The 57,671-nt window shown below is 73.5% G+C and carries 41 protein-coding genes and 3 tRNA genes (2 of these 44 only partly in view); 19 read left to right on the top strand and 25 right to left on the bottom strand.

Features of this window, described 5'->3' with window-relative positions; all coding sequences use genetic code 11:
• The 3 genes from WME83_RS21720 to WME83_RS21730 form a co-directional block, all read left to right on the top strand.
• Positions 1 to 94, top strand: the end of a protein-coding gene (locus tag WME83_RS21720) for a hypothetical protein (RefSeq protein WP_437321202.1). Its footprint begins 1,370 nt before the window's first position; the window shows 94 of its 1,464 coding nt (coding positions 1,371-1,464); its start codon lies beyond the left edge, outside the window; its stop codon occupies positions 92 to 94.
• 395 nt (positions 95 to 489) lie between these two features.
• Positions 490 to 1,851, top strand: a complete 1,362-nt coding sequence (locus WME83_RS21725; protein WP_437321203.1) for a TIGR03013 family XrtA/PEP-CTERM system glycosyltransferase — start codon at positions 490 to 492, stop codon at positions 1,849 to 1,851.
• A 117-nt stretch (positions 1,852 to 1,968) separates the two neighbouring features.
• On the top strand, positions 1,969 to 3,507 hold the full coding sequence (locus tag WME83_RS21730; RefSeq protein WP_437321204.1) for a hypothetical protein: 1,539 nt from the start codon (positions 1,969 to 1,971) through the stop codon (positions 3,505 to 3,507).
• A 27-nt stretch (positions 3,508 to 3,534) separates the two neighbouring features.
• Here the strand turns inward: WME83_RS21730 and WME83_RS21735 are convergent, their stop codons facing one another.
• Positions 3,535 to 4,245: a PA14 domain-containing protein gene (locus WME83_RS21735; RefSeq protein WP_437321205.1), complete on the bottom strand. Its 711-nt coding sequence runs from the start codon at positions 4,243 to 4,245 to the stop codon at positions 3,535 to 3,537.
• A gap of 317 nt (positions 4,246 to 4,562) precedes the next feature.
• On the opposite strand from WME83_RS21735, the gene WME83_RS21740 reads away from it, so the two are divergent.
• On the top strand, positions 4,563 to 8,912 hold the full coding sequence (locus WME83_RS21740) for a PAS domain S-box protein (protein ID WP_437321206.1): 4,350 nt from the start codon (positions 4,563 to 4,565) through the stop codon (positions 8,910 to 8,912).
• A 177-nt stretch (positions 8,913 to 9,089) separates the two neighbouring features.
• On the opposite strand, the gene WME83_RS21745 is transcribed toward WME83_RS21740, so the two are convergent.
• From WME83_RS21745 to WME83_RS21755, 3 genes are all read right to left on the bottom strand, one after another.
• Positions 9,090 to 9,166 (bottom strand) — tRNA-Asp (locus tag WME83_RS21745).
• Between the two features lie 138 nt (positions 9,167 to 9,304).
• Positions 9,305 to 9,381: transfer RNA gene (locus WME83_RS21750), tRNA-Asp, on the bottom strand.
• A gap of 43 nt (positions 9,382 to 9,424) precedes the next feature.
• Positions 9,425 to 9,496, bottom strand: a tRNA-Val gene (locus tag WME83_RS21755).
• 376 nt (positions 9,497 to 9,872) lie between these two features.
• On the opposite strand from WME83_RS21755, the gene WME83_RS21760 reads away from it, so the two are divergent.
• The 3 genes from WME83_RS21760 (at position 9,873) to WME83_RS21770 (ending at position 12,995) form a co-directional block, all read left to right on the top strand.
• Positions 9,873 to 10,856: an ATP-grasp domain-containing protein gene (locus WME83_RS21760; protein ID WP_437321207.1), complete on the top strand. Its 984-nt coding sequence runs from the start codon at positions 9,873 to 9,875 to the stop codon at positions 10,854 to 10,856.
• Complete coding sequence (locus WME83_RS21765; protein WP_437321208.1) at positions 10,853 to 11,980, top strand: carboxylate-amine ligase; 1,128 nt, start codon at positions 10,853 to 10,855, stop codon at positions 11,978 to 11,980. Before WME83_RS21760 ends, WME83_RS21765 begins: the two co-directional genes overlap by 4 nt.
• A 250-nt stretch (positions 11,981 to 12,230) precedes the next feature.
• On the top strand, positions 12,231 to 12,995 hold the full coding sequence (locus WME83_RS21770; protein WP_437321209.1) for a hypothetical protein: 765 nt from the start codon (positions 12,231 to 12,233) through the stop codon (positions 12,993 to 12,995).
• A gap of 92 nt (positions 12,996 to 13,087) precedes the next feature.
• On the opposite strand, the gene WME83_RS21775 is transcribed toward WME83_RS21770, so the two are convergent.
• Both WME83_RS21775 and WME83_RS21780 read right to left on the bottom strand, forming a co-directional pair.
• Positions 13,088 to 14,512 carry a serine/threonine protein kinase gene (locus tag WME83_RS21775; RefSeq protein ID WP_437321210.1) on the bottom strand — a complete coding sequence of 475 codons (1,425 nt, stop codon included), beginning with the start codon at positions 14,510 to 14,512 and terminating at the stop codon, positions 13,088 to 13,090.
• A gap of 172 nt (positions 14,513 to 14,684) precedes the next feature.
• Positions 14,685 to 14,867, bottom strand: a complete 183-nt coding sequence (locus tag WME83_RS21780; protein ID WP_437321211.1) for a hypothetical protein — start codon at positions 14,865 to 14,867, stop codon at positions 14,685 to 14,687.
• 353 nt (positions 14,868 to 15,220) lie between these two features.
• Here WME83_RS21780 and WME83_RS21785 point away from each other — a divergent pair, with 353 nt between their 5' ends.
• Entirely contained in the window at positions 15,221 to 16,885 is a 1,665-nt protein-coding gene (locus WME83_RS21785) for a hypothetical protein (RefSeq protein ID WP_437321212.1), read from the top strand.
• Between the two features lie 76 nt (positions 16,886 to 16,961).
• Positions 16,962 to 17,555: a GNAT family N-acetyltransferase gene (locus WME83_RS21790; RefSeq protein WP_437321213.1), complete on the top strand. Its 594-nt coding sequence runs from the start codon at positions 16,962 to 16,964 to the stop codon at positions 17,553 to 17,555.
• Positions 17,556 to 18,248: 693 nt separating this feature from the next.
• Here WME83_RS21790 and WME83_RS21795 read toward each other — a convergent pair.
• The 6 genes from WME83_RS21795 to WME83_RS21820 form a co-directional block, all read right to left on the bottom strand.
• Entirely contained in the window at positions 18,249 to 19,520 is a 1,272-nt protein-coding gene (locus tag WME83_RS21795; RefSeq protein ID WP_437321214.1) for an outer membrane protein assembly factor BamB family protein, read from the bottom strand.
• The gene (locus WME83_RS21800) at positions 19,507 to 20,802 is read right to left on the bottom strand and encodes a tetratricopeptide repeat protein (protein ID WP_437321215.1); all 1,296 of its coding nucleotides are present in this window, start codon (positions 20,800 to 20,802) and stop codon (positions 19,507 to 19,509) included. Before WME83_RS21800 ends, WME83_RS21795 begins: the two co-directional genes overlap by 14 nt.
• 31 nt (positions 20,803 to 20,833) lie before the next feature.
• Positions 20,834 to 24,289 carry a sulfatase-like hydrolase/transferase gene (locus WME83_RS21805; RefSeq protein WP_437321216.1) on the bottom strand — a complete coding sequence of 1,152 codons (3,456 nt, stop codon included), beginning with the start codon at positions 24,287 to 24,289 and terminating at the stop codon, positions 20,834 to 20,836.
• Between the two features lie 71 nt (positions 24,290 to 24,360).
• Positions 24,361 to 24,837 carry a transcription elongation factor GreA gene (gene greA, locus WME83_RS21810; RefSeq protein WP_437321217.1) on the bottom strand — a complete coding sequence of 159 codons (477 nt, stop codon included), beginning with the start codon at positions 24,835 to 24,837 and terminating at the stop codon, positions 24,361 to 24,363.
• Between the two features lie 114 nt (positions 24,838 to 24,951).
• A complete protein-coding gene (locus WME83_RS21815) occupies positions 24,952 to 25,266 on the bottom strand; it encodes a hypothetical protein (RefSeq protein WP_020736284.1) in 315 nt (104 codons plus the stop codon).
• Complete coding sequence (locus tag WME83_RS21820; RefSeq protein ID WP_061627909.1) at positions 25,263 to 26,123, bottom strand: outer membrane protein assembly factor BamD; 861 nt, start codon at positions 26,121 to 26,123, stop codon at positions 25,263 to 25,265. The genes WME83_RS21815 and WME83_RS21820 overlap by 4 nt, the downstream gene beginning before the upstream one ends.
• Positions 26,124 to 26,240: 117 nt before the next feature.
• Here WME83_RS21820 and WME83_RS21825 point away from each other — a divergent pair, with 117 nt between their 5' ends.
• Positions 26,241 to 27,761 carry a sigma-54-dependent transcriptional regulator gene (locus WME83_RS21825; protein WP_437321218.1) on the top strand — a complete coding sequence of 507 codons (1,521 nt, stop codon included), beginning with the start codon at positions 26,241 to 26,243 and terminating at the stop codon, positions 27,759 to 27,761.
• Positions 27,762 to 27,810: 49 nt separating this feature from the next.
• On the opposite strand, the gene WME83_RS21830 is transcribed toward WME83_RS21825, so the two are convergent.
• On the bottom strand, positions 27,811 to 29,361 hold the full coding sequence (locus WME83_RS21830) for an ATP-binding protein (RefSeq protein WP_437321219.1): 1,551 nt from the start codon (positions 29,359 to 29,361) through the stop codon (positions 27,811 to 27,813).
• 224 nt (positions 29,362 to 29,585) lie between these two features.
• Between WME83_RS21830 and WME83_RS21835 the strand changes: the two genes are divergently transcribed.
• From WME83_RS21835 to WME83_RS21855, 5 genes are all read left to right on the top strand, one after another.
• A complete protein-coding gene (locus WME83_RS21835) occupies positions 29,586 to 30,236 on the top strand; it encodes a transaldolase family protein (protein ID WP_061627907.1) in 651 nt (216 codons plus the stop codon).
• 39 nt (positions 30,237 to 30,275) lie between these two features.
• Positions 30,276 to 31,802 carry a methyltransferase domain-containing protein gene (locus WME83_RS21840; RefSeq protein WP_437321220.1) on the top strand — a complete coding sequence of 509 codons (1,527 nt, stop codon included), beginning with the start codon at positions 30,276 to 30,278 and terminating at the stop codon, positions 31,800 to 31,802.
• A gap of 182 nt (positions 31,803 to 31,984) precedes the next feature.
• Positions 31,985 to 32,956: a hypothetical protein gene (locus WME83_RS21845; RefSeq protein WP_437321221.1), complete on the top strand. Its 972-nt coding sequence runs from the start codon at positions 31,985 to 31,987 to the stop codon at positions 32,954 to 32,956.
• Positions 32,957 to 33,153: 197 nt separating this feature from the next.
• Positions 33,154 to 37,263, top strand: coding sequence for a hypothetical protein (locus WME83_RS21850; RefSeq protein WP_437321222.1), 4,110 nt, complete (start codon positions 33,154 to 33,156; stop codon positions 37,261 to 37,263).
• A 197-nt stretch (positions 37,264 to 37,460) separates the two neighbouring features.
• Positions 37,461 to 39,176, top strand: coding sequence for a hypothetical protein (locus tag WME83_RS21855; protein ID WP_437321223.1), 1,716 nt, complete (start codon positions 37,461 to 37,463; stop codon positions 39,174 to 39,176).
• 93 nt (positions 39,177 to 39,269) lie between these two features.
• On the opposite strand, the gene WME83_RS21860 is transcribed toward WME83_RS21855, so the two are convergent.
• The 3 genes from WME83_RS21860 to WME83_RS21870 form a co-directional block, all read right to left on the bottom strand.
• The gene (locus WME83_RS21860) at positions 39,270 to 39,512 is read right to left on the bottom strand and encodes a hypothetical protein (RefSeq protein WP_237245524.1); all 243 of its coding nucleotides are present in this window, start codon (positions 39,510 to 39,512) and stop codon (positions 39,270 to 39,272) included.
• A gap of 53 nt (positions 39,513 to 39,565) precedes the next feature.
• A complete protein-coding gene (locus WME83_RS21865; RefSeq protein WP_437321224.1) occupies positions 39,566 to 40,837 on the bottom strand; it encodes a hypothetical protein in 1,272 nt (423 codons plus the stop codon).
• 175 nt (positions 40,838 to 41,012) lie between these two features.
• Positions 41,013 to 42,377, bottom strand: a complete 1,365-nt coding sequence (locus WME83_RS21870; protein WP_437321225.1) for a hypothetical protein — start codon at positions 42,375 to 42,377, stop codon at positions 41,013 to 41,015.
• A gap of 296 nt (positions 42,378 to 42,673) precedes the next feature.
• Between WME83_RS21870 and WME83_RS21875 the strand changes: the two genes are divergently transcribed.
• Positions 42,674 to 44,602: a L,D-transpeptidase family protein gene (locus tag WME83_RS21875; RefSeq protein WP_437321226.1), complete on the top strand. Its 1,929-nt coding sequence runs from the start codon at positions 42,674 to 42,676 to the stop codon at positions 44,600 to 44,602.
• Between the two features lie 184 nt (positions 44,603 to 44,786).
• The gene (locus WME83_RS21880; protein WP_020736297.1) at positions 44,787 to 45,812 is read left to right on the top strand and encodes a tetratricopeptide repeat protein; all 1,026 of its coding nucleotides are present in this window, start codon (positions 44,787 to 44,789) and stop codon (positions 45,810 to 45,812) included.
• Between the two features lie 131 nt (positions 45,813 to 45,943).
• Here the strand turns inward: WME83_RS21880 and WME83_RS21885 are convergent, their stop codons facing one another.
• The 8 genes from WME83_RS21885 to WME83_RS21920 all read right to left on the bottom strand — a co-directional run bounded on the left by WME83_RS21885 (position 45,944) and on the right by WME83_RS21920 (position 53,990).
• A complete protein-coding gene (locus WME83_RS21885) occupies positions 45,944 to 46,423 on the bottom strand; it encodes an ATP-binding protein (RefSeq protein WP_437321227.1) in 480 nt (159 codons plus the stop codon).
• Entirely contained in the window at positions 46,420 to 47,004 is a 585-nt protein-coding gene (locus WME83_RS21890) for a SpoIIE family protein phosphatase (protein WP_061628163.1), read from the bottom strand. The genes WME83_RS21885 and WME83_RS21890 overlap by 4 nt, the downstream gene beginning before the upstream one ends.
• Positions 47,001 to 47,786 carry an anti-sigma regulatory factor gene (locus tag WME83_RS21895; protein ID WP_437321228.1) on the bottom strand — a complete coding sequence of 262 codons (786 nt, stop codon included), beginning with the start codon at positions 47,784 to 47,786 and terminating at the stop codon, positions 47,001 to 47,003. The genes WME83_RS21890 and WME83_RS21895 overlap by 4 nt, the downstream gene beginning before the upstream one ends.
• The gene (locus tag WME83_RS21900) at positions 47,767 to 48,162 is read right to left on the bottom strand and encodes an STAS domain-containing protein (RefSeq protein WP_020736301.1); all 396 of its coding nucleotides are present in this window, start codon (positions 48,160 to 48,162) and stop codon (positions 47,767 to 47,769) included. Before WME83_RS21900 ends, WME83_RS21895 begins: the two co-directional genes overlap by 20 nt.
• Before the next feature lie 23 nt (positions 48,163 to 48,185).
• Positions 48,186 to 49,535 carry an STAS domain-containing protein gene (locus WME83_RS21905; protein ID WP_437321229.1) on the bottom strand — a complete coding sequence of 450 codons (1,350 nt, stop codon included), beginning with the start codon at positions 49,533 to 49,535 and terminating at the stop codon, positions 48,186 to 48,188.
• 543 nt (positions 49,536 to 50,078) lie between these two features.
• The gene (locus WME83_RS21910) at positions 50,079 to 50,768 is read right to left on the bottom strand and encodes a hypothetical protein (RefSeq protein ID WP_437321230.1); all 690 of its coding nucleotides are present in this window, start codon (positions 50,766 to 50,768) and stop codon (positions 50,079 to 50,081) included.
• A 195-nt stretch (positions 50,769 to 50,963) separates the two neighbouring features.
• On the bottom strand, positions 50,964 to 53,417 hold the full coding sequence (locus WME83_RS21915; protein WP_437321231.1) for a DEAD/DEAH box helicase: 2,454 nt from the start codon (positions 53,415 to 53,417) through the stop codon (positions 50,964 to 50,966).
• Positions 53,418 to 53,456: 39 nt separating this feature from the next.
• Positions 53,457 to 53,990: a hypothetical protein gene (locus WME83_RS21920; RefSeq protein WP_437321232.1), complete on the bottom strand. Its 534-nt coding sequence runs from the start codon at positions 53,988 to 53,990 to the stop codon at positions 53,457 to 53,459.
• Positions 53,991 to 54,218: 228 nt separating this feature from the next.
• Between WME83_RS21920 and WME83_RS21925 the strand changes: the two genes are divergently transcribed.
• Entirely contained in the window at positions 54,219 to 55,718 is a 1,500-nt protein-coding gene (locus tag WME83_RS21925; RefSeq protein WP_437321233.1) for a hypothetical protein, read from the top strand.
• Positions 55,719 to 55,728: 10 nt separating this feature from the next.
• Here the strand turns inward: WME83_RS21925 and WME83_RS21930 are convergent, their stop codons facing one another.
• Complete coding sequence (locus tag WME83_RS21930; protein ID WP_437321234.1) at positions 55,729 to 56,667, bottom strand: hypothetical protein; 939 nt, start codon at positions 56,665 to 56,667, stop codon at positions 55,729 to 55,731.
• A 266-nt stretch (positions 56,668 to 56,933) separates the two neighbouring features.
• On the opposite strand from WME83_RS21930, the gene WME83_RS21935 reads away from it, so the two are divergent.
• A protein-coding gene (locus tag WME83_RS21935; RefSeq protein WP_437321235.1) for a TolC family protein crosses the window boundary here: on the top strand, positions 56,934 to 57,671 show its start. The gene runs 753 nt beyond the window's last position; the window shows 738 of its 1,491 coding nt (coding positions 1-738); it begins with the start codon at positions 56,934 to 56,936; its stop codon lies beyond the right edge, outside the window.

A 57,671-nucleotide genomic window follows, 5' to 3' on the forward strand; every position in this document is an offset into this window, starting at 1 on the left:
CGACCGCAGCGCCGACGCCGGCGAGACCGCCGCCGTCGGCGAGACGCCGCGGGAGACGCCGTCCGCGCGCGCCCGTGACGTCGGCGCGCGATAAGCCGCGCCGACACGACGCACCTGTTCGATACCAACGGACAACGCGCGCTCCCGGCCGGAGCGACGCGCTCGCCGCGCCGCGGATCCGCAAAGCTCCCTGAGCGCGCGCCCTGGCGACGACGTACCCAGTCCGTCGACAGCGTTCTCTCGCCGCGACTCCCCTCGTCACCGCACATCCCCGGCGCAACCGCCCGCGATGTCGTCGATTGCGCCGCGCCCGGCTTCGCGCGCCGCGGCTCAGTCCGCCGTCGATGGACGAGATTCGTCGGAGGCATCTGGCGATCTGCCCCGGTCTGCTCTAATGTGGGTTCAACTACAACCGTGTGTGCCCCGCCGGAGGCGATGCGCCGTGGCGCGCGATCGCCCGGGGCGCTGGGCTAGACGAGTGGAGGGACGATGCTGGAGCTGTTCCGGTCGCCGCGCCGGGCCATGGTGTGGTTTGTCGAGGCCAGCCTGCTCTCGCTCCTGGTGTGTTGCGCGCCGGGCGTGCTCGTGGGCTGGGAGCACGCGCTCGACGGAGAGCGCTTCGGGCAGACGCTGAGCATCTCGCTGGTCGCGCTGGCGTCGCTCTACTATCACGGCCTGTACGGGCCCGAGCCGCCCAGGGCGCGCGCGCTGTTCCTGACGATGTTCCGGGCGCTCGGCATGGCGGCGGCGGTGCTGTGGCTCGCGTTCTGGCTCGTGCCGGACGCCGAGCTCGGCGACCGGGTGCTCCTGACGTCGCTCGGGGCGGCGGCGATCGTGCTCCCGGCGTGGCGCGCGGCGTGCAATCGGGTGCTGAGCAGCGAGAGCTTCTCCACGCTGGCGGTCGTGCTGGGGTCGGGCGAGCTCGCCCGCACGTGCGCGTCGCTCATCCGGAAGGACGGAGACGTCCTCGGGCTGCGCCTCGCCGGCCGGCTCGTCAGGGACGAAGAGCCGATCGACGATCCCGAGATCGCAGGCAGGACCCGGGATCTCCGGCGCCTCGTCGAGCAGCGCGGCGTCGCGGTGGTGATCGTGGCGATCCCCGATCGGCGCGCCGCCTTTCCGCTGGAGGAGCTGCTCGATCTGAAGTTCCGCGGCGTCCAGATCGAGGAGGGCATGGATTTCTACGAGCGCGTGACCGGCAAGATCTGCGTGCGCGAGCTGAAGCCGAGCCAGATCATCTTCTCTCACGGCTTCCGCGTGCGGCGGCGGACGCTGGTCGCGAAGCGGCTCTTCGACGTCGTGTGCGCGAGCGCCGGGCTCGTGCTCGCATTGCCGCTGATGGCGCTCACGGCCGTCGCGGTGAAGCTCGACTCCAGGGGACCGGCGCTCTATTCGCAGATCCGGACAGGCGCCCTCGGGAAGCCGTTCCGGATCCACAAATTCCGGTCGATGCGGACCGACGCCGAGAAGAACGGGGCCGCGTGGGCCATCGAGAACGATCCGCGCGTGACCCGCGTCGGGCGGTTCATCCGGAAGACGCGGCTCGACGAGCTGCCGCAGCTCTGGAACGTGCTCGTCGGCGAGATGAGCATGGTGGGGCCGCGGCCCGAGCGCCCCGAGTTCATCGAGGCGCTGGAGAAGCAGATCCCCTTCTTCCGGCAGCGGCTCTGCGTGAAGCCGGGCGTGACGGGGCACGCGCAGGTGCGCTGCCGTTACGGCGCGTCCGCCGAGGACGCGCTGGAGAAGCTCCAGTACGATCTCTATTACATGAAGAGCTTCTCGCTCTGGTTCGATATCTCCATCCTCATCGACACCGTGAAGGTCGTGCTCTGGCGCATCGGCGCACGGTGAATGCTCCGGCTGCCGACGCGTGCAATGGCTGCGCTCTTTAACGACGAGCCCGGTGGCGCGGCCTCTGCAGAGAACGCCCGAGGGATCGGCGAGCGTCGGTCTCCGGGGGGATCAGCGATGAAGACGCGGATGAAGGCGGGCATCGTGAGCTCGGTGTTTCTGCTCCTGGGCTGCGCGGAGCTCGACCGGGCGCCGGACGAGCGCGTCGCCGCCGCGCAGAGCAGCGTGAACGGCCCCGCTTTCCGCTTCATCGAGGGTGGGCCCGTGCCCTACGTGCTCGGCTACACGCCCGAGACCGGCCAGATCCTCGGCGGCGCCCACCAGCTGCTCATCCCCACGACCGGCGGCCGCGAGGCGATCGACGGCGCCAACCTGCCCTCGCACCTGCACCCCGAGCTCCAGGGCGCCCGGCTCCGGCTCGACACGACGCTGCTGCAAGGCGAGGCGCAGTCGAGCGCGTTCCCCTCGAACTGGTGGCCCCAGCGGCAGAACGGCATCGCCGACCGCTGGAACTCGATGTTCAAGAACTACTCCGATCGGACCTCCGACCCGGACAACCTCTCGCCCGTCGAGAAATACGACGTTCTCTTCCACCCGGGACAGATGGAGTCGCTGGCGAGCATCGCCACGTGGAGCGCGGACGACCTCCGGAGGCCCCCGTACCTGCGCAACCCGCCCTACATCCAGCCGGCGGTGGTCGTGGCCGGTCCGGCGACGCGCTGGGAGCTGCAGCATCACGGGCTCTACCAGGGGATCTATCCGGAGTACTGGTGGGGGCACTGCAACGGGTGGTCGGCGTACGTCGCCGCCGAGGGCGCCGGGCCGCGCCGCGACGTCCGGGTGAAGCTCGTCGACTCCAAGGTGACCGAGTGCGCCGCGGCGGAGACCGGGTGCGTCCTGTTCCGCATGGCGGACATCGAGGCGCTCATGAGCGAGGTCTACTTCAGCGACGCGGTGACCTTCTCGGGGCGCCGCTGCGAGACGCGGGCGGATCGGACGGCGCGCGACATCTACGGCAGGCCGCTCGATCCCGCCTGCCGCGACCTCAACCCCGCCACGATGCACGTCGCCATGACCGGGCTGCTCGGGGTCGGCGCGAAGCCGCTCACCGGCGAGTCGACCCAGAAGCAGCGGCTCATGTTCATCGTCGACCACACCTGGGACGCGGAGGTGTGGAGCTTCCCCGTGAAGCAGTTCTCGATCGACACCATCGAGGAGATCGGCCCGCAAGACGCCGCGCGGCTCCTGTGCGGCGGCGCCTACATGGGCGCCGACTGCTACAACTACCGGATGAACCCGGCCGCGCGGCGCTTCGTCCGCGTGGCCGCGCGCTTCTGGATGATCTCCGATTCGGTCACCGGCGAGACGCTGCTCCTCCCGCCCGCCCAGCGCGACGTGCCGCTCTCCGTCTCGGAGCTGCACTACGTGCTCGAGCTCGACAGCGATCTCACGATCCTCGGGGGGGAGTGGATCAAGAACCCGTCGATCGTCAACGGGATCAACGGCAAGGAGCTCCACCCCGACTACGCGTGGATGCCGGTCCGGGCCCAGGGTACCGGCGAGGACAGCGACGATCTCGGGGGCAACGAGGACAACCCCTACGTCTCGTACGCGAAGGTCAAGGCGCTGCTCGCGCTCGCGCAGCGCGGCGGTTGAGCGGCGCGGCCGCCGCCCGCGCCGCGCTCAGAGCACCCGGGAGAGGTCGAGGATCTGCCGGCCGCCCTGCGGGGGCGTCACGAAGAGCTGAAGCGCGATCTCGAAGCGCGGCCCCTGGAAATAGCCGATCCGGATCCGGTGCTTGCCCGGCTCCAGCACCACCGCGCCCTGCGCGCTCTGCGGCTCGTGCCGGCCGTCGTTCTCGATCACCACCCGGTCGTCGATGAACAGCCTGGAGCCGTCGTCGGAGAGCAGCTCGAACTGGTGCGCTCCGCGGCGCGAGGTCACGAACTCTCCCTCGTACGAGATCTGGAACCACTCGTTGCGTCCGCCGGGCACGCCCGGGAAGCCGCTCTGCCAGGACCGCGGCGAGATATCGAGCCGCGGCGTGTAGAGGACCGCGACCGGGCTCAGCGAGGCGGTATTCAGGAGGTGCGACGTGCCGTTCGGCACGAAGTACACGAGGCCGCGCAGCGCGTTCACCCCCGCGGTCTCGGGCCCGCCGAAGTCCGTCGCCTGGCCGACCACGACGACCCCCGGCGGCGCGGCGGGCACCGCGTCGATCGTGACCACCGCGCCACTCACGAGCACCGGCCCGGCCCGCGGCGGCTCCGCCTGCGTCGTCACCGCGCAGCGCCCGACGAGCACCGCGGCGCCCAGGGTGCCCACCACGGCGCACGCCGCCGCGGCCTTCACCGTGACGGACGTCGCCCTCCACCAGATAAGAAATCGATTCATCAAGCGCTCCGTGTCTCCGCGGCCGGTCCGGCCGCTCGGCGGCTATGCACGCGGAGATGATGCGATTTGTCAAGGGCAAGCGCCGCATTCGCGCCCGGGGAAATGACGTGTGACGACCTAGCCACGAGCGCGTCCAGGAGGTGGCGCTCCTGGAGACGGCGGTCGGGTAGATCCTTATGGCGCTCCACGGACGCGCTTTGCGCCGACGTTCGCTGGCTGTTGTCCCAGACGTGTACTAAGCGTCGGAGGCTTTGATGCGAAGCGACGGTGAGAGCCGCGATGCCACGACGGGGGCCCCGTCGCCCCGGCGAACCCAGTTGGCCGACAGCCTCATCGTCGCGCTCGGGGCGTCGGCGGGGGGCCTGGAGGCCTTCAGGGCCTTCCTCTCGGCGATGCCGCCCGACAGCGGGTTCGCCTTCGTGCTCGTGCACCTCGAGCCGCACAACGCGGGCGTGATGTCGCAGCTGCTCGCGGCCCACACGGGCATGCCCGTGCTGGAGGCGACGGACGGGCTGCCGATCCAGCCGAGCCACGTCTACGTCACCCCCTCGCACGCGACGGCGACGATCCAGGGCGGCGTCTTCCGGCTGAGCCGCCTCGCGGAGCCGCGCGGCCACCGCGCGGCGATGGACGTGCTGCTCCGGTCGCTCGCCGAAGAGGCGAAGCAGCGGGCGGCGGCGGTGGTGCTCTCCGGCTCGGGGCACGACGGCGTGAGCGGGCTCAAGGTCGTCCGAGAGCACGGCGGGCTCACGATCGCGCAGCACCCCGCGACCGCCGCTCACCCGGACATGCCGCGGCACGCGATCGACACCGGGCTCGTCAACTACGTGCTCGCCCTCCGCGACATCCCAGCCGCGCTGCTCGAGTACGCGCGGCGCCTGCCCGCAGAGGGGGATCGCGCGGACCTCGTCGAGGAGATCGCCGCGCGGCTGCCGGAGATCTGCGCGCTGCTCCTCGAGCGCACGGGGCACGACTTCCGCCAGTACAAGAGGACCACGCTGGTCCGGCGGGTGCAGCACCGGGCCCAGGTGCTGCGGGCGACCTCGATCGCCGACTACATGGCGCTGCTCCGGCGGGAGGCGGACGAGCCGACGCAGCTGGTCCGCGATCTCCTCATCGGCGTGACCGAGTTCTTCCGCGATCCGGAGACGTTCGAGGCGGTGCGGGAGGAGATCGTGCCGGCGCTCTTCGCGGAGCGCGAGGCGGACAGCCCGATCCGCGTCTGGGTGCCGGGCTGCGCCACCGGCGAGGAGGTCTACACGATCGCGATGCTCCTCATGGAGCACGTCGAGCAGCTGCCCGCGGCCCCGCGCGTGCAGATCTTCGGCACCGACGTGGACGACCAGGCCATCGAGATCGCCCGGCAGGGGCGCTACCCGAGGGAGGCGACGCAGCTCATCGCGTCGGGCCGGCTCGCGCGCTTCCTCGTCGCCGAGGAGGGCGGCACCTGCTCGATCGCCAAAGCGATCCGCGACGTCTGCGTCTTCTCCCGGCACGATCTCACGAGGGATCCGCCGTTCTCGCGGCTCGATCTGATCTCGTGCCGCAACGTCCTCATCTACCTCGAGGGCGAGCTCCAGCGGCGGGTGCTCGGGGTCTTCCACTACGCGCTCGTCGAGGGCGGCTACCTGCTCCTCGGCCCCTCGGAGAGCGTGTCGCAGCGGAGCGACCTGTTCCGCCCGATCGACGGCAAGCGGCGGATCTTCCAGAAGAAGCGCGCCGTCGGGCACGCGCTGCCGCGGCTCCCGCTCGCCGAGCGGACCGCGGCGGACGGGCGCGCGGGCGAGCTCGCGCGCCGCGGCGCCTGGTCGCCCGAGCAGAGCATCGAGCGCACCATCGAGCGGTGCCTCCTCGAGCGCTACGGGCCGCCGTGCGTCGTCGTGAACGAGCAGGGCGACATCGTGTACCTGTCCGGCGAGACGGGGAAGTACCTCGCGCCGTCGACGGGGGCGCTCGACGTCAACGTCTCCAACATGGTGCTGCGGGCGCTGCGCCCCGAGGTGCGGTCGGCCGTGCACCGCGCCGTCAGGATGCGCGAGCAGGTGGTCCACGAGAACATCGCGGTCGAGACCATCGCGGGGACGCAGCGCCTCAACCTCGTCGTGCGGCCGCTCGGCGGCCTCGAGGACGACCTCGGCCTGTACGTCGTCCTGTTCGACGAGCTCCGGCCGGCGGCGCGGGGCGAGGCGCCGCCGCTCGGCCCGCGGCGGGAGAGCGGGTCGCTCGTCGACCAGCTCGAGCACGAGCTCAAGGCCACGCGGGAGCACCTCCAGACGACGATCGAGGAGCTCGAGACGTCGAACGAGGAGCTGAAGAGCTCGAACGAGGAGCTCCTCAGCATGAACGAGGAGCTCCAGAGCCTGAACGAGGAGTTCGAGACGCTGAACAGCGAGCTCAAGTCGAAGATCGAGGCCCTCGACGCGGCGAACGACGATCTCCAGAACCTCCTGCTCAGCACCCAGATCCCGACGGTGTTCCTCGACGACGAGCTCAGGATCCGGCGGTTCACGCCCGCGGCGACGGAGGTCTTCCGGCTGATCGAGGGCGACATCGGCCGATCCATCCTCGACATCGCGGCGCGCTTCGACGCCTCCTCGCTCGTGGCGGACGCGCGCGACGTCCTGCGGACGCTCGCGCCGAAGGAGCGGGAGGTGCAGCTCGAGGACGGCCGCTGCTGCTACATGCTGCGGGTGCTGCCGTACCGCACGCTGGCGAACGTCATCTCCGGCGTGGTCGTCACGCTCGTGAACGTGACGAGCGTCAAGGAGGCCGAGGAGCAGCGCGGCCGGCTCGCCGCGATCGTCGCGTCCGCCGAGCAGGCGATCCTCGGCGCGACGGTCGACGGCGCGATCACGAGCTGGAACGCGGCCGCGGAGCGGATGTTCGGCTACGGCGAGAAGGACGTGATCGGCCGCCCCGTGCACCTCATCATCGCGCCCGAGCGCGCCGACGAGCTGCGGGCCGTCCTCGATCGGGTGCTCGGCGGCGAGCGGGTGGAGCCGGTGGAGACGGTGGGGATCGCGCGCGGCGGCGATCGCGTCGATGTCTCTATCAGCGTCGCGCCCATCCACGACGCCGGCGGCGCGATCATCGGGGCCTCCGCGATGCTGACCGACATCACGCGGCGCAGGCGCGCGGAGGAGGCGCTCCGCGCGAGCGAGGAGGACTTCCGCACCATCTTCGAGAGCGCCGTGGTCGGCAAGGTCCAGTGCGATCCCGCCACGGGCCGCTTCGTGCGGGTGAACAGGAAGTTCGCCGGCATGCTCGGGCACGAGGCGACGGAGCTCCTCGGCAAGGCGCTCCTCGACGTCACGGCGCCGGAGGACGCGAGCGCCGTCGCCGAGCGGTACGAGCGGCTGCTGCGCGGCGAGATCAGCGACTTCGCGCTCGAGAACCGCTACGTGACGAGGGACGCGAGGCGGCTCTGGGCGAGCACCACGGTGACGGCGGTGCGGGACGCGGGCGGCCGCATCACCCGCACGATGGCCGTGGTGCAGGACATCACGCCGCGCAAGCAGGTCGAGGCGGAGCTCATCGCGGCGCGCGAGGCCGCGGAGCACGCGAACCGCACGAAGGATCAGTTCCTGGCCGTCCTGTCGCACGAGCTCAGGACCCCGCTCACGCCGGTGGTCACCGCCGCGTCGCGGCTGCTCCGCCGCGACGACCTGCCCGACGAGGTCCGCCGGGGCGTCGAGATGATCCAGCGCAACGCCGAGCTCGAGGCGCGCCTCATCGACGATCTCCTGGACCTGACGCGGGTGGTTCGCGGCAAGCTCGAGCTGGTCACGCACACGGTCGCGGCGCGCACGGTGCTGGAGCACGCGATGGAGATCTGCGCCGACGAGGTCGACGCGAAGAGCATCCGGCTGACGCTCGACGTCGCGCCGGGCGAGCACTGGGTCGCGGCGGACGTCGCCCGGCTGGAGCAGGTGGTCTGGAACCTCCTGAAGAACGCGGTGAAGTTCAGCTATCCCGGGTCGCAGATCGAGCTCTGCTGCTACGACGAGCGCGCGCAGGTGGTCATCGAGGTGCGGGATCAGGGGGTCGGCATCGAGCCCGAGGTCCTGCCGCGGATCTTCGACGCCTTCGAGCAGGGGAACGCGGACACGACGCGGCACTTCGGCGGGCTCGGCCTCGGGCTCGCGATCTCGCGGGCGATCGTGCAGCTGCACGGCGGCGCGATCACGGCGTCGAGCCCTGGGCGGGGGGCCGGGGCGACCTTCCGCGTCCTCCTGCCCGCCGCGAGGCCGCCCGCGGCCGCCGCGCCGGCGCAGGCAAAGGCCGCCGGGACGGCGGCGCCGAGGCGCGCGCTGCGCATCCTGCTCGTGGAGGACCACGAGGACACGGCGGAGATGATGAGCGAGCTGCTCACGCTGACCGGCCACACGGTGCGCATCGCCCGGAGCGTGCGCGCCGCGCTCGACCTGGTCGGGGCGGAGGCGTTCGATCTGCTCGTGAGCGACCTCGGGCTGCCCGACGGCAGCGGCACGGACCTGATCACGTCGATCCGGTCCGCCGGCCACGAGCTCAAGGCCATCGCGCTGAGCGGCTACGGCATGGAGGAGGATCGCCGCAAGACGATCCGCGCCGGCTTCCTGGAGCACCTCATCAAGCCGGTGAGCTTCCGCGACCTCGACGCGGCCATCCAGCGCGTGATGGCGCGGTGAGGGCACGCGGACGGCGCGGGCAGGGCCCGTGGCGCGATGAGGGCGGCGCGGCGAGGGCAGGGCCTGTAGCGCAGCGAGGGCACAACCTGCGACGGCGCGCGGCCAGACCGGCGCGCTGTCGAGCGGCCGCCGGAAAAGGCGGCCTGACGGCCGGGCGTCGAAGATTCCGAGCAGTGCTGGCGGGGTGGACGGGACTCGAACCCGCGGCCTCCGGCGTGACAGGCCGGCGTTATAACCAACTTAACTACCACCCCAGATGTCAGCGCTCCGATCGCCGTGCGGGCAGATGCCCGGCTCGCATGAGCCAAGCTTCCTCGCCGCCCCGCATCGATCGACACGGGACAACCGAGGGAGGCTCAGGGGAGCGGCGACTCGGAAATATAGAAGAAAGCTGGCGGGGTGGACGGGACTCGAACCCGCGGCCTCCGGCGTGACAGGCCGGCGTTATAACCAACTTAACTACCACCCCAGACTGACATCATCACAGCTCGCCCAGGCCCTTGACCCAGGAGTGGGCGGGACAGGGGTCGAACCTGCGACCATCGGCTTGTAAGGCCGACGCTCTGCCGCTGAGCTACCCGCCCCGTCGGAGAGGTGCGCGACTCTACTCGCCGAGCAGGTTCCGTCAAGATCTATTTTCGGACAGCCTCCGTCCCTGGCCGATCTGGCCGGGGTTTCCGCCTGGGGCTGCGCGTCGAGCGCGTGCCGTGCGCGTGGCGCGCTCTTCGCGCCGCACGCGCCACGCTCGCCGATGGCGGACGCCCTCTTCTGCGAGCCGCCCACGTCGCGCGCGGCGACGTCGCGATCGCACCGGACGGACCGGCGGACAGAGCCGTTGACCGAGCTCGCGCGACCGGCTCATCGCTACACTTCTAGCGTAAAATTCCTGGGTATCCGCGCTACGCTGTGCGTCAGCGGCGGTGGCCGCGACCACGTGTGGTTGGGAGGAGACAGCAACGTATGGCGGAGAAGATCGGCATCCTCGTCGGCTGGGAGCAGTCGTTCCCGCAGGCCTTTCTCGAGAGGTGCAACAAGGTGCCGGGCGTCCGGGCGGAGATCGCGAAGATCGGCGGGACGCCCGAGCGCTTCGAGAGCCCGTACCGGGTGCTCATCGACCGGATCAGCCAGGAGGTGAAGCACTACCGCTTCCACCTCAAGGCGGCGGCGCTCGGCGGGGCGTTCGTGATCAACGACCCGTTCTGGTGGAGCGCGGACGACAAGTTCTTTGGCTACTCGCTCGCGTCGCAGATCGGGATCGCGACGCCGCGCACCGTCATGCTGCCCCAGCGCGACTACATCCCGGCCATCGTCAAGGAGCGCAGCCTCCGCAACCTCGAGTACCCGCTCAACTGGGAGGCGATCATCGACTACGTGCGCTTCCCGGCCATCCTCAAGCCCGCGGACGGCGGCGGCTGGAAGGACGTGTCGGTGGTGCGGAGCCAGGAGGAGCTGCTCGCCGCCTACAACGCCTCCGGGCAGAACGTCATGACCCTGCAGGAGTTCATCGACTTCGACGACTACGTCCGCTGCATCTGCGTCGGCAAGGATCGCATCCTCCCGATCCAGTACGACCCCAAGGCGATCGGCCCCACCGGGCTCCGCGGCTGCTACGTGCAGCACGACGACGAGCGGTGGCTCCCGAAGGCGCTCCACGATCGCATCGTCGAGGACGCGATCAAGATCAACAGGGCGCTCGGGTACGACATGAACTCGGTCGAGTTCGCGATCCGGGACGGGGTGCCGTACGCGATCGACTTCACGAACCCGGCGCCCGACATGCACATCGAGCACCTGCGGGAGCGCTACTTCAACATCGCGGTCGACTGGATGGTCGCGTACGCCGTGGAGTGCGCGCGCGGCGACCGGCGGACGCGCGACGGCTACGCGTGGTCGAGGCTCGTGCGGCCTTCCGTGCAGAAGGTCCGGCTCGGGGCCTCGTCGTGACCGCGGCCCTGGGGCTGCTCGACGGCCAGTTCACGCTGGGCATCGAGGAGGAGTTCCAGATCGTCGACGCCGAGACGCGCGAGCTCCGGTCGTACGTGAGCCAGCTGCTCGAGGGGGGGCAGGGCCACAAGCTCCTGCGCGAGCGGGTCCGCCCGGAGATGCACCAGTCGGTCGTCGAGACGGGCACCGGCGTCTGCCGGGATATCCGGCAGGCGAGGGAAGAGCTGGCCGAGCTGCGCGGCAGCCTCAGGGCGCTCGCGCGGCAAGGCGGGATGCGCATCGTCGCGGCGGGGACGCACCCGTTCAGCGACTGGAAGAAGCAGGAGATCACCGACGGTGAGCGCTACCGGGGCATCGTGGAGGACCTGCAGGACGTCGCCCGGGCGAACCTCATCTTCGGGCTGCACGTGCACGTGGGCGTCAAGGACCGCGAGGTGGCGATGGCCCTGGCGAACCAGGTCCGCTACTTCCTCCCGCACATCCTCGCGCTGTCGACGAGCTCGCCGTTCTGGCTCGGCCGCTCCTCGGGCCTGAAGAGCACGCGCAGCGAGATCTTCAAGCGCTTCCCGCGCACCGGCATCCCGGGGCGCTTCGAGTCGTACGGCCACTTCCAGCGCTTCGTCGACCTGCTCGTGAAGACGGGCTGCATCGACAACGCGAAGAAGATCTGGTGGGACGTGCGCGCCCACCCGTTCTTCGACACGGTCGAGGTCCGGATCTGCGACATGACGACGCGCCTCGACGACACCGTGGCGCTGGCGGCGCTCATCCAGGCCGTCATGGGCAAGCTCTACCTGCTCTACCGGCGCAACCTCGGGTTCCGCGAGTACCGGCAGGAGCTCATCGAGGAGAACAAGTGGCGCGCCGTGCGCTACGGCATCGACGGGCAGCTCATCGACTTCGGCAAGCAGGAGCAGGTCCCCGTCCGCCTGCTCGTCGGCGAGCTGCTCGAGTTCGTCCAGGAGTCGGCGGAGATCTTCGGATCGCAGGGCGAGCTCGAGCGGATCCGGGCGATCCTCGACGAGGGGACGAGCGCCGATCGCCAGCTCGCGGTCTACGGCCGGACGCAGAGCTTCGAGGCCGTCGTCGACGACCTGATCGAGCAGTCGAGCCTCGGCCTGTAGGCCCCGGGCGCCGGGCGGCGGGGATCGCCCGCGGCGCGGGAGGGCGCCGTGAGGTGCTCTCGGTCCGGTCGCGGGGGCCTCGGGGCGGGCTCGCGCCTCGGGGCGGGCTCGCCGCGGCGCCGACCGCCGCCGCCGCGGCGCGCGACCGCCGCCGCGGCGGGCCTCCCGGCGAGAATTTCTGCTCGCGCGCCGGCTCTGCTACCGTGCGGCCGTGGGAATCGCTCCGCGCCGCTCTGCGTTCGCTCTCTCGGTGGGCTGCCTGGTCGCGCTGTCTGTCGCCGCGGGCGCCGCGGGCTGCGCGTCGACCGAGTACGTCAACGAAGGTCCGGGGCAGCCGACGCCGCGGGCCTCCGGCACGCTGCCCCCCGGCTCGGTGGGCGTCTGCAAGCAGCCGGAGACGAAGCGGCCGCCCATCGTGAGCGAGGAGCTCTGGGCCCACGCGAAGCCGTGCACGCCGCGCACGCCCGCCTCGTACATCCGCCTCGGCTACGCGAAGGACGGCGCGGCGGGCGCCGATCCCGAGGCGGAGCAGCTGGCCGAGCGGGTGCTCGCGGCGCTCGCCGAGGGGCCGAAGCCCGACGGCGGCAACAACCAGGTCACGGGCGCGATCCGCGCCGTGCGGGCCTACGCGGCGAGGAAGGACGAGCTGCGCGCCCGGGTCGTGAGAGAATCGGCCACCGGGCAGACGTGCGACGTGACCTACCTGCTCAACACGATGTCCGCCGCGCGTAGCAAGCTGTCCGGGGGCGAGGCGTGCACCGCGGAGGTGTTCGACCCGGAGACGCGCGCCGACGCGTGCCTCTTCGACACGAAGCGGCCCGAGGGGCTGTGGCTCTCGAGCGGCTGGTCGTGCATGACGTTCACCGGCGCGCTCGGGAACGAGGCGTCCTGCCACCAGCTCTGCGGCTACGACGATTACTGCGCGCGGCAGGTGTACTGCGCGGCCGGCGACGTCAACCTCCTGCTCTGCACGCTCGGCGTCTGCCTGCCGGAGCCGTCCGCCGGCATCAAGTGAGCGCGGCCGACCCGCGTTGACCGCGCGGCGCGAGGCCGCGGCGAAGCGGCGCCGAAGTCCGGCATCCCTGGCCGGACTTCGGGCGGGCGGAGCTAGTCGGCGAGGAGGGCGCTCAGCCGCTCGAGCACGCCGCGGAGCAGCTCGCGCGCGCTGCGCAGGAGCGAGCGCCCGTCGCGCAGGAGATCGTGCACCTCGCCGGGAACGGGCAGGAGGCCCGCGCGGGCGGCGAGCGCCGCGCCCGTGAGGAGCAGCAGGACCAGGAGCAGGGCCAGGGAGACGCGGCGGCGCCACCTTCGCCGGGCGCGGGGCGCCGGGGTGACCAGGGCCGGAGGCGCGGACGCGACCGGCAGCGCGAGGCTCGCGGGCGGCGACTGCGACGAGGACTTCGGGGGAGGCTCCTCGAGGGAGACGGGGAGGATGCCCGCGAAGGTGGCGGGGAGGGGCGTGTTCCCGGCGGGCGCCTGCTTGCGCCGGTCGCCCCTGATCGAGGACGCGGTGCGGCCTTCCCCCCGCGCCGACATGCGGCTGTCCGCGAGCTGGATCGCGGTCGCGAGCTTCTTCCGGCGCTCGGCCACGATGTCCCCGAGGGTCTCGCGGACGAAGCGGCCGACGTCGCCGTCCGTGACCGGGGTGCCGATCGAGATCGCGATCTGGTCGAGCGTGCGCTGGAAGGACGCGCAGTCGTTCCAGCGGTCCGCCGGATCCTTGGCCAGCGCGCGCTCGATGGCGACCGCGAGGTCGAACGGGACGTCGGGCACGAGCTCCCGGAGGGGGACCGGGGCGAACCGCAGGATGTTCTCCATGGTCTTGGCGTCGCTCCGGCCGCGGAACGGGTGGTAGCCGCTCAGGGTCGTGTAGAGCAGGACGCCGAGCGAGAAGATGTCGGAGCGGCGATCGACCTTGCCCGAGGTGAGCTGCTCCGGGGAGAGGTACGGGATCTTGCCCTTGAGCTGGCCGACGACGCGCGTCTCGTGCAGCCGGCCCGTGGCCTTGGCGACGCCGAAATCGACGATCTTTACGATGCCGTCGTACGACACCATGACGTTCTGCGGCGAGATGTCGCGGTGCACGAGGTCGACGAGCTTCCCCTCGTCGTCGCGGAGCTCATGCGCGGCGTGGAGGCCGGCGCAGATGCTCGAGGCGATGCGCAGGAGGATCGGCAGGGGGACGCCGCCGGTCGATCGGACCTGCTTGTTGAGCGTGGAGATGGTGTCGCCGTCGACCCACTCCATCACGATGTAGAGGACGCCGTTCTCGTCGCCGAGCTCGACGATCTCGACCGCGTGGGGGTGCCGGATGCGGGACGCGAGGCGCGCCTCGTCGAGGAACATCGCCTCGAAGGCCGGGTCGTTGCCGATCTCCGGCAGCATCGTCTTGATGGCGACGATCTTCTGGAAGCCGCGGGAGCCCACGAGGCGCGCCGCCCAAACGGCCGCCATCCCTCCACGGGCGACCGGCATGAGGATCTCGTAGCGGCCCAGCGTGTCTCCAGGCTTGAGGTCCGACAAGATCTGCACGCGGTGGTCCTAGAGGGGGAGGCGGAGTTGAGAGGGGTGGAGCTCGAGTGCCGCCGTTACGTTCGTGGAGGCACGCAGCCTCGACGTCTGCCGGAGCGACGCAGCGCCATCGCGCTCGCACGTCACGAAGGAGGTCCCGCGAAGCCAGGGTGCCACGAAGGGGACACGGACCTCAAGTTCGGGCGCGACGGCGGCCGAGAGGAATGATCTCATCGGCTTCCGGGCCGAAGCTCTCGTACCGGATCGGCGCCTCCGCCTTGCCGATGACCTTGCCGATGACCGCGGCGATTCGCTCCGGGAACTTGGCGGCCGCGGCGCGCGGCGGCGGCGTCCTCGGCGCGCGGCCGCTTGACATTTTCCAGCGACGTGCCGCGCGCGAGCGCGGGCGCAGCCCTCGTCGGCGTGGCCGGCGGCCCTGCGCGCGGCGCTCGGCGTGCAGGAGCGCGGGCGCGGAGCGGGCGTGAGGCGGCCGCGCGGAGCGGCGGCTGCAGGGGCGCGGCGCGAGGTCGGCTCATCGCAGCAGATACTACGCGAGCACGGTCGGGCAGGAAGAATGCAGCGAGCGCTGCCGGGGCCATCGATGGGCACCCGCATGAGAACGGGGCCGCGCGAAAAGGAATGATTCGTAGCGAAGAGTGCGCCAGATCGGGCTGGAGACGCGGGCGCGAGAGTCGTGGTACAGGGGAGCGACCTGCTCCACGAGGCCTCATGGAAGCCAATTTGCGCCCGATCCCGCCGCCGCACGACGAAGACGACGAAGACGTGCACTGGGCGCTGTCGACCGCGACCGCCCTGTGGGGGCGCGGCGAGCGTGAAGAAGCGCTGAGGTGGCTGCGCCGCGCCGCGGAGCAGGCCTCGGATGCAAACGCCGACCTGCGCGCTCTCGAGCTCTTCAAGGCGGCCGCGGAGGTGGCGCAGAAGATCTCGGTGAGCGAAGAGGATCCGGGCTCGGCCACGGCCACGGACTCGCCCCCGGCGATCGCGAGCGCGCCGAAGACGCCCTTGAGCGCGCCGCCTCAGGCGTCCGGCGCGTCTCCCGCCACGGCGAGCGCGCCGCCGCCGAGGCCGGGCGCGTCGGGCGTCGGGTCCCGCGGAGCGCCGTCGCGACCGCCGAGCGCGGAGGGGGGCCGGGGCGAGCGCAGCGGCCAGAGCGTGCCGCCGGCACCCGCGTCGCCGGCCGTGAAGCGGTCGCCGTCGGTCCGCGCGCCTGCCGGCGACGCGCCGTCGGGGCCGATGACCTCGGCGATGGCGTCGTCCCGCGACGCCGGCCCGCCGCCCAGGCCCGTCGGGGGGCTGGGCCGCGCGGTGCCGCTCGGGGCGGAGCGCGCCCCAGGGGGTGCGCGGTCCGTGGCCGTGCGCGAGGCGACCCCCACGCAGCTGTCGCCCGCCGCTCGCGCGGCGGGCGCCGGGGCGGGCGCCGCGGCGGGGCTCCCGGCGCGTCCCGCTGCCGGACCGCAGGCGGCCGGGGCGGCCGGCCGTCCCGCCGCGATCAAGGCGCGGCCGATCGCCAGCTTCACGGGGCCGACCCACGCGAGGGTGTCGTCGACCACGGCGGTGACCGAGGAGTTCCCGGCGGTCAAGCTCCCGGTCGCGGGCGCGTCGGCGGACCAGGAGCCGGGGAAGGGCGCGTCGGGCGCCGCGCCCCAGAGCACGACCGGGGAGCAGCTCGCGGCGGACGGCGAGGCCCCGCCCGATCAGCGCGAGACGGTGCCGACGGCCATCGCGGTGGCCTCGGCGGCGCGGCGGCAGGCGAGCCCGCTGCTCGGCGCGAGCTCGTCGCAGGAGGCGACCGAGCGGCGCCCGCGGCTCTGGCCGGACGACGAGGGCACCACGCGCCGGCCGCTGACGGCGCAGGAGCAGCGGGTGCTCATGGAGCACCGGATCGAGGACCTGGACGAGGAGACGCCGATGCTCGGCCTGGAGCAGGCGGGCGACGGCGAGCCGTCCGCCGCGGCTCCGGCGGATGCGCCCGAGGCGCCCGAGGATCGCGCCGACTGGACCGAGGCCGAGCCGGACGACGAGGACGCGGGCGCCGCCTCTGAGGATCAGCAGGCGGAAGCGACGCTGGCCGGGGGGCCTCCGGGGGCGATGCAGGCGCGGCCGTCCGAGGGGGCGGCGGTGGACTCGGCGTGGAGCGATCCGCCCTACGAGGGCGAGTGGCAGGCGCCGCCGCCGCGGCTGCCCGCGTCGCAGATCGAGCCGCTGCCGGCGCTGCGGATCGCGGTGATCGGCATCTCCAGCACCGGGGAGCTCCGTCTCGTCCCGATGGACGGGCGGAACGCTCCGCCGCGGGGGGCGGCGCTCGGGATCCTCGTCCCGCTGAGCCCCGGGGACGGCGAGACGATAGCGCGGCTGCTCCAGCTGCGCGGCTGAGGTGCCGCGGCGCGCGGGCGGCGCGGGAGATCGGCAAGAAGTGGGGCATCCCGCGCGATGGCGGTAGCCTCCGGGGATGCATGACGAACGGACGGCCCCGAAGCGCATCCGCGTGACAGGACTGCAGGAGGCCCAGCTGCCAGCGCTCGCCGCGACGGAGCAGGCCTGCACGGCGATGTACCACGAGCTCGGCTTCGACGCGGCGGAGGTGCCGGCGCGGACGGTGGCCGACATCGCCGCGCTGACGCGGCAGCACGACGTGCGCGTGGCGGAGGCGGACGGCGAGGTGGCCGGCTACCTGGCGTGGCGCGACGAGGCACCCGGGGTCGCGTACCTGGAGGAGATCTCGGTGCATCCGGACCACCAGCGGCGGGGCGTCGCGACGCGGTTGCTGGCGGAGCTCCAGGAGCGGGCGCGGGAGCTCGGCATGGAACAGATCGTGCTGAAGGCCAGGGAGCGGGCGAGCTGGGCCCAGGCGTTCTACAGGAAGGCGGGCTTCGCGAAGCTCGGCGATGACGCGCCGGCGAAGGTCCGCGCGTGGCGGAGCGAGCAGGAGGCCGCGGGGAGGCCGCGGACCCGGGACGGCGAGGTCGTGCTCTGGGCGGCCATCCCGCCGAAGGCCGCGGAAGCGCCGGACGAGGACGAGGACGAGGCAGCCGGGGACGGCTGAGGCTGCTTGGCGGCGGCCGGCGGAGGGCCGCCGCAGGTGGGGTGCGCCCGGCGGGCAGGGGCGCGGTGGGGGCGGTCGCGGCCGGGTTTGCCGGTGCGAGGCGGAGCGGCGTGCGCGCGGGTGGAGGTCGGCTCGGGGGCTGACCTGGGCTCGGGCGCCGGTGGCAAGGGGCCGCCAACCGGTGCGAGTTCGTTCGCCTGAGGTCGGCCAAGATGCCCGACGGCGCGAGTTGACATAATGTTTCTTATGCGATCCGACATCGGTCCCGAGGGCAGGGGGCTGGAGCTCGATTTTCCGGGTCATTTCGGGCACCTGGAGTCGGTTTCGGCGTCGCCCCGACCTCAACCCGGGTCAGGCCTTGCTGCCGGCCTCAACCTGGGTCGGCCTTGTCGCCCCGACCTCGCTGCCGACCTCAACCTGGGTCGGCCTCGTTGCCCCCCCCCCCCCCCGGACCTCAACCTGGGTCGGCCTCGTCGCCCCCGACCTCAACCTGGGTCGGCCTCGGGAGTCGGCCCCGCTGACCTCAACCCGAGTCGAGCCTCGCCCCCAGCCTCAACCCGGGTCAGCCTCGACGCCGACCTCAACCCGGGCGGACGCTCCAGGACACTGCGGATCACGACGCGCCGCGTCATCCTTCGGCCCTACAACGCCCAAGCGTCCTGCCCGCGCCGTGGTTCGGACCTGAACGACCGCTCAGCCTTTGGGAAGCGGCGGCGTCTCGACGTCGAGGCTGAGCAGCGCGCCGCCGTTCGTCAGCACGAACGCCCGCCGGCCGTACGCGGCCGGCGTCATCGCGATGCCGCCCCCCGTCTCGATGCCGTCGATCACCGCGCCGTCCAGCGGTGAGAACAGGAAGATCCCGTAGCGCGTGGTCGTCACCAGCAGCGCCCCCGCGAACGGCACCGGTGCCGAGATGCCCCCGTCCGGCAAATCCCGCCGCCAGATCGTGCGGCCGTCCTCCGGGTCCAAGGCCCACAGGCCCGTCAAGCCCGACGACGCGAGCAGCACCTTCCGCTCGGGCACGATCGGACCGCCTCCGCTCCGCGGCGCGTGCGCTGGCTGATGCCACAGCACGAGCTCGGTGACGCCGACCGCCGCCTCGTTCACCCAGGCCCGGGTCCCGTTCTCGGCGTCGAGGGCGAACACCCCGCCCGCGTAGCCCGCCACGAAGACCACATCGCCCGAGGCGATCTGGCCGAAGACCGGCGTGGTGTCCGTGTCGAGGTACTTCGGCGTCTGGCCGCCCGCGCTCTGCTCGGCCTCGGCCGCCAGGTCGACGAGCGCCCACTGCTCGGACCCGTTCTTGAGGTCGTAGGCCATCACGACCCCATCGGAGAACGCCGTGTAGACCTTGTCCCGCCCGAGCGCCGGGCCGGCGTGCCCGGAGATCTCCATCCCGAACGCCGGCGTCCGATGCTGGTACCAGCGCATCGCGCCCGTCTCCGCGTCGAGCGCGATCAGCGTGTCGTTCGAGTTCGTCACGTAGAGCACGCCGTCGCGCAGCACCGGCCGCCGCGCGACCTTGGCGTTGGTCATGAAGCGGTAGACCAGCTGGCCGTCCGAGGCGCGCACCTTGTAGAGCGCGCCGTCGTTCGAGCCGAAGTAGACCGCGTCCGACGCGGCGTCGTAGAGCGGCTCGCTCTGCACGGGGCCGAGCGTCTCGAACCGCCAGAGGACGTCGCTCGTGTCGGCCCGCACCGCGTACAGGCCGTGATCGCTCGACCCGACGAAGACGCGCCGGTGCGCCGCGTCGATCTCGGGGCGGCCGCGCTCGTAAGCCTCGCCGACCTTGCGCGCCTCGGCCGTGAGCTCGCGGCGCGTCGTGATGCCCAGCGCGCTCCCCGGGTGATGCAGCCAGAGCGGCGCGTCGGGCGCCGCGGCGACGCCCAGGTTGCCGCAGCCGCCGAGCGACGCGAGGCCCAGCCCGAGGAGCACAGCGCCCGCGGCGCGGCTAGTGCGGCGCATCGCCCGCCTTCTTCTCCGCGTTCTCGCGCGCGCGGCGGATCAGCTGCTCGATCTCCTCCGGCGTCATCGTCTGGCCCTTCGGGCCGCCGAACGCGGCGCGGGGCGGCACGGCGGCCGGGTCGATCTTGCGCAGCATCTCCTCGACGACGGCCTCGAGGAACTGGAAGGAGCGGCCCTCGGTCGAGGGAGCCTGGAGCTTCTCGTGCGCGCTCTTGAGCAGCTCCTTCGCCTTCTCGCTGTCGCCCTTGGCCAGGTGGATCCGCGCCTGGTGGTACAGCGCGAGCTCCTTGTAGCCCTTCATGTCGATCGCCTCGAGCTCCTTGAACGACGCGAGGGCGCCGTCGAGGTCGCCCTTGCCCTCCCGCGCGAACCCGATGCCCTCGATGGCGCGGCCCTTCACGTCGGGATCCGCCCCCGCGAGCGGCGACGAGACCACGGCGCTGTACGCTTCGAGCGCGCGGTCGTAGTCCTTCTTGTCGAGCATCACCCCGGCCTGCCCGAGCTTCGCCAGGAGCGCGGCGCCGCTGCCGCCGTGCTCGTCGATGACCTTGTTGTACGCGGCGAGCGCGGTGTCCGACCGCTCGTCCGCGGACTTGAAGGTCCTCGTGACGTCGAACTCCTTCTCCTCCTCGCTGCGCGTGTCCTCGGCGAGCACCCTGCCCCGATCCGCAGCGACGGCCGACATGAGCGCCGACGTCGACACCGCGTCCTTCTTCTCGGTGCGCGACAGGTAGAACAGCACGCCGCCGGTCGCGACCAGCGCCGCCAGCACGCCCCACTGGAGGACGTGGAAGTTCTTCTTGATCCACCGGCCGGCGCCGGTCGTCATGCGGCTGAGCGCGTCCTCGACCATCTCGCCCGGCAGCAGCTGGACCGGGCGGCGCCCCGCGGCCTGCTCCCGGCGGCGCGCGAGCAGCTCCTTCGCGCGGGCGTTCTTGTCCTTGGGCAGCTCCTCGCCCGCAGGCTTCTTCTTGCGGCGGCGCGCGGAGGCCTCGTCGCGGCGGCGGGCGGCGCGGTTCGGCACCGCCGGGGCCGCCTCGTCGCTCGCGGCCTCCGCCGGGGGCGCCTCCTCCGACTCGCCCACGCCGAGCGCCTCGGCGACGCGCTGCGCCGCCTCGTCGTCGCTCTCGTCGGCGCCGGCCTCCCTCACCGGAGCGCCGCGCGGCGGCCGCGCCGGGGCCGCCTCCGCAGCCCCGCCCTCGTCGCCATCGCTCCGCGTGGCTTCGTCCTTGTCACTCCCCGCGGATTTCTCTTCGGCCTGCTCTCGGTCCTTGTCCGACACGCGGCGGACTCTAGTCTTGCCGCCTGCGGCGTCAATCTGGCCGGTGAGCCGCAGGCGCTTCGTCCCCCGAGCGCGGCGGCGGCGCCGCCTCGTCGCCGGCGCCGCCAGCGTCGCCGGGCGACCAGGGCGCAGGCGGCGGGGGCGGGATCTCGTCGCTCAGCGGGACGACGGCGCACGCCTGAACCTCGACGTTCTGGGTCGCGTACACCACGAAATCGGCGTAAGCGCCCGGCTGCGCGCCCGCCGCGGGCGGCAGCGTCGCGAACGCCTCGGTCGGCTCGCTCCCCGGGGGGATCGCGAGCGTGACCGCGCGCTCCGCGTCGAGCTCCGGCGCGCTCGCCGGGACGAGCGACGCGCCGTCCCGCTTCGGCGGCCGCGCGCCGCGCTTGGGGCTGCCGAAGCGCACCTCGCCGGGGCGGCCATCGTCGGTCCGCGCGCGGCAGAGGACGCGCACGCCCTTGCCGTTGCCCGCCTTCGGGATCACGACGCCGAGCCCCACCCCGCTCTTCGCGAAGCGGCGCAGGCGGCCGAGATCGCGCTCGCGCGGCCCGCCGAGCAGGTCAAGGATGTCGGCCCGGAGCGCGAGCCCGAGCCCCCCGGGCAGCGGATCCGGCGTGCCGAGCATGCGCAGGAGCGGCGCCCGCAGCTCGGGGCCGGCGCCGAGCTTCACGAGGGCCTCCGCGATCGCGACGCGCGCCGTCTGGTACGGCTCCTGGCCGAGCCGCTCGGCGAGCGCCGGCCGCGCGGCGTCCTCGCCGATCGCCGCGAGCGCGGCGGCGGCGTACGGGCGCAGCCGCACGTCGCCGAGCGCGGCGATGAGCGGCGGCAGCGCGGCCTTCACCCGGATCTTCGCGAGCGCGTCGACGATCTCGCGCGCCCGCTCGAACGACGTCGCCTCCGCGCCTTCGCCGCCGTCCTGCTCCGGGCCGCGGACCACCTGCCGCAGCCACGCCACGAGCACGTCGTCGCCGCGGCGATCGCCCGACTCCGCGAGCGCGAGCGCCGCGAGGCGCCGCCACTTGCGGTCGGGATCGACCACGAGATCGCGCGTCAGCGGCGCGCCCTCGCCGAGCCGCGTGAGCGCGAGCGCCGCCCACCGCCGCACCTCGTCGTCCTCGTCGCGCACGAGCGCGAGCCGCAGCGACGGCGCCGCCTCGGAGCGGCGCAGATCGAAGAGCACCTCGCCCGCCTTGCGGCGGATGGCCACGTCGGCGTCGTCGAGCAGCGCCGCGACCTCGACCACCGCGTCGGCGTCGCCCGCGATGCCGCGGCGGAGCGCGTCGGGCCAGCCCTTGCCCTCCTTCCTCAGGCCGCGGACCTCGTAGCGCCCGTGCGACGCCTCGACGGCGCGCAGCTCCGACCGCATCGCGCCGAGCTCCGCGGGGCGCAGCGCGGAGATGTCCTGCTGCTGGCGCGGATCCGTCGCCACGTCGTAGAGCGCGCACGCGCCGATCTTGCGCGCGCAGACGAGCCGCAGCGTGCCCTTGGCGAGCAGCGTCTGCGTGTCCGTCTCGGCGAACGCGAAGCCCGGGAGCGAGGGCGGCCCGCCCGGCGGCGCCGCCTTGCCTTGCTCGGCCGCCGCGTCGCCGGCGGCGAGCAGCGGCCCGAGATCGGCGCCGCGCACGCGCGCGGGCCGCGGGATGCCGAGCCCCGCGAGCACCGTGGGCAGCAGATCGACGAGCTGCACCGGCGCCCGCACCACGCGCGGCGAGAGCAGGCCGGGCGCGCTCACGATGAGCGGCACGCGCGCCTGCTCCTCGTACACCGTCGTGCCGTGGTAGCGCCCGCCGTGCTCGCCGAACTCCTCGCCGTGATCGGCCGTGACGATCACGACCGCGTCCGGCCGCTCCTTGCGGATCTCGTCCACGATCGCGCCGACGCCCGCGTCCGCCACGGCGATCTCGGCGTCGTAGCGATCGATGTCGCGATCGCCGAGCGGGTGCTCCGGGTGCGCCTCGTACGGCTCGTGCGGCTCGAAGAGGTGCACCCACATGAACGCGCGCTGCTCCGATCCGAGCCCGGAGAGGTAGCTCCGCACCTGCTCCAGCCGGAGCGCGGAGCTCGCGAACTCGATCTTCTGGTACTCGAAGTCGAGCGCCCGATCGCGCAGCGCGCCGAAGCGCTCGCCGTCGATGAAGAACACCGCCGGCGGGTAGAAGCCCGCCGTCTTGTAGCCGTAGCGGCGGAGGTGCTGCGCGAACGTCTCGGAGTCGTCCCCGAGCCCCTGCAGCACGAGCGGGCGGATGTACTTGCCCGTCATGAGCGACGAGACCGCGTACGACGTGTGCGGCGTCGGCGTGTACGCCGCCTCGAAGCGCACGCCCTCGGCCGCGAGGCGGTCGAGGTTCGGCGTGATCTTCCGCTCGTAGCCGTACGCCCCCACGTGGTCGGCGCGCAGGGCGTCGATGCTGATCAGCACGATGTCGCGCCCCCGCAGATCGATCGCGTTGCCGCTCGCGCGCTCGTCGAGCGGCGCGGCGTCGAGCGGCTCGGGCGGCGACAGCACGGCGGCGAGCTCGACCACGTGGCCGAGGAGCGGGCCGTGCGCGGCGTAGATGAGGCGGATGTTGTCCGCGAGCGCGAGCCGGTCCGCCGCGCCGGGCGCGAGCGCGGCGCCGAACGCGAAGAGGACGAGGGCGAGCGCCGCGCGCACGAGCCGCGGCGAGCGCCGGTCGCGCGCGTCGCCCTGGCCGGACGGCCGCGTGGGCAGCGCCGGCGTCGCGAAGGTCGCCGCCGCGAGCGTGAGCGCCGCGAGCCCGAGGTGGAAGGCGGCGTAGAGGCGCGGCAGGACGCGCACGTTCGCGACCTCGAGCAGGACGACCGCGCAGGCCGACGCGAGGACGAGCCACCGGCCGGCCCCCGCGGCGCGCGCCCGCTTGAGGGCGCGCGCCACGCGCGGCGCCGCCGCGAAGGTCGCGCCGGCGCCGAGGAGCGCGAGCGCCGCGATGAACGGCGCGCGCCGGCCGCCCTCGAACATGCGCCCGGCCGAGACCCCGAAGGCCACCGCGCCGCCGAACGCCCCGGCGAGCAGCGCCGCCGCGACGCGGAACCCCCGGCGCTCGGCGCGCATGGCGATCTCGAGCACCGCGCCGAGGACGGCGGCGCACGGCGCCGCGGCCGCGAGCGCGAGCGGCAGGAGGTCGCGCACGGCGCGGCCGAGCTCGTAGGGCCCGAGCAGCTCGCGCCACCGCAGGACGCCGACCACCAGGAGCTCGGCGAGCGCGAGCGCCGCGAGCGCGAGGTAGGCGTCCGCCATGCGCCACCCGATCTCGGTCTCGAGCTTGCGCGGCGGGGCGTCGGAGCTCCCGCTCGGGAACGTGGCGCGGCTCGGCGCCGGCGCCGGCGTGGACGCGCGCGCCGGCCCGGACTGCAGCCGCGGCGCCGACGGCGCCCGGTGCCCGGGCGCTCCCGGCGCGGCGCCGGCGAGCCCGTCCGAGGCGGCGGCCGTGTCAGGCCGGCTCCCGTGGGCGAATCGACCGGGGGGCACGGACCCCCCGGGAGGCCGGCCGGCGCCCCCATGGCCCCGTGGGCGCATCGGAGCGGCCCCGTTGCGATCGGTCATGCGTAGGTGACTTCGAGGATCTCGTACGTGCGCGGCCCGGCCGGCATCATCACGCGGACCTCCTCGCCGACCTCGTGCCCGAGCAGCGCGCGCGCGAGCGGCGAGGCGACGGAGATGCGCCCGAGCTTGAGATCGGCCTCCTCGGGCCCGACGATCTGGAAGCTCTGCTCCTCATCCGTGTCCACATTGGCGAGCTTGACCTTGGCGCCGAACTGGACCTTGCTGCCGCTCAGCTTGGACGGATCGATGACCTCGGCGCGCGAGAGCGTCTGCTCGAGGTAGCTGATGCGGGCGACGATCATGCCCTGCCGCTCCTTGGCGGCGTGGTACTCGGCGTTCTCGGAGAGGTCGCCGTGCTCCCGGGCCGTCCCGATGTCCTTGACGACCTGCGGCAGGTCGATCTCTTTCAGCCGTCGCATCTCTTCGCGGAGCCGCACTTGCCCCTCGGGCGTCATGGGTACTTTCTCGGACATGGTGGGGACGCTTTTAGCATGGCTCCCGCCCGGTCGACGACGGCGCGAGACGCGCCGGTCGCGGATAGCGCCGGCCGCCCGGACCGCAGCGCGCCCTGCCCTGCCCCCGCCGGACTACCCCCGCCAGCGCACGATCTTCCGCGGAGGCCGCCGCGCGTGGGCGTCCGCTGACTTCGTCGCGCTCCGGACGAGGGCCGCCGCGGTCCGGGAGAGCTCCTCCGGGCGCGGGCCGCCGTGCGGGACGGCCGCGGCGTCCACCGTCGCCGTGGCCGCGCCGGTCGCCTCGGCGAGCCGCACCTCGACCGGGACGTCCGCGTCCGGGAGCCGCACGACGCCGCGGTAGACGAACTCGCCCGGCGCGCCGCCGGCGTCGGCCTGCTCCAGCACGTAGCGAGCGCCGGAGGACGGCCGCCCGACCGCCTGCGTCACAGCTGCGGCCCCGAGCGGGCCGGGCCCGACGCCGCCTTGGCGGGCGCGCGGCGCTGCCCGCCGGGGCCCATCTCGTCGAGGAACCGCCGCGCGGTCACCGCGAACGGGCCGCCGAAGTCCCGGATGACCGACTCGAACACGGCGCGCGCCTCGTCCGGCTTCTTCATCTTGAGGAGCGTCTCGCCCTTGAGGACGAGCGCCTCCGCGTCGAGCCCCGAGCCCGGGAAGGTCCGCAGCGCGTAGTCGATCCGCGCGATGGCCGCGTCGAACACGTCCTCCTTGAGGTAGTAGCGCGCCACGTAGAGCTCGTGGCGCACGAGCCGCCCGGTCACGACCTCGAGCATGTAGGCCGCGTCGTCGCGGTAGCGGCTGCGCGGGAACTGCCGGAGGAAGGTGCGGATCTCCCGGTGGGCCTCGATCGTGGTCGCCTGATCGCGCTCCTCGGCCGGCGGCAGGAACACCGTGTCGTCGATGTCCAGGAAGAGCGACTTCGCCATCCGGTACTTCGCGTACTCGACGTTCCGATCCGTCCGGTGCTCCTGGATGAACGCGCGGTAGGCCGAGATCGCCTCGGGGTACTTGCCCTGCTCGAACTCGAGGTCGGCGATCCTGAGGTCGGCGAGCCGGGCGTAGCGGCTGTACGCGAAGCGCCGCTTCACCTCGGAGAAGAGGGCGCGCGCGTCCTCCCAGTCCTTGGCCTCGAAGGCGGCCATGGCCTCGTTGTACGCGGCCTGCGCGTCCTCGGTGTACGTGAGGGTGGCGGTGCGGCCGTCGTTGAGCTCGAAGTCGCAGCCCACGAGCCCGCCCAGGGCAGCGAGGCACCCGGCGAGGGCGAGGACAGCGGCGGTGGGTCTCATCGTGCACGCCTCGTACCCAATCCGGCGCCGGCGCGCCAGGGCTTCCGCCGCGGGCCGGGCGCTCGCGCCCTTGCTCCCGCGTCGTGGCACCCGGGGGAGCTGGGGTATGGTCGGCCCATGCCCGCTTCCCCTCCAGCGCCTGCGCCGGCGGCCCCCACCCCGACGCTGCACCCGGGCGGCGCCGCCTCGCCCACGGTCCTCATCGTGGACGACGAGCGCAACATCCGCCGCACCCTCGCGCTCGTCCTGCAGGGCGAGGGCTACCAGGTCGCCGAGGCCCCGAGCGCCGAGGCGGCGCTGGAGCTGCTCGCGCACGGCGACACCCCCGTCGACCTCGCCCTTGTCGACCTGCTCCTGCCCGGCATGAACGGCCTCGACCTCCTCCAGCGCGTGCGCCAGGACGACGCCACCCGCGAGCTGCCGGTCATCGTGATCAGCGGGCACGCGACCGTCAACGACGCGGTGAAGGCCGTCAAGCTGGGCGCCTGCGACTTCTTCGAGAAGCCGCTCAACCGCGAGCGCGTCCTCGTAGGCGTCAAGATCGCGCTGCAGAACTCGCGGCTCGCGCGGGAGGTCGAGGACCTGAAGGCCCAGGTGCAGTCGCGCTACGAGATGATCGGCCAGAGCGCCGCGATGCAGCGGCTGTTCAAGGAGATCGATCGCGTCGCGCCGACGAAGGCGAGCGTGCTCATCACCGGCGAGAGCGGCACCGGCAAGGAGCTCATCAGCCGCGCCATCCACCGCCTCTCGCTGCGGGCGCGGGGCCCCTTCGTCCGGGTCAACTGCGCCGCGATCCCGCGCGAGCTCATCGAGAGCGAGCTCTTCGGCCACGAGCGCGGCGCGTTCACCGGGGCGAGCGGGCCGAAGCGGGGCTTCTTCGAGCAGGCCCATGGCGGCACGCTGTTCCTCGACGAGATCGGCGACATGGACCTCGCCGCCCAGGCCAAGGTGCTGCGCGCGCTGCAGTCGGGCGAGATCTGCCGCGTCGGCGGCGAGCACAGCCGGCACGTCGACGTCCGCGTGCTCGCCGCGACGAACAAGGACCTCTCGCGCGAGGTCGCCGCGCTGCGCTTCCGCGAGGACCTCTTCTTCCGCCTCGCGGTGTTCCCGATCAAGAGCCCCGCGCTGCGCGACCGCATGGAGGACCTGCGCGCCCTCGCCGACGCGTTCATGGCGGCGTTCTGCAACGAGAACGGCCTGAAGCAGAAGGCGATCGATCCGGTGGTCTACGCCGCGCTCGAGCGCCGGAGCTGGCCGGGCAACGTGCGCGAGCTCAAGAACGTCATCGAGCGCGCCGCGATCCTCTCGGGCGACGTCGTCACCATCGCCGATCTGCCGGAGGATCCGCACGAGAACCCGTTTGAGGACGACGCGCAGGCCGCCGCCGGGGAGGGGCCCTGCGCGCCGCCCGCCCCCGGCGGGGCCGAGCCGCCCGCGGGCGCGGCCCGGAGCGAGCCGGAGCGCCCTCGCCTCACGCTGCGCGAGTTCCGCGATCGGGCCGAGCGCCGCTACATCGTCGAGGTGCTGGCCAGCCTCGACTGGAACATCTCGCGCGCGGCCGTGCTGCTCGGCGTCGAGCGCACGAACCTCCACAAGAAGATCCGCGCCTACGGCATCAAGCGGGGCGAGGCGCCGTAGCGTCAGCGCCCGCGGCCTTGCCCCTGCGCCGCTACGCGGCCCTGCGCCGCTACGCGGCCCCGCCGAGCGCCCTGCGGACGGCGCGGAGGAGCGACTCGGCCGTGAACGGCTTGCCCAGCACCGCGGCGTCCGGGCGGGCGGCGAGCGCGTCGCCCGTGTAGCCGGACATGAAGAGCACCCGCATGTCCGGCCTCTGCTTCACGAGGCGCTCGGCGAGCTCGCCGCCGGACATCTCGGGCATCAGCACGTCGGTGAGCAAGAGGTCGACCCGCCCGCGCTGCGCCTCGCTGACGCGCAGCGCCTCGCGCGGGCCGCGCGCCGTCAGCGTGGTGTAGCCGTGCTGCGCGAGGATCCGGCTCGCGAGCGCGACCACCGCGTCCTCGTCGTCGGTGACGAGCACCGTCCCGCCGTCGCCGCGGCGCGGCGCGGCGTGGGGCGCGCGCCCGCGCCGCGAGGCCGACGGCCGCGCCGAGAGCGGCAGGTAGATCTCGACGCGCGTGCCCTCCCCGGGCTGGGACGCGAGCTCGATGAAGCCGCGCCACTGCTTGACGATCCCGTACACGGTGGCGAGCCCGAGGCCGGCCCCCTTCCCCCTCGGCTTCGTCGTGAAGAACGGCTCGAAGGCGCGCGTCCGCACGTCGTCGCTCATCCCGCTGCCGGTGTCGCTCACGACGAGGCGCGCGTACCTGCCGGGCGGGATCGCCGGGTGCGCGTCGTGCAGGCCCCCCGCGGCGCCGACGCGGACCGCGCGCGCCTCGATCGACAGCCGGCCGCCGTCCTGCATCGCGTCGCGCGCGTTCAGCGCGAGGTTCATGACCACCTGCTCGAGCTGCCCCGCGTCCGCGAGCACCCGGCACCCCGAGGGGCCGAGCGCCATCGCGAGCTCGACGCCGCCCCCGACGGCGGCGCGGAGCGCGCCCTCCATGCCGCGCACGACGTCCCGCAGGTCCAGCACGACCGGCTGCGCGAGCCCGCGCCGGCTCACCGTGAGCAGCTGCCGCGTGAGCGACGCCGCCCGCTGCGCGGCGCCCTTGATCTCGGCGAGATCCTTCTGCACCGGGCTCTGCTCGTCGAGCTCCTCCATGACGAGGCTCGTGTAGTTCAGGATGATCGCGAGCAGGTTGTTGTAATCGTGGGCGATCCCGCCGGCGAGCCGCCCGACCGCTTCCATCTTCTGCGCCTGGCGCAGCTCCTCCGAGAGCTCGCGCCGGCGCTCCTCGGTGGAGCACGAGGACGACAGATCGACGATCGCCCCGGTCACGAGCCGCTCCCCGCGCCCCTCCGCGAGCGACTCGGTCCGCATCACGCGGACCGTCGAGCCGTCGCGGCGCGTGAGGCACGTCTCGATCGCGCTCGCCGGCGGCGGCTTCCCGCCCGCGCCGCCCGCCACGCACCCGCCGAGCACGAGATCCGCCGCCGCGAGCGCCTCCTGCCGCGAGCCGTAGCCGAGCAGCCGGGCGAGCGCCTCGTTGCAGTCGAGGAGGCGGCCGTCGAGCGAGGCCACGTAGAGCCCGGCCGGCGAGCAGGACGCGAGCAGCGAGCTGTGCAGCAACGGGCTGTGCTCCACCGGGTCTCTCGACGACGATCGTCCGCTGCTCATCGACGCGCTGTCCGTGCCGAAACGTTCAGCCGGAGGGAGATCCCCGACTCCCCGAAATGAAGCGCGGACTCCTCTCGACTGCAACGCCGTTCACGCCGGTAACGTGCGCGCGTGGCGGGCGGCCCGGGCCGCCACGCCGCGCAGCGCGGACGGTTTCTCCTTCTCCGTCCCGCCGAACTGGCCTAGACCCCGCCGGGGCTCGGGCGAGCCCTCAGGAGCGCGGCATGTTCTTCCTCGACAGCTCGAACCCGGACGAGATCAAGGAGATGTTCTCCTGGGGCGTGCTCGCGGGCGTGACCACGAACCCCCTCATCCTCTCGCGCGACGCGGGGTGCGTCGATCTCGAGCGGCGCATCCGCGAGGTGCTCTCGGCGTCGGCCGGCCCGGTGTCGGTCGAGCTGACGAGCGAGACCGAGGCGGCGATGCTCGAGGAGGCCCGCGGCTACCACGCGTGGGCGCCCGAGCGGATCTGCGTCAAGGTGCCGTTCAGCGACGTCGGCCTCAAGGTGACGCACGCCCTCGCGAAGCGCGGCGTGCGCACCAACGTCACGTGCGTGATGAGCTTCAACCAGGCGTACCTCGCGGCCCTCGCCGGCGGCGCGTACGTCTCGATCTTCAGCGGGCGCATCCGCGACATGGGCTACCCGGCGGCCCCGGTCATCGAGCGCACGCGCGCGCGGCTCGATCGCGAGCGGCTGCGCGCCGAGATCATCGTGGGCTCGATCCGCCACCTCATGGACGTGAACGAGGCGCTCGACGCCGGCGCGCATATCGTGACCGTGCCGCCGGCCATCCTGCGGAAGATGCTCCACAACCCGAAGACCGAGGAGACGATCCGCGAATTCAACGCCGCCTGGGAGAAGCGTGCTAAGTAGCCGCGCGTGAACGCCGAGCCCGGCCGCGCGCGAGGAGACGTGGAAGCTCGAGGGCCGCGCCCCCCCGTAGACCCGAGAGACGAGGACACCGCCGGCCCGCGCGCGCCGCTCCGCGCCCCGGCGGAGGCCCCCGCCGGCCGCAAGTACGCGGTCGAGGAGGTGAACCGGGCCCTCGTGGCCGTCGCCGGCCGGCCCCGGACGGTGCTCGACGTCGGCTGCGGGATCGGGCTCAACGGCGCCGCCGTCAAGCGCACGGGCGCGCGCGTGACCGGGATCGAGATCGCGCCCGCGTCGCGCGCGCGCGCCGGGGAGGTGCTCGACGAGGTCCTCGCCGCCGACATCACGAGCGACGCCGCCGTGCGCGAGGCGCTCGGCGACCGGCGCTTCGACCTGATCCTGTTCGCCGACGTCCTCGAGCACACCGCCGATCCGCTCGCCGTGCTCTGCCGCTTCCTCCCGCACCTCGAGGACGACGGCCACGTCATCGTCTCGCTCCCGAACGTCGCGGCGTGGCCGGTGCGCCTCGGCCTCCTCGCGGGGCGGTTCGACTACGCGCCGAGCGGCATCCTCGACGACTCGCACCTCCGCTTCTTCACCCGCGCGTCGGCGCTCCGGCTCGTCGAGCGGGCCGGGCTCGAGGTGCTCCGCGTCGAGCAGAACCCGATGCTCGTCCGCGCCGCCAAGGAGCTCATCCTGAGCGGCCTCGGCGCGGGCGACGACCCCACCGATCTCGCCCGCTCGCTCCCGTACAAGGCCTACCACGCGCTCGTCCGCCCGCTGGAGGACGTCGTGGCGAGCCGCGCGCCCGGCCTCCTCGCGTTCCAGCACGTGATCGTCGCGAGGAAGCCGCCGCGCCCCCGCCGGATGCGGCTCACCGTCGGCATGCTCACGATGGACGAAGAGGAGAGCGTCGGCGCCATGATCGGCGAGATCAGGAAGGCCGCGCCCGACGCGGAGATCCTCTGCGTCGACAGCTCCACGCGGGACCGGACCCCCGAGATCGCGGCCAGCCTCGGGGCGCGCGTGCTCCGCCAGGTGCCGCCCCGCGGCCACGGCCCGGCGATGGAGCTCCTCATGTACAGCGCCGCGGCCCGGAGCGAGCTGCTCATCTACCTCGATTGCGACTTCACCTACCCCGCCGAGAACATCCCGGTGCTCCGGCGGCTCGTCGAGGAGGAGGGCGCCGACGTGGTGAACTGCGCCCGCACGCGCTCGAGGCCCGCGGCCATGCCCGTCCCGAACTACCTCGCCAACCGCGCCTTCGCCGCCATGGCGCACGCGATGCACGGCATCCCCACCTCGGACGTCCACAGCGGCATGCGCGCTTACCGCTGCTCGGTGATTCGGGCGTTCGATTTCGACGGCGAGGGGGACGCGCTGCCCATCGACACGCTGCTCTTCCCGGCCAAGTGCGGCTATCGCGTCGTGGAGATGCCGATCGAGTACAACGAGCGCGTCGGCACCTCGAAGCTGCGCAAGCTGGCTGGCACCGTGTGGACGCTGATTCGCCTCCTGCGCGCGCTCCCCGTGGGCGACCGCCTCGGCGATCGCTACGAGCGTCGCTAGGCGTCCCAGCGCGCGCCGCCCGGCATCACCGCTTCGTCGCGCAGCAGCGATGAGGCCGTGACAACGCGGTGCGGCGTCCCGCCTCCCGCGTGGTCATCGCATTCCGGGCGCCTATACTCGGCATCTTTCGAGTCGAGAGGAGGCACGAGATGCGGTTTCAGAAGGTAGTTTGCGTACTAGGTGTGTCCGCGCTGACCGGCGCGGCCGCGGCGGCGGGCTGCGGTGGCGACGACGGCGGCGGGACGAGCTCGAATTCCTCGGGGGCGACCGGCGGCGCGACCGTAAGTGACTGCTCGCAGAAACACCCGGTCTGCACGGCGGTCGCCTCGGACTGCGTCGCCGTCCATGACAATCGGGACGCGACCACGTTCGGGCTGCGCATGGCGCAGCTCACGATCACGAAGCCCGACGTGCTCGCGATCGGCTATGTCGCCCGGCTCGTCGCCCAGGGCCTGACGATCAATCTGCCCCAGTGTAATCTGAACGGCACGGGCACCTTCTCCTGGCTGCTCGAGTTCGACAAGGCGAACGGCAAGCTGCGCACGGGCGGCGCGAAGATCGCGGACGACCCGCTCGAGGGGTACTGCTTCGCGAACATGTCCGTGGGCGAGTTCGAGATCGCGCCGACCGAGATCGACGCCCCCCTGGGCGACGACGGCGCGTGGAGCGGCGAGGCCGAGACCCTCAACGTCCCGATCTTCCTGGAAACGAGCCCGGATCCGATCATCCTACCCATGCACCAGGTGCGGCTCACCGACGCCACGCTGTCGGCGGACAACAACTGCATCGGCCGGTACAACGTCGAGGGGCTCGACCCGTTGAACGCCTGCCTCCCCGGCCAGGACGGCGACCCTCCGGCGTTCATCAACGGCGGCAAGCTCGCCGCCTTCATCACGCTGGAGGAGGTCGACCGGGTGATCGTGCCCGACGTCAAGCAGAGCCTCTGTGTCGTGCTCTCGGGCGATATCGTAAAATACGGAGCCGGTGGGGAGCCCAATACGTGCAAGCGCGACGAGAGCGGCCAGATCGTGCTCAAGGGCGACTGGTGCAGCGCGACGAACTCGCCTGCGACGGACGACTGCGCAGACGCCTATGCGCTCGGCGGCGAGTTCGCGGCGAGCGCCGTCAAGATCAACGGTCTCTGCCAGCAGTAGCGCTTGCGGGCGGCTCTCCGGGGAGCGTACGCTTTGTCGTGGCGTCCTGACGCCCGCGCCCAGCGGGCTCGGCGCTGCGGGCCGCGCTCCTCGGAGGGTTCCTTATGCCCCGCGTCATCAAGCATTTCTCCTCCATCCTTGTGCTCCTTGTCATCGCCGGGTGTGCCGCTTCGGGCGGCGGGTGCTCCGGCTGTGGAATGACCCCCCTCCCCGCCGGCTTCAAGCCCGCGGACCGCATCGAGAACGCCGGCTCGGCGCGGCTCACGCAGTCGGGCATCGAGTTCCTCGAGCAGAACCTGGGCGTGCTCGGGCGCGCGCTGCTCGGCGGCGGGGACAGCGGCGTGATCACCTTCTCCATCCCGAAGTCCTCGGGCTCGGTGGCCGCCGGCATCGTCGATTACACCCTCTGTCCCGGCGGGGCCGATCCGGCGGCGACCCCCCCGGCGTGCGTGGCCGAGATCGACGCGGGGCGCGCGGCGCTGCAGATCCAGCCCAAGACGCCGCACAACCTGGTGATCCGGGGCCCTCTGCCGGTGCGGATGCAGCGGCTGCCCATCTTCCTCGACGGCGGCATCCTGGGCGAGAGCACCCAGTACGTCACCCTCAACGGCAACGACGCGTGCCCGCCCGACGAGCAGACCTTCACGAACATCGATGTCGAGGTCGACCTCTCGATCGAGATCGACGTGAACCCGCAGCACTCGCGGCAGGGCTACTCGCGCGTCAAGGTGAACCGGCTCTGGATCGACGAGGATCAGCTCGAATCGAGCCTGCACCTCGACTGCGGGGGCACGTGGGTGGGCGATGCCCTCGATTTCGTGAAGCCGATCCTCACGAGCTTCCTGGGATCCATGTCCGACGCGCTGAAGGGCCAGCTCGACCAGCAGCTCTGTCTGAAGGCCGATCCGGCGCTGGATCCGGCCTGCCCCGACGGCACGAACGCTATCGGCGGGGTCTGCCGTTACGGCACGCAGGCGACCGACGAGTGCGCCTCGATCCTGCTCGGCGTCGAGGGCCACCTCGACCTCGGCCGGCTGCTCGCGAGCATCTCCCCCGGCACCCAGGGCGGGTTCGACCTCCTGCTCGCCGGCGGCGGCATGGGCGAGCGCGACGACGGCTCGGATCTCGCGTGGGGCGACCTCAACCCCGTCGGCAACGGGGTCACCCTCGGCCTCTACGGCGGCGCCGAGCCGCTGCCGACCTCGAAGTGTGTGCCGCTGTCGGACATCGAGCTGCCCGCGGGCATTCCGATTCCGGATGAGCTCGTCGCCAACACCGTCTCCGGCTGGCCCGGCGACCTCCCCGGCCCGCATGTCGGTCTCGCGATCTCCGAGCGGTTCGCGAATTACGCCATGAACGGTCTCTACAACAGCGGACTGCTCTGCCTCGGGATCTCCACGGAGACGGTGCCTCTCCTCAACTCCGGCACGCTGGGGTTGCTCGCGGCGTCGGCCAAGGACCTCGCGCTCCAGCGCGAGTCGCAGCAGGTCGCGCTCGTCATCCGCCCGCAGGCGCCGCCGCGCGTCACCTTCGGCGACGGCACGGACGCCGTCGCCGATCCGCTGATCCGCATCCAGCTCGAGCGGGCGAGCTTCGATTTCTACATCTGGTCGCTCGACCGGTTCATCCGGTTCATGACCGCGACGTTCGATCTCGACGTGCCCATGAACCTCGCGGTCACCCCCGAGGGGCTCACGCCGGTGATCGCGACGATCGGGGTCACGAACGGCGAGGTGACGAACAGCGCGCTCCTCCGGGAGAACCCCGGGTCGATCGCGGAGGCGCTGGGCAGCCTCCTCGGCAGTCAGGTCGGGCAGCTGATCGGCAGCGGCCTGCCGGCGATCGACCTCGACGGGCCGCTCGCGCCGCTCGGGCTCTCGCTGATCCTCCCGGAGTCGGCCGAGGGGGCGGGCTCCCCCGGCCTGCGGAAGCTCACGAAGGGCCAGGACAACTACCTCGGCATCTTCGCGTCGTTCGCCACGGCGGCGCAGCAGCGCTCGATGCAGAGCGAGACCCAGGCCGAGCTGAGCCGCAAGGAGGTGCGGGCCGAGGGGCTCCGCCTGCCGACGATGACCCGCGACAACGGGCCCACGGCGCGGCTCGTCATGAGCTCGCCGCTCGACGACGGCACCCGGGTCGTCGAGTACTCGTACCGCGTCGACAGCGGCGCGTGGCGCCCGTTCACGCGCGAGCGCATCGTCGACCTGCGCGACGACTGGCTGCGGCTCCCGGGGCGCCACCTGATCTCGGTGCGATCGCGCGTCGCGGGCGACCCGCTGTCGCTCGATCCCACGCCGGCGACCGTGGAGATGGTGGTCGACGTCGATCCGCCGGTCATCTCGGTCGGCGCGGCGGTGGACGGGTGGGCGCCGCTCGAGGTGCGCGACGGGGTGTCGGACGCCGAGCGCGCGAAGGTGCGCGTGCGGCTCGACGGCGGGCCGTGGTCGGCGTGGTCGACGGCGGCGGAGATGCGGTCGGTGGACGTCGGCGGCGCCGCGGACATCGAGGTCGAGGCGGTGGACGAGGAGGGGAACCTCGGCACGGCGCGGCAGCCGATCCTCCGCGGCCGCTTCCCGGTCGACCCGTCGGCCGGCTGCGGCTGCGTCGTGGCCGGCGGCCCGGGCGACGGTCCGTCGGGCGGCCTCTGGCTCGGCCTCGCGGCCGCCGCGGCGATCGTGCGGCTCGCGCGGCGCGGCGGCGCCCGGCGCGCCGGCGGCCGCGGCGAGGCGCCTGCCCGCGGCGAGGCGCCTGCCCGCGGCGAAGCGCCCGCCCGCGGCGAGGCGCCGACGCGCGCGGCCCGGCGCGGCGCGCGCGGCGCGCTGGCCGCCGTCGCCGTCACCGCGCTCTTCGGCTCGCACGCGGGCTGCTCGTGCAGCGACGAGCCGGTCGTGGAGGACCAGAAATGCGTCGCGCCCGACTGCATGACGCTGGAGCACGGGCTCATCGGGGCCTACACCTCGGTCGCGGTCGCCGACGACGGGCGCACCGTCTGGGTCGCCGGCTACGCGGAGGCCGACTGGCGCAACGCGTTCCAGTGGGGCGACCTCGTGGTCGGCACGTGGGACGGCGAGGCCGTCGCGTGGGAGGCGATCGACGGCGTGCCCGCCGAGCCTCCGGTCGACGCGACCCGGTTCGACGCGAGCGGGTTCCGCGGGGGCCAGACCGAGCCGGGCGACGATGTCGGCCTCTGGACCTCGATCGCGATCGGCCCGGACGGCGAGCCGGCGGTGGCCTACTACGACCGGACCCACCGCGGGCTGAAGTTCGCGCAGAAGCAGGGCGACACGTGGGCCGTGAGCTCCGTGCAGCAGGCGCCGAACAGCGACATCGGCCGCTACGCGAAGCTCCTCTTCGTGAAGGGGCTGCCCGTCATCGCCTACCTCGCGATGGAGCCCGGCGAGGACGGCGCGGTCACGTCGAGCGTCCGGCTCGCGACCGGGGAGAGCGCCACGCCCGGGGAGGGCGCGTGGCGGTTCGAGGACGTGGCGACGGACGAGGCGACGCCGTGCCGCGCGTTCCTCTGCGGCGCGGGGACGACGTGCGTCCGGTCGACGGGGCGCTGCGTGAAGCCGCTCGCGAGCGGCGACTGCGCGCCGGCGTGCGCCTCGGGGCAGGCGTGCATCGACGACGACGACGGCGGCGCGCCGGCGTGCGCCGAGATCTCCGACGGGAACCGGACCGAGACGTACCCCGAGGCGATCGGCGACTACATCGCGATGGCCCCGGACGGCGCGGGCGGGTTCGGCCTGGCGTTCTACGATCGCATCCGCGGCGACGTGGTGATCGCGTCGCGAGCGGCGGGCGCGTGGGAGACGCGGATCGTGGACGGCGCGGCGCCGGACGGGACCGACACGGGCGACGTCGGCATGGGCGCGTCGCTGTTCATCGATCGCGCCGGGGACTGGCACCTCGCCTACGCGGACGGCCGCTCGGAGGGGCTGCGGTACGCGCGGGTGAAGGGCGGCGAGGAGGTCGAGGCGCCCGAGGTGGTGGACGACGGGCTCGGGATCGAGGGCGTCCCCTTCGCGGACGGGCAGCACCTCGTCGGCGACGACGCGAGCGTGTTCGTGACGGCGGCCGGGGAGGTGCGCATCAGCTACCAGGACGCGACGAGCGGGACCCTGCGGCTCGCGATCGGGACGAAGAGCGGCGACGGCCACAGCTGGCTCGTGCAGGAGATCGAGCAGGAGGGGTTCGCGGGCGCCTTCTCCCGGATCGTCGAGGTGGACGGGGAGCTGCTCATCGCGAACTGGTGGCGCGTCGGCGGCCAGACCACGAAGGGCGACGTGGCGCTCGTCGCCCCCTGAGCCCCGCCAGGCGCGGCGCCCGGCCCGCGACGGCGCGCGGCGCCGCGCGGGTCTCCGGCGGGAGCATGCGGCCGGCGGATCGCCCTTGATCCGGCGATCCGCCGACTGGCTATGCTCCGGTCGGCGCGACAAGGGCGCGGTGCGTCCTCTGCAAGGATGTGCAGGCACGGCGAAGCGCCACAGGAAAGGCTTGGACGATGAGAGCGACGGAACGGACGAGCAGCAAGGCGGTGAGCAACGCATCCCCTCCCCCCTCCGGCGGAGCGCAGGCCGAGATCGGCGCGCCGTCGCGGCGCGCCGCGCGCCGGCGGAGGCTCGGCATCCCCTTCCTGTGGATGCTCCCCGCCGCGTCGGCGGTCGTGGCGTTGCAGCTCGTCGGATGCTGGCCGCTGTCCTACTCCGAGGATTGCGAGGACGACCCCCGGTACTGCCCCTCCGGAGGGACCGGGACCGGCGGCAACGAGCCCGACCCGACGTGCGAGCCAGATCCGACCCAGGACGCGAGCACGGTGACGGAGCGGTGCGCGGTGTTCGCGCGCGCGGGCGCGGGGTCCGACGGCGACGGGACCAAGGCGCGGCCGTACGCGTCGCTCGCGGACGCGATCGCGAACGCGAACGGCAAGCGGGTGCTGGCGTGCTCGAGCGGCGTGTTCGAGGAGAGCGTCACGGTCAAGGCGCCGGTCGAGGTGATCGGCGGCTTCGACTGCACCGCGGACTGGACGTGGAGCGAGCAGGCGCGGAGCGCGATCGAGGGTCCCGCCGACGAGGTGGCGCTCACGCTGGCGGAGGACGCGGGCGGGGCGAAGGTCCAGAGCTTCACGATCCGCGCGGCCGACGCGACAAAGCTGGGCGGGTCGTCGATCGGCGTGGCGGTCGCGGACATCGAGGCCGAGCTCGTGCGCGTCGACGTGATCGCGGGCGACGGGATGAACGGCGGGCGGGGCGAGACGCCGACGAGCCCGCAGAACGGAGCGAGCGCGCCGGACGACGTCTCGGATACGTGCGACGGAACGGTCTACGGCGGCGTGCCCGGCGTGACGGTCTGCGACGACGGAGAGACGCGCGGCGGCGTCGGGGGGCTCGGAGGAAAGCCCGGGGAAGACGAGGGGCGCGGGCAGGACGGCACCGACGGCACGCCGCCGCCCGGAGAGAACCCCGCGGGGGCCGGCGTCGGCGGCGTCGGATACGGGCAGCCGGATGCGCTGACCAACTGCACGCGCGGAGGAGAAGGCGCGCCGGGCGAGAACGGCCAGACCGGCGCCCCTGGCAGCGGCACCATGCTGACGCTGGCCAGCGTCAGCGGGGGCGACGGCAAAGGCGGCACGAGCGGTGCGCGTGGTCAGGGCGGCGGCGGCGGCGGCGGCGCGAAGGCGGGGAAGTTCTGCGCGGCCGGCAACGGCGATTGGAACGACGGCAACGGCGCCAGCGGCGGCGGGGGCGGGGCCGGCGGCTGCGGGGGCAAAGGAGGGGGCGGCGGCAAGGCCGGCGGGTCGAGCATCGGCATCCTCAGCCTGGGGACCAGGCTGGCGCTGACCGAGGTGAGCCTCACGGTCGGCGTTGCGGGCCACGGAGGCACGGGCGGCGATGGAAGGCGCGGCGGCAACGGCGGCAACGGCGCCATCGGCGGCTCCCTTGAGGAGGATACGGGCCCGGGCGCCCGGAAGGGTTGCGACGGCGGCCCCGGCGGCCCCGGGGGCGACGGCGGCGCCGGCGGCGGCGGCCGGGGCGGCCACGCGGTGGGCATCGCCTACGCGGTCGCGCCGAGCGCGCCGGCGACGGTGCAGTTCGCCGAAGGCATGGCCGGCGAGGGCGGCCCCCCCGGGGTCGGAGGCGCGGAGATCAACACCGGCGCGCCCGGGGTGAGCGGCGCCTGCTGGGACTTCGCCACGAACACGACCTGCGCGCCGCAGTGAGCCGCAGCGCGGCGCCGTCACGCGCTCACAGCGAGCCGCAGCGCGGCGCCGTCACGCGCGCCGCAGTGAACGCAGCGCGGCCCCGTCACGCGCTCACAGCGACGCCGCGCCGATCTCCGCGATCGCGGGGCCGCTCACGCGCGCGCGCTCGGCGGCCACCAGCTCCAGGAGCTCCTGTCGGGTCGCCTGGCCGCTCTCGAGCAGCTCGCGCATCGCGCCGTCCACGTACCCCTTCGCGCGCGCCAGGCGGGGAGCGCTCTCCCCGCCCTCCCGCGCGATCAGCATGTCGTGCAGCATCCGCCTGAGCCCCGCCATCGCCTCGGTCTTCGAGCGCATCGCCATCACCTCGCCCGATCGGCCTAGCGGAGGCGGCGCGATCCGGCCAAGTTTTAGGCGCGCGGCAGCCTGCTCAGCGCGGCGTCCGCGGCCGCGCGCTCGATGCCCGCGAGCGCGACCCCCGGGCCCTTGCGCGGGACGAGGACCACGCGGCAGCGGCCGCGGGCCGCCGTCTCCACGTGGGACAGCCCGAAGTCGAGCGCCGCGCCGAACGCGAACACGAGCGCGCCCATGCCGAGCAGCTCGGGGGAGCCCGCCCGCGCGCCGTCGACGAGCAGCGACACGCCGAGGTACGTCCCCAGCCCCAGCGCCACGAGCCCCGCGTAGAGCCCGAGCCGCGGGTAGCGCACCTCGCGCGTCGCCCGGAGGAGCGACTCGACCGGGATGTACGTCTCCTGCTCCCGCAGCGTCCGGCCGAACAGCTCGGTCCGGCTCCGGACGGTCACGCCCCTCGGATGGATCTCCACCGCGGCCGGCCGGCGGTACCGCAGGAGGAACCGCCCCGCGAGCCGGGCGGCGTGCATCGCCAGCAGGATCCCGGTCGCCGCCAGCAGCACGAGCGCCACCGGCCCGCGCGGCGGCGGCGACAGCTCGCCCGCGAGCCGCCCCGGCGCCCGGCCATCGCCCTCCGCCCAGCCCTCGTCCCCGCTCGCTCCCGGCGCGGCGTCGCCGCCCGCGGCCGAGGCGCCCGGCGCGCGGCTCGGCCGCCGGCCGGGCGACGCCGCGTCGCGCAGCAGCGACCGCACGATCGGGTCGCGCACCTCGTCCACCAGCGCCGCGGCCTCGGCGCGCGCGTCCGGCGAGGCGCTCCCCCGCAGCGCGGCCGCGGCGATGATCGCACCCGCCCGGCCGAGCTGCGGCAGCGCGCCCTGGTCGGCGCGCCGCACCAGCGCGGCGACCGCCCGCCAGAGCCCCGCGGCGCGCTCGCCCAGCGCGGCATCCAGGGCGGTCAGCGCGTCGACCGAGGTGTACGTCGCCAGCCAGACGAGCGCCTCGGCCACGCGCCCCTCCGCGTCCGGCCCCTCGGGCGGCGAGAGGGCGACCCCGCGGGCGAGCAGCGTGGCGAGGAGCACCCGGGTCGCGCTCCCCGCGCCCTCGCTGGTGCCGCGCTCGAGCGCCCGGATCACGTTGCCGAACCGGGTCTCCGCGTCGGCGGCCGACAGGCCCGCGCGGTCCACGAGCTCCGCCAGGCCGCCCTCCAGGGTGGTCCGCCGCTCGTCCGCGGCGGCGAAGGCCGCCGTGTGGACGACCCGCGCGAGGTCGTCGCCATGGGGGTGTCCGGCAAGCTCATCGAGCACGGCGTGCGGAGAGTGATCGGGCGTCATCGGCGCGGGCTGGTCGGATTAACTGAACGCCGCCCCTTTGGCTAGTGTTCCGAGCGGCCCCGGAGGGTCTCCGCGCCCCCCGAGGCGCGCGCGACCGTCTTCCGCCCCGCGCGCCGCCCCTTCCCCGCCCGCGGCGCCGCGCCCAGCCGGCGCATCGCCTCTTCCGCGCAGCGCGCTACTTCCTCCGCGCGGCGGCCTGCTCCCGCAGCGCCTGCTCCACGAAGCCCATGATCAGCTTGAGCTGCCGGTTCGTGACGTGGAGCTTCGACCAGATGACCTTCCCGTCGGTGTTGAAGGTGACCTCGTCCACCACGTCGATGCGCGTGATCCCCAGGTTGATGGTGCGGATCGCGTTCAAGGTCCTCGTGAGCTCTTGCGCGTGAGCCAGCGCATCTTCAGCGGATTCGTCGCCCGCCGTGAGGGTCAGGTCGGCGCCCCCGTCCTTGGTCGGCGTGACCGTGAGCCGCATCCACGCGATGCTCTTCGGGAGCGCCTGGACCCCGCGGAAGGCGTTCGCCGGCGTGAGCAGGGAGATCACGATGCCCGCCGCAGACGATTTGTTGAAGCCTTTCATGGACTTCAACTTGGATAGTTGATTTTCTTCTTCAGCGGGAAGGACCACGAGCAGCCGCCGGTCCGGAACCAGCGCGAAGATGCGCTCGCTGCGGTCGGCGGTGGCCCGGGCGGCGGGGACGGGGGCGTCCTCGATCCACGAGCCGTTGGAGCGCCGGACGACGACGTCGACCGCCGCGCGCATGGCCTCCTCGGGCGCCCGGTAGTCCATGACGGCGACGACCTTGCTGGAGTCGCGGAGCTGCGGCCCGGCGATGAGGAGGTGGTCGATGTCCCGGATCGGGTCGACGGCGGTGTCCTGGAAGAAGGACTGCCACTGGGGGATGGTCGTCAGGATCCGGCCGAACCACTCGCCGAGCTCGTGGCTGCGCAGCCGGTCGCCGGCGATGAGCACCTGCACGTTCGGGTCCTTCGACGCGAGCTTGCCCGGCGCGCCCGCGGCGCTCAGCGGGGTGCGGAGGTTCGGGTGGTCGCTGTCGTCGCCCGTGCCCCCGTCCCCGGCCGCGTCCGGGCCCGCGTCGCCCGGCGGCCGGCGGCGCGGCGGCGGCGCACCCGCGTCCGGCGCCTCGGGCGCGGCGCTGGCCGAAGCCGCGGGAGGAGGCGGCGTGGACGGCGGCGTCGCGGGCGCGGCGGCGCCCGCGCCGCCGGGCGTCGCCTCGCCGCCGGTCGCGGAGGGCGCCGCCGCGACCGCGCTGGGATCGTCCGCGAGCAGATCGAGATCGATCGGGACGATGGTCTCGCCGGCGTCGTAGTCGGTCAGCTCGCCCCGCAGCGCGAACATCGCCTCGAGCCACGAGAACAGCGGGGTCGGCAAGAGGGGCAGGTGCAGGAGCAGCGCGACGGCGGCCGCGGTCGCCAGCGCGCGCCGCGAGGCGGCGCGGACGAGCGGGAAGACCCCGGCGCCCAGGCCCGCACGCCGGGCCGAAGTCGTGTTGTTCGAGCCACGCCCCGGGGTCCGTTCCGCCACGGCGGTACCCTAGCAGCACCCGTCCGAACGGCACCCGCACCGCGGACGGCGCGCGGGCCGCGCGTGCGCCCCACGTCGGGGCTGCGTGGCATGTCGTTCGCTCCGGCGATGCTCATGCGACGCCGCCTGCCCCGGCGCCCTCCGCGGCGAAACCCGAGGGACGCGCGCTCCGCAGAGAAGTGGATCGACACGTGAGTGACCAGGTACTAAGACCGCCGAGCCAACCCGACCCTACGGGTCGATCAAACGACCGCGAAGACCGGGATGGCCGGTCCTCGCCCAACGCTGTGGATGCGATGAACCGCTCTCAGGCGCCCCGCCCCCGCGGGCAGAACGACCCCGCACGATCGCACGGCAGCGGCAACGTCCGCACCGGCGGCGCGCGGAAGCCGCAACCCGCGCCGGACGCCGGCCGCTCCGCGGGCGGCGCCGCGCGCTCCTCGCTCGTCTCCAGCGCGCTCGGGTTCATCGCCGCGGCGGCCTTCGCCGGCACCGCGGCGTGGGCCAGCGGCTGCCAGGGCGAGGCGCCCCCGGGCCCCTCCACCGAGGGCAAGTCGCCGCCCGAGCGGACCTCGTCGCTCCCCCGCCCGTCGCCCACCTCGTCCGCGCGCGCGATCGCGTCGGCCGACGCCCCCAAGGAGGCGCCGAGCGCCGCGCCCTCGACGGCCCCGGAGCCGCCCGCGCCCGACAAGCCCTACACGGGTCCGCTGCTCGGCTCGATCGTGCCGCAGGCGGCGGTCTACCCGACGATGGAGTTCTCGAAGCAGCGGCTCGGCTACATCCGGCTCGGCAGCAAGGTGCCGGTCGATCCGAAGCCGATCAAGGGCGGCAGCTGCGCCAAGGGCTGGTACCGCCTCCTCGACGGCGGCTACGTCTGCGGGAGGTCGGCCACGACCGACCTGTCGAACCCGCAGGTGCGCCTCGGCATCACGGCGCCGAACCTCGACGACGTCCTCCCGTACAAGTACGCGTTCAACACGACGCACGGCACGCCGCTCTACCGCTCCGTCCCCTCGAAGGACGAGATGGCGCGCTACGAGCCGTACCTCGAGTCGTCGAAGCGCAAGAAGAAGGAAGAGGAGCGGCAGCGCGCCGAGGAGCTCTACGAGGAGACCGAGAAGGAGGTCGCCGCCGCGGCCGCGGCCGCCGCCGCGCGCCCTTCGGCGAGCCCCCCCGAGCCGGGCGCGACCCCGGTGGCCGCCGTCGCCACGGAGGCGTCTGCGGCGGAGGACAAGGCGGCGGCCGTCGCCGCGGCCGCGTCGCTCGGCATCATGGCCACGGCGCCGGTCGAGGAGGAGCCCGAGAAGCCCTGGTGGGAGAACGTCGACGAGAACGGCAGGCCGCGCAGCGTCACGCTCGCCGATCTCGACAAGGACTCCGACGCGACGGTCGCGAAGCGGATGGTGAAGGGCTTCTTCGTCGCGGTCGACAAGACCTTCGGGTGGAACGGCCGCAGCTGGTACAAGACCACCGCGGGGCTCGTCGCGCCGAGCGACCGCATGTACATCATCAAGCCGCCGTCCTCGCAGGGCATCGACTTCCCCGAGGGCGCGAAGTCGGTCGGCTTCATCCTCGCGAAGACGGCGAGCAAGTACCAGTTCGACGCCGAGATGAAGTCCGTCTCCGTGGCCGGCTCGCTCGAGCGCTTCGCCGCGTTCGGCCTCACGGGCGAGATGCACAAGCACAAGTCGGTCGTCTACCGGAAGACCACCGAGGGCTGGTGGATGAAGGGCGCCGACGGGACGTACACCGAGCTCGGCGCCCCGCCGCAGGACCTCGCGCCGGGCGAGAAGTGGATCGACGTGAACCTGTCGCGCAAGACGCTCGTCGCCGTCGAGGGCGACAGGCCCGTCTTCGCGGCGCTCATCTCCCCGGGCAGGCGCTCGAAGGACAAGAAGAAGGATCACCCGACGCACACGGGGGTGTTCCGCATCCGCGAGAAGCACATCGCGACCACGATGGACGGCGACGGAACGGTCGCGGGCGACCTGCCGTACAGCATCGAGGACGTGCCGTTCGTCGCGTACTACGACGGGTCGTACGCGCTCCACGGCGCCTTCTGGCACTCCAACTTCGGCCGGGAGATGAGCCACGGCTGCGTGAACCTCTCGCCGCTCGACGCGAAGAAGGTCTTCTTCTGGAGCGAGCCCAGGCTGCCCCGCGGCTGGCACGGGGTGTGGGCCACGCCGGAGAACCGCGGGACCCTCATCTCGATCCACGAGTGAGCGCGTCGCGATCGGGCTCGACCCTGGAGGCGGGGGGCCGCCGGCCGCTCCCGCGGGCGCCTGGCCGGCCGCCGAGCTCGGCGCTGGAAATCCGGGCAGGTCGTGTTCGGAACAGCTGGAACGGTCGCTTTGACAGGGCTCCCTCTTGACTCTGGAGCCCCCTTCGCACACTTGTGGAGCCGCCATGGACCAGTTCTCGGCGCACCTCGATCGCGGGTGGGATCTCGTCCAGCGCGGGGATACGCGCGGAGCAGAGGCGTCGGCCCGGCGGGCGCTCGAGCTCGATCCGAACTCGCCGGAGGCTCACAACCTGCTCGGCTTCGTCGCCGCCCTGGAGGGCGAGGGCGAGGAGGCCATCGAGGCGTATCGCCAGGCGATCGCCCTCGACGACACCTACCTGGAGGCGATGCTCAACGCCGCCGAGGTGTACATCCACCCGCTCGGCGATTTCGACCAGGCGATCGAGATGTGCGACCAGGCGCTCGACCTGGCCGAGGTCGACGAGGAGATCATCGACGCGCTCCTCCTCAAGTTCGACGCGCTGCTCGGCAAGGGCGATCTCGACGAGGCCGCGCAGGTCGCCGCCAGGATCCCCGACGGCCCGTACGACAACCCGAACCACACGTTCCTCGTGGGCCGCGCCTTCTACGAGATCGGCCAGGCTGACAAGGCCGCCGCGCTCATCGAGGAGGCGGCGCTCAAGGATCCGCGGCACGCCGAGGCCCACTACTATCTCGGGCTCATCCGCGACGAGCGGGGCGACGTCCGCGGGGCGACGCAGGCGTTCCTGCGCTCGCGCGAGCTCGACGTCGAGCTCGGCATGCCCCCCTGGGCGCCTAGCCGCGACGGCTTCATGACGCTCGCCCAGAAGACGATCGCCGCGCTCAACCCCGTGCTCCGGCGGTACGTCGAGGGCGCGGAGCTCTACATCTCCGACGTGCCCGGGATGGAGCTCGTGGCCGAGGGGGTCGATCCGCGCGCGCTGGTGCTCCTCGACGGTCTCAACGCCGACGAGCGCGAGCGGGGCCTGCGCGGCAGCGCCGAGGTCCACCCGTGCGCGCGGGTCTTCGTCTACGCCCTCAACGTCGCCCGCCTCGCGGGCAGCATCGAGGCGCTCGACCGCGAGATCAACCTCGCGCTCGAGCGCGAGATCACCGCGACGTTCCTCGAAGCCGAGCAGAGCGAGCGGACCGAGAAAGAGCTCAACTGACGCCCGCGGTCGTCAGCCGACGCCCGCGCGCGTGATCGGCCGCGCTCGGCGCCCGCGGGCGCGCCGAGCCGCTGCCGCTCGGCGCGTCGGAGGCTCGCGCGCGGGCGTCGGCTGACGACCGCGCGCGCCGCCTACTTCCACTTGACGGCGATCACCTCGGTGCTGATGCCGGGCGAGGAGCGGATGACCACGGAGCTCATCAGCCGGTGCACGGCGCCGAGCCCGACGCCGAGGCCCTGGCCGGGCATCCTCGGCGCGAGCCGCGCGGAGCTCGACGAGGACGGGCTGCGATCGCTCTTCGGCCCCACCTCCTCCAGGATCGTGAGCTTCGGGTCGATGCCGGGGCCGGAGTCGCGCACGATCACCTCGACGCCCCAGCGGCCGCTGCCCGCCAGCGCGTCCTCGCGGATCGCGCGGATGCTGATGCTGCCGCCGCCGCCGTGGCGCACGGCGTTCGACACGAGCTCGGCGATCGCGATCGCGAGCTCGTGCTGCGCGCGCTCCGAGAGCCCAGCCCAGCGCGCGATCTGCGCGCCCTCGGCCGCGCACGCGAAGCGATCCTCCTCGCGCGTGACGGGGATGCTGAAGACGGGCGGGCTGCGCTGCGTCACGAAGGGACCCTGTCGCGGAGCACCGCGACCACGCACGTCGCGTCGTCGAACGATTTCTTGTGGGCCTCGACGATCCGGCGCGCCATCTCCTCCGGATCGAGGTCGCGGAACGCGCCGAGATCGAAGCCGCTGGAGATTCCGTCCGAGTGCAGGAGGACGACATCGCCCGGCGCCACGGGGAAACGAAAGCTGCGGAGCCGCCGCACGCGCCGCCCGAGGATCCCGGCGGAGCAGAAGATCGGCATCGCCGTGCGCGTGATCGCCTTCATCGCGATGTTGCCGACGCCCGAGAACTCGAGCTCGCCGGCGGCCTCGTCGATGCGCAGGAGCGCCGCGGCCGCCCCGCGCGTCGACGCGAGCTGCTCCCCTGCCCCGGTCAACAGATCCTCGAGCGGCATCGACGCGTGGTCCTCCACGTAGCGACAGAAGGCGGAGGCCGCCTGCGCTGCGTGGGGACCATGGCCGAGCCCGTCCGCGAGGCCGATCAGCGCCCAGGATGACTGCCGGACCACCACCACCTCGTCGCCGGCGACCTCCTCGCCGGCCGCGACGCAGCACGCAGTCCCGATCGCGATCGTCATCCGAGGTACTTCCTGACCGTCACGGTCGTCCCCGCGCCGGGCGCCGTCTTGACATCGAACGCATCCATGAGCGCCTTCGTGCCGCGGAGGCCCGCGCCCATGCCGTGGCGCGAGCGGTACTTGCCGCTCAGGATCTCCTGCAGGTTCGAGATCCCGGGCCCGTGATCCTGCGCGATGATCTCGATCGCGCGCATCGGCGAGGTGAGCGAGCGGACGATGATCTGCCCGTTGCCCGCGTACCTCACGATGTTGCGCCCGAGCTCGGAGATCGCCGTGACGATCTTCGTCTGCAGGACGTCGCTGACGAGGTGCTCGATGCAGAGCTCGCGGCCCGCAGACCGCGCGCGCAGCACGTCCTCCTCGTTGCGCACGTCGATGGTGATCTCGCGCGGCGCAGGGGCGGCGTGATCGAGCTCGCCGAGCTCGGTGATGCACCGATCGAGCTGCGCCTGGTCGCGCACGAACAGCTTCACCCCGCGCTTGACCTCGACGAGCAGGCGCCTGAGATCGCCCTCGCGCGCGTAGAGCGGGTCGACCTTCGCCTGCCGAATGCCGCAGTCGATGACGCTCTTCCTCACCGCGGGCGAGAGGAACTGCGCCAGCACCGTCTCGATCTGATCCGTGATCGAGCGGCCGACGATCTGCGGAGACGACGGCACAGGGCCGCGCGCCGATTGCGGCGAGCTCGGCATGCGCGTCGACACCGGTCCACCGGACCGGCTCGACGGCGGCCCCGTGGCGCCGCCGCTGGAGGGCGGTCCGTCACGAGGAGGGATCTTCATGCGTCACCTCGTTCGTGAGCTCGGGCGGCATCAGGTCGTCCTCCGCAGACGGCGCGAGCATCTCGACGGCGCGCTCCAGGTTGAGCGCCGTCACGACGCCAGGGATCTCCAGATCCATCTCGACCAGGGCGATCGCGACCGCGGGGCGCAGGCCGCACACCGCCGTCCGGACGCCCATCAGCCGGGCCGTGAGCGCGATGTCACGGATGGCGCGGGTGAGATAGCTGTCGAGAATCTCGACACCGGAGAGGTCGACGATGAGGCCGCGGGGCGAGCGCGATTCGATCGACCCCGTCACGTCGTCGCGCAGCTGCTCGACCTGCCCGTCGGTTAGCCCGCCCTGCACCGAGACGATTAAATTCCCGAAGAGGCCCACGATGGGGACCCTACCCGCTTGCATCAAGTGGACGTCTCCTTCCTCGCGCTGAGCTGCAGCTGTGACGTGGTCATCGGACCGCTGCCCGACGGATCGAACGCGGCCCCTTGGCCGCCAGGGGTGAAAGGCTGTCCTGCCTGCTTCTCGTCGCCCTTGGCCGCGCCGCGGCGGCCGCCCATGAGGGACGAGAGCGTCGGCTTCTGGCCGGCGAGCGCCAGGCTCTCGCGCAGCGCGTGCTTGAGGTTGCGCGCGGCGCGCACGGAGCCGAGGTTGATGCCGAGCTCCACCATCGTCTGCGCGACCGCGGGCCTGACCCCGGTGATGCGACACCGCGCGCCGAGCAGCTCGACCGCCTTCATCAGCTTCATGAAATGGTCGGCCGTCCGCGTGTCGATCACCTCGACGCCCGTGACGTCGATGATGACGTAGCGCGACTGGCGACGGACGATCTCGTCGAGCAGCCGCTCCATGATCTGCGCGCTCCTCCGCGAGTCGACGACGCCGATGATCGGCAGCGCGAGGACGTCGTCCCAGAGCTCGAGGATCGGCGTCGAGATCTCGTCGATGGCGTAGCGGAGCCGCTCGACGAGCTCGCTCTTGGCGCTCTCGCTCTCGATCAGGTCGCGGTTCTTCGCCTCGAGATCCTCGATGAGGCGCTTCTTCTCGGTCGCGTCGCGGAAGACGGCGACGGCGCCGGAGATCGAGCCGTCCTTGCCCCGCATCGGGCTCGCGCTGACCGTGAGGAACAGCCCCGCCGCCGGGCCGGGATCGAGCCGCGCGTCGGCGAACGTCGGCGGCAAGCGGACCGAGCGCGGCTCGCCGTCGTCCGCCTGCGGCCCCGAAGCGGGGGCGAGGGTCGCCATGGCGTTGCCCGGCGCGCCCTGCGGCAGGCGCGCGAGCCGCGCGTCCTGCTCCGCGGGCTTCCTCACGAAGAGCTCGACCTGATCGACCGTCTCGCCGCGCAGGGCGCGCACGAGCGGGTGCTCGGACGCGGGCCAGGGCGTCGCCTGGTCGGGGAAGAACATCGTGGCCTCGCCGGGCCCCGGCTCGTTGTTCGAGGTGACGTCGAGGGACGCGCGGCCGAGCATGTGCTCCGCGGCCGGGTTGCGCATCAGGAGCTCGCCCTCGTGGTCCACGACGGCGACCCCGTCGGCCATGCTGTCGAGCACCAGCTTGAAGATGCCCGCTTGCCGCCGCAGCTCGTCCTCCGAGCGGGCCAGCTGCTCGCCGCGCTCGCGCGCCTCGCGCCTCGCCTGGTCGAGCTGCGCGGCCTGCTCCTTCGCCGCGCGCTCGCGCTCCTCGATCTGCAGCTCGAGCGTCGCGACGCGCTCCGTGAGCCTCGCAATCTCTTGGCGCAGAGCTTCTTCGCTCATCGCGAATTCTCCGTCGTGAGCCCGCGCTCGCCGTGCAGCGCGTCCCTCCGATGCGCGGCGCGGCGAGCCGCGTCGCAGGCTCGCCCGACGTCTGCGCGCCGGGAGCAGGAGACGCGCAGGCCGGACGAGGCGGCAGCGGAGGGCGCCTGGCGCTCCGTCGTCCTGTCCGTCCTTTGCACGCTCGTGACGCTCATGTCTTCTCCTCGCAGGGTGCCCTCTCCCGAACGGGGACCGTGTCCAGCACCAGTCGAGAAACACAGCTTATCGCCAACCGGGCAACCCACCGTCAAGCTTCGCGTCGGCGGTGCGTGTCGCTTGTGGCGACGGCATCCGCAGTCGCCCAGACGAGGTAGCCCGTGCCCGTACAACCTCGCTGTGCCCTGCGTCACGACGGACGCCGCCTGCCGCGCCGCAGCGCAGTCGAGCCCGTCCGCCGGCGACCGGCGGCTCCCCTCCTCGAAGGTGCGGATGAGAGGCCCGAGCGCACGTGGGCTCCTCGCGTGGGTTGCTCTGCGGCGGTGCGCGCGGGAGCGGGCGGGCGGCTCAGTCGCCGAGGCTCTGGCGCTCGCGGGCGCGCCGCCGCTTGGTCTTGCGCTTCGAGTCGGCCGGGCGCTGAGGGGCAGGACCGCTCTCGCCCGTGGTCGGCGCGCCGGCGTCCAGCCAGCGCCACAGCGCCATCTGGTCGGCCGTCGCGCCGTGGCGGATGGCGCGCTTCAAGATCTTCTTCGCGAGCACCAGCTTGCCGCACCGGGCGAGCGCGTGGGCATAGCTCGCGGCGATGTCGGCCTCGCCCGTCTGCGCCTCGGTGGCTTGCGCCAGGAGCGGCAAGGCGTCGTGGGGACGGTTCAGGGCGACATCGTAGAGGTGGCCCAGGTTGTGGGCGTACCACGGGTTGTCGGGCGCGATGGCCAGGGCGCGCTCGTAGGCGCGCGCGGCGTAGCGGTAGTTGCCGAGCAGCGACTGCGCGAGGCCGAGCACCGCCCACGCGCCATCGTCCTCCTCGTGGAACTGCAGCACGCGGCGCGCGAAGAGCGCGGCGCGCCACGGATCGTGCTCGACGCCCATCTCCGCGAGGTGGCGGTGCGCATAGAGCCACGGCTCGCTGCCGGGCGCCGTCGCGCGGGCCAGACGCGCGAGCAGCGGGAGAACCCTGTCCGCGTCGAGCTTGTCAGCAAGCGCTCGATCGATGTCCCGTCGAAGCCGGTCGATATCCTCCGCTCCACTGCGCGCCATCCCTTCCGTGATACGACCAGTGGGCGAGCTTGGCTAGCGCGTTGCGCGCGGGGAGGCGCCGCCTGGACGGCGTCGCACGCGAGCGCCCACCGACGTACGCCGGCGGGCGGTGTCTGGCACGCGCGGCGGCAGCGCGAAACGCCAGCGCGGAGCCCGGTCCGCCGCCTCGCCGCGGCGGACCGGCGCGCCCCGCGCTCAGGCGTCCTCGGTCACCTCTTCGGCGCTTGACGTGCGCTCCCGAGCCTGCTCCGCGCGCGCCTCCTTGCCCGCGATCGTCGCGCCGTTCAGCGCCGCCACGACCCGCGCGAGCTCGGCCTTCGGGACGCTGACGAACGCGTTGCGCTCGCGCACGCGGATGCGCCGGATGTCGCCCTTGGCCATCCCGGCCCGCTCGATGAGCGCGCGCTGGAAATCGGCCGCGCGCGCGCCGTCGCGGCGGCCGAGGTTGATGAAGACCTCGACGAACTCGCTGTCCGCCTCGTCGCGCGAGGGCTCGGCGCGCGGCGACTCGCCGGGCTCGCCGCTCTCGATCTCGACCGCGGGCTCGCCGAGGAGCGCGGGCGAAGCGCCGCTCGCGCGCTCGCGCTCGCGCTCGCCGCCGCGTGAGGCGGGCGAGCCGGGCGAGCCGGGCGGCGGGGACGGCGGCTCGCCGAGGATCGGCTCGTCGTCGCCCTCCTCCTCCGGCGGCTGCCACATGGTGAAGTCGGCGTGGCGGGAGAACGGCTGGCCCTGCGCGCCGCCGCGGCCGGGCGCGGCGGCGACGCCGGCCGCGGCGGGGCCGCGGCGCGCCGACAGCAGCGTCGCGGTGCCGGGCCGATCGCGCAGGCGCTCCGCCGGGCCGCGGCCGGGCGCGCCCTCGCCGCGCGGCGGCTCGATCCGCATCAGCGGCTCCGGCCGCGTGAGCGGCTCGACCGAGACGGGCCCCTCCTCGCGCGCCCTCGCCACCTCCGGCCGGCGCGGCTCGAGCCGCGCGTCGTCCCCGGCCGGCGCGTCCGCGCCGCGGGGCCCGCGCCGCCCCTCATCCCGCCGCAGGCGCAGCGACCTGCGATCGCGGTCCCGCCCGCGGTCCCGATCGCCCTCGCGCGCGACCTCGCGCTCGCTGCTGCGCTCCGTCTCCGGCGAGCGCGGGTCGACCGAGTCGGCCGCGCGCGGGATCGCGCCCTGCGACGGGCGCCCCTCGCCCCGCGCGCTCGCGCCCCGCGCCGCGGGCTCGGGCCTGGTCGAGGGCTCGGCGCCCTCGCGCGCCGCCGCGCGCGGCTGCTGGGCGCGCCGGGCGGCGCTCGCCTCCTCCTGCGCCGTCGGCCGCGCGCCGAGGTGATCGCGCAGGAGGCCCGCCACGATCGCCTCGGCCTGGTCGTGCGTGAGCAGCCGGCGCGCGAGCGAGAGGTCGTCGGGGTGCGTGCCCTTCGGCAGGAACGCCTCGGCGAGCATCGCGACGAGGTCGGCCTCGGCGCGCGTCTTGAGCTCGCCCTCCGTGGGCAGCTGCTTCTCGAGCGGCCGGATCTTGTACGTCAGCCGGAGGATGTAGAGCGGCCCGACGTCCTGCGGCGTGATCAGCGCGATCGCCGTGCCGGTGCGCCCCGCGCGGCCGGTGCGGCCGGTGCGGTGCACGTACGCCTCGGCGTCCTGCGGGAAGTCGTAGTTGATGACGTGCGTGAGGTGCGAGATGTCGATGCCGCGGGCCGCCACGTCGGTGGCGACGAGGAAGCGCAGGCGCCCCTCGCGCGTCGCGCTCATCACCTTCTCGCGATCGGACTGCGGCAGATCGCCGTTCAGCCAGTCGGCGTCGTAGCCCTGGCGCTTCAGCGCCGCGGCGACCGTCTCCGTCTCGTCCTTGGTGTTGCAGAAGACGACCGCGTTCTCCGGGTTCTCGACCTCGATGATCCGGATCAGCGACGTCAGCTTGTCGCCCGTGATGAGGTAGACGTAGTGCTGGATCTGGAGCGCGCCGACCGCGTCGCCGGAGAGGGTGATGAACTCGGGCGAGCGCAGCTTGCTGCGCGCGATGCGCTCGATGTCGGGCGGGAGCGTCGCCGAGAACAGGAGCGTCTGCCGCTCCGGCGGCAGCTCGGCGAGGATCGCGGTGAGCTCGCGCTCGAAGCCCATCGAGAGCATCTCGTCGCACTCGTCGAGCACCAGCAGCCGGATGTGCTTGGCGACGATCGTCCCGCGGCGCAGGTGGTCGAGCACGCGGCCCGGCGTACCGACGATGACCTGCGCGCCGGCGGCGAGCGCGTCGATCTGCCGCTGCATCGGGGCGCCGCCGTACACGGCGACCACCTTGACGCCCTTGCGCTTGCCGAGGCGCTCGACCTCGGCGGAGACCTGGAGCGCGAGCTCTCGCGTCGGGCAGAGCGCGAGCACCTGCGCCTGCGCGAGCGAGCGCTTCACGGCGTGGTCGACGATCGGGAGCCCGAAGGCCGCCGTCTTGCCGGTGCCGGTGCGCGCCTGCACGACCGCGTCGCGCCCGCGTGTGACCGGCTCCCAGACGGCGAGCTGCACCGGCGTCGGGTGGACGTAGCCAATCTCCGCGAGCGTCTCGCGCAGCTCGGACGACAGGGGCAGCACATCAAAGGTGGGCAGCGGCTGGGGCTTTTCGCCGGTCTGCGCTTCACCCGCCACTGCGGCAGGGGGAGAAGGAACGGTCATGTCGGTCATATCGTCCTGCGTGATCGCCGCGTCGGGGTATTATCTCGGGGACACGGGCCCAAGCTGGCCATCGACGATCGCCCGGACCCGGCGCCGTAGCGGAGCCAGATCGCCTGCCTCGCGCCGCGCTGCGTGCTCCTCCGCATAGCGGAGCCGCTCGATGGCGTCGAGAGCGCGCTCGTTCTCGGCGGAGCCCCGGCACGAGGCGGCGACTCCGTCCCGGTAGGTCCACGCCGGGGCGAGCGTGCTCCGGAACCGGGCGAGGGCGGCGTCCTCCCCGTCGGTCCCCGGGGCGGCCTCCCTGGCCCGCTCGACGGCCCGGACGAGCGCCAGGAGGCCCTCCTCGCAGCTCCCGTAGGGCGACGGCGCGGCCGGCAGGAAGAAGACCTGCCGGATCACCTGGAGGGTGCACGAGACGATGATGAGCGCGGCGAAGCTGTAGTAGGCGACCAGGGCGACGCGCCGGCCGCGGGCGCGAGGCCCGCCGGGGCGCCGCCGCCCGCCGGGCGATCGCGCCTCGGTCCCTGGCGCGGCCGGGGCGGGGGCGATGGGCGCGGGAGCTTGGGCGGGCATGAGAGCAGCGATTCCTTGGGCGGGATGGGGGGCGCGGGCGCCGGCGCGGCGATGGCCGGCGGCCGCTCCTCGTCTCAATTCGTTGTGGTTCGCTGGCCGGGGAGCCTTGTCGCCGGGCCCGGCCACCGCGGGTCGGGCTCCGCTTCCGCGGTCCCTTCCGTGCGGGCCAGTGCTATCACCTCGCCGCGGGCGCGACGAGATGCTGTTGGACGGGAGGAGCAGCGCGAGGTGACCGAGACGACCGCGCCGCGCCGCGCCGCCCGCCGCCCCGCCGCGGCGCTCGCCGCGCTGGCCCTCGTCCTCGGCCCGCCGCGGGCCGCGCCGGCCCAGCCGATCCAGGACAACGCGTACACCATCGACCTCTTCCAGGGGCCGATCCTGGCGCCGCTGCGCGTGACCGGGATCGCCGGCGCGTACGCCGCCTACGCCGAGGGGATCGCCGGCATGGTGGCCAACGCCGCCGCGCCCGCCGTCCGGGAGCCCTTCAGCGTGAAATGGCTCGAGTGGGACGTCGCCGCGTCGATCTCGCTGCCCATCGAGCTCTTCGGGGACAACGATTTCGACAACAACGACTTCGACAACAGCGGCGACCTCGACCTCGACTACTCGAACTTCGTGTACCTGACCCTCGGCGGCCAGCTCCAGGCGGGCGATTTCGGCCTCGGGGTCAACGCCGAGCTGCAGCGGTACTCGCTCGTGGACGACCGCGGCGCCGAGACCACGGTCGTGACCGGCAAGTACCACTTCCTCGGCGGAGCCCGCCTGCTCGGCGACGCGGTCGTGCTGGGCGCCGGCGCCCGCGCCGTGACGCTCGGCCTCGGCGCGGAGCAGACCAACCTCACCATCGCGGGCATCTCCCCGGAGCTCGGGGTGCTCGTCCGCCCTGACTGGGCCTCCTACCGGGTCGGCGCGACGTTCCGCTTCCCGGTGAACGGGGGCCGGCTGCTCGGCGAGGGGGTGGTCACGGACGGGAAGGTCCGCCGCGCCGGCGGGCTGATCCTGCCGAACGAGGTCGTCCTCCCCTGGGAGCTCGAGCTCGGGCTCGCCGTGCAGGTGGGGCCGCGCCCCCTGAACCCGGCGTGGATCAACCCGCGCGAGCAGGAGCGGGAGCTCCGCGAGGCGATCGCGCGCAGGCGGGCCGAGCGGGAGGCGCGGCGGGAGCGCGAGCTCGCCGGGATCGCGGACCCGGAGGAGCGCGCCCGGCGGGCGCGGATCTTCGCGCTGGAGGGCGCGCGCGAGCGCGAGGCCGACGAGCGCGAGCTCGCCGCCGGGCCGGACCTGCTCGAGAAGGAGCGGCGCGCCCGCTACTGGAACTGGCCGCGCGAGCACCTGCTCATCACCGCGGAGCTCCTCGTCACGGGCGCGGTCGCGAGCGGGGTGAGCCTCGAGCATTTTCTGGCGCAGAACCTGCCGGAGAGGGCCGACGACGACTCGGCGGTGGGCGCGTCGGGCGCGCACGTGAGCTTCTCGCCGCGGTTCGGGATCGAGACGGAGCCGATCCCGGGCCGCGTGCACACGCGGTTCGGGAGCTACTACGAGCCGAACCGCTCCAACCGCCTGGGGCGCGGGAGCGTGGGGCGGCAGCACTTCACCTTCGGCGCGGACATCCGCGTGCTGACGACGACCTTCTGGGGGCTGATCTCCGAGGCCGCCTACACGCTGCAGGCGTCCATGGACGTCGCGCCTCGCTACGAGAGCGTGAGCGCCGGCATCGGCGTGTGGCACTGAGCGCCGCGGCTCACGCCGACAGCACGCGGCGGCGGTGCTCGGCGAGGAGCACGCGGAGGTGGCTCATCCGGGCGGGGTCGCGCCTGCCGAACTCGTCGAGCGCCGCGGCGACCGCGACCGGCGCGCCGCCGCGCGGCTCCTTGCGCAGCGCCCGCGCCGCCAGCGCGAGCGCGCGCGGGCGCAGCACCTCGTCGATGCAGAGCCGCACGGGGGGCGGCCGCCACGCGGCGTCGCGGTAGCCCCCGGGCGGCGGGGGCTCCGCGGCCGACGCGAGGCCGTCCGCCTTGGCCTGCATGGCCGAGAGGATCTCGCGCTCGATCGCGCTGCCCTCCTCGCGATCGCCGGCGCGCTCGATCGTGAAGATCGCGTGGGGCGCGCCGCGCCGCGCGGCGCCGAGCCAGTCCTTGCGCCAGCGCACCGCCGTGGCCCGGCTGATGACCGCCTCGCCGCGCGCGACGAGGCCCGTGAAGGCGCTGAGCATCAGCACCTCGAACGGCGAGAACGCCTCGTGGCCCTGCGCCCCGACGAGGCGCGAGAGGTTCGCGGCCACGACCGGGAGCCCCGCGTCGATCGCGTCCGAGGAGCAGAAGAGCGTCGAGCCGGCGCTCGTCGGGCGGAACTCCGTCAGGCTCACGCCCTCGCCGGCGCCGTACCACCCGAAGAGCGTGCTCACGGTGCCCCAGCGGGCGCCGTCGGCGGAGCAGTACGACCACGTGGTGCCCCAGAGCTCGAAGAGCGAGCGCACGATCCACCGCGCGAGCCTCGCGCCGAGCCACAGGATCGCGGCCAGGAGCGCCGCGGAGGCGAGGGAGCTGTCCGCCGACTCTGCGAGGCCGGTCAGGAGCAGCGCGTAGAGCGCCGAGTACGCGAGCAAGAGGCCGCTCGTGATCGCGCTCAGGAACAGCTCGATCCGCGGCGACGCGCCGCGCTTCTCGGAGCGTCGCCACACGGCGCGATGGGGGGGCTCGCCGCAGCGGGCGCAGGGGTCGGCGGCGCCGCATCGCCGTCGCTTTCCGCAGCCGAGGCAGATGTCGTTCGGGGGCAACCGGCTTGGCATCGGTGATCCAGAATAGTGGCGCATCCGCGCTCCGCCGCCATGCCTTGGGCCGCCGCGCGGCCGGGCGCCCACGGTTTCGCACACGCGCGCAGGCCGAGACCGCGCGCCTGTCCGCTTCGGGCTTGTCGTCGCGCGCCGGACGGCGCATCGAGTCGCGCATGCCCCGTCGCCGGCTCCGCATGGTCGCTGTCCTCACCCTCGCTTCCCTCGCCCTGCATCAAGGAGTCGCCCTCGCGCAGCCGGCGCCGCCGCCGGCGCGACCGGGCCAGCTGCCTCAGGGGCGGCCGGGCCAGCAGGCCCCCGCGGGCGCCGCCGCGCCCCCCCCGGCCGCAGCCCCGGCGCCCGCGGTGACGCCGCAGCGCATCGAGGTGAACGACCCCGCGCTCGCGCCCGTCCCGCCGGCGGCGCGCACGCTCGCGAGCTGGAACGAGGCGCGCGCGATCATCGAGCAGCGGTCGGTCGATCTCGTCGTCGCCGTGCAGGAGGTCGCCCGGGCCGAGGGGAGCGCGCGGCGGGCGCTCGCCCAGGCGCTGCCGAACCTCGACGCGAGCGGCGAGCTGAGCCGCCTCCTGGCGCCCGGGGGCGCGGACGCGCCGACGCGGGCGGCGGCGTCGATCACGCTCCGGCAGCCCATCCTCGCGCCGCGCGCCTGGTACGGCATCGGCACCGCCGACCTCGCGGTCGAGGTCGCCAAGCTGAGCCTCGAGGACCGGCGCCGCTTCACGCTCGTCGCGGTCGCGGACGCCGTCGTCTCCATCGTCACGACCGAGCGGCTCAGCGAGGTCAACCGCGTCGGGCTGCGCAGCGCGCTCGAGCTGCTCGAGCTCACGCGGCGGCGGGAGCGCCTCGGCACCGGCACCAAGCTCGACGTCGTCCGCGCGGAGCAGGACGTCGCG

Source organism: Sorangium sp. So ce385, assembly GCF_051474135.1.
GTDB classification, from domain to species: domain Bacteria; phylum Myxococcota_A; class Polyangia; order Polyangiales; family Polyangiaceae; genus Sorangium; species Sorangium cellulosum_D.

Bases quoted from the DNA above. Each gene is read 5' to 3' on its own strand.
- WME83_RS21725 (WP_437321203.1), top strand. From the start codon at position 490: ATGCTGGAGCTGTTCCGGTCGCCGCGCCGGGCCATGGTGTGGTTTGTC.
- WME83_RS21730 (WP_437321204.1), top strand. From the start codon at position 1,969: ATGAAGACGCGGATGAAGGCGGGCATCGTGAGCTCGGTGTTTCTGCTC.
- WME83_RS21735 (WP_437321205.1), bottom strand. From the start codon at position 4,245: ATGAATCGATTTCTTATCTGGTGGAGGGCGACGTCCGTCACGGTGAAG.
- WME83_RS21760 (WP_437321207.1), top strand. From the start codon at position 9,873: ATGGCGGAGAAGATCGGCATCCTCGTCGGCTGGGAGCAGTCGTTCCCG.
- WME83_RS21780 (WP_437321211.1), bottom strand. From the start codon at position 14,867: ATGTCAAGCGGCCGCGCGCCGAGGACGCCGCCGCCGCGCGCCGCGGCC.
- WME83_RS21785 (WP_437321212.1), top strand. From the start codon at position 15,221: ATGGAAGCCAATTTGCGCCCGATCCCGCCGCCGCACGACGAAGACGAC.
- WME83_RS21790 (WP_437321213.1), top strand. From the start codon at position 16,962: ATGCATGACGAACGGACGGCCCCGAAGCGCATCCGCGTGACAGGACTG.
- WME83_RS21795 (WP_437321214.1), bottom strand. From the start codon at position 19,520: ATGCGCCGCACTAGCCGCGCCGCGGGCGCTGTGCTCCTCGGGCTGGGC.
- greA (WP_437321217.1), bottom strand. From the start codon at position 24,837: ATGTCCGAGAAAGTACCCATGACGCCCGAGGGGCAAGTGCGGCTCCGC.
- WME83_RS21820 (WP_061627909.1), bottom strand. From the start codon at position 26,123: ATGAGACCCACCGCCGCTGTCCTCGCCCTCGCCGGGTGCCTCGCTGCC.
- WME83_RS21825 (WP_437321218.1), top strand. From the start codon at position 26,241: ATGCCCGCTTCCCCTCCAGCGCCTGCGCCGGCGGCCCCCACCCCGACG.
- WME83_RS21830 (WP_437321219.1), bottom strand. From the start codon at position 29,361: ATGAGCAGCGGACGATCGTCGTCGAGAGACCCGGTGGAGCACAGCCCG.
- WME83_RS21835 (WP_061627907.1), top strand. From the start codon at position 29,586: ATGTTCTTCCTCGACAGCTCGAACCCGGACGAGATCAAGGAGATGTTC.
- WME83_RS21850 (WP_437321222.1), top strand. From the start codon at position 33,154: ATGACCCCCCTCCCCGCCGGCTTCAAGCCCGCGGACCGCATCGAGAAC.
- WME83_RS21855 (WP_437321223.1), top strand. From the start codon at position 37,461: ATGAGAGCGACGGAACGGACGAGCAGCAAGGCGGTGAGCAACGCATCC.
- WME83_RS21860 (WP_237245524.1), bottom strand. From the start codon at position 39,512: ATGCGCTCGAAGACCGAGGCGATGGCGGGGCTCAGGCGGATGCTGCAC.
- WME83_RS21865 (WP_437321224.1), bottom strand. From the start codon at position 40,837: ATGACGCCCGATCACTCTCCGCACGCCGTGCTCGATGAGCTTGCCGGA.
- WME83_RS21875 (WP_437321226.1), top strand. From the start codon at position 42,674: ATGAACCGCTCTCAGGCGCCCCGCCCCCGCGGGCAGAACGACCCCGCA.
- WME83_RS21880 (WP_020736297.1), top strand. From the start codon at position 44,787: ATGGACCAGTTCTCGGCGCACCTCGATCGCGGGTGGGATCTCGTCCAG.
- WME83_RS21890 (WP_061628163.1), bottom strand. From the start codon at position 47,004: ATGACGATCGCGATCGGGACTGCGTGCTGCGTCGCGGCCGGCGAGGAG.
- WME83_RS21895 (WP_437321228.1), bottom strand. From the start codon at position 47,786: ATGAAGATCCCTCCTCGTGACGGACCGCCCTCCAGCGGCGGCGCCACG.
- WME83_RS21905 (WP_437321229.1), bottom strand. From the start codon at position 49,535: ATGAGCGAAGAAGCTCTGCGCCAAGAGATTGCGAGGCTCACGGAGCGC.
- WME83_RS21910 (WP_437321230.1), bottom strand. From the start codon at position 50,768: ATGGCGCGCAGTGGAGCGGAGGATATCGACCGGCTTCGACGGGACATC.
- WME83_RS21915 (WP_437321231.1), bottom strand. From the start codon at position 53,417: ATGACCGTTCCTTCTCCCCCTGCCGCAGTGGCGGGTGAAGCGCAGACC.
- WME83_RS21920 (WP_437321232.1), bottom strand. From the start codon at position 53,990: ATGCCCGCCCAAGCTCCCGCGCCCATCGCCCCCGCCCCGGCCGCGCCA.